Raw genomic sequence first — 55,432 nt, 5'->3', positions numbered from 1 at the left:
TGGTCGGGCTGGCTACCGCTGCCGGGGCCGCCATGCAGATAGACCGCGGGGATGCCGTCGTTGCGGCCGACGCTCTCGACATAGAGCTCGTGGCCGTCGCCGACGTCGAGCATTTCGGAGCTCAGCGGCGCAAAGGGATCGGCGCGCTTGACTGAGCCGGCCGCGTCGGCGTCAGGCGTCATTCGCCGGATTCCAGAGTGCCGCCGGCGAAATTGCGATAGACGAAGCGGTTGGTGTCGCCCTCGGCCTCGCGCTCGGCCTGCTTGAAGATGGTCTCGTGCAGCGGCGACAGCGCACAGGCCGGATCGGTGTTGGCGGCGTCACCGGTCAGCGCAAAGGCCTGGCAGCGGCAGCCGCCGAAATCGATCTCGCGGAATTCGCAGGTCTTGCACGGCTCCTTCATCCAGCCGGTGCCGCGATAGCGGTTGAAGGCCTCGGAGTTCTGCCAGATCCAGGCGATCGAATGGTTGGAGCGTACCGATTCGAAGTCGAGCCCGGTAATGCTCTCGGCGGCGTGGCAGGGCAGCACCTTGCCGGCCGGCGAAATGTTGAAGAACTGCCGGCCCCAGCCGCCCATGCACTTCTTCGGCCGCAGCGCGTAATAATCGGGCACGACATAGTCGATCGTGAGCCGGCCCTTCAGCCGCTCGCGCGCCTCCTCGACGATGCGGGTGCACTCGTCGAGCTGCGCCACTGTCGGCATCAAGGCGGCGCGGTTCTTCAGCGCCCAGCCGTAATATTGCACATTGGCGACCTCGAGCCGGTCGGCGTCGAGATCGACCGACATCTGGATGATATCGGGCAGCTGGTGCAGGTTCTGCCGGTGCATCACCGCATTCACGGTGAGCGGCAAATCGAGCTCGCGCGTCCATTTTGCCACTTCCAGCTTCTTGCGGTGCCCGTTTTTGTAACCGCCGACGCGATCGGCGAGGGCTTCTTCGACGCCCTGGAAACTGATCTGCACATGACAGAGCCCGGCATCCGCAAGCTCGCTCAGCCGCTCGCGCGTCAGCAGCACGGCCGAGGTGATGAGATTGGTGTAGAGGCCGACGTCGCTGGCATGCTTGACCAGCTCAACCAGGTCCTTGCGCGCGGTCGGCTCGCCGCCGGAGAAATGCACCTGGAGCACGCCGATCTCGGCGAGCTCGCTCAGGACCTTCTTCCATTCCTCGGTGGTCAGCTCCTTGCCCGAGCGGTCGAGCTCGACCGGGTTGGAGCAATAGGGGCATTGCAGCGGGCAGCGATGGGTGATCTCGAGCAGCACGGCGAGCGGAATGCCGAACGTCTCCGCCGTCGAGCGGCTCTTCTCCAGCACCGCGAGGCTGTCGCTGGCGTCGGGCGGGATGGTGGGATTGCCGAGCACATCGCTCATGACGTCTTCTCCCGGGCCTCCGTGAGAAAGCCCTTGTCGGCGAGATCCTGCAGCATGACGATGACGTCGGCCAAAATCGCCTCGCGCGGCGCTGCGTATTTTGCCGCGAGCTGGTCGGACACTTCGCCGACATTGCGCTCGCCGTCGCAGAGCTGCAAGACCTCGACCGCGATCTCGTCCGGCGCCAGCACGCGTTCGGGCGCCAGGATCACCCAGACTTTTCGCGTCTCGTCATATTTCAGCTTGGCGTGCCGCGGCAGAACCGGCCGGCTGGTCTCGCTGACGCTGATGTGACGCGGCCCGGCCATCGCTTGTTCCTCAGCTCGCTTTTTGGTGTTCTTGGGGCACGAACGCGCCCGGCGGAATGTGACCCTCGACATAGGCGTGTTGGAGCGCGTCGAGCTGCACCCAGAGCACGCTGGTCTTGAAGATCAGCGCGTTGCAGACGGACGCGCGTTGTTCGGGCGTGGTGGCATGCGCCTTGACATAGTCGAGCGCGAAATTGGCATCGCGCGGCGCCTGCGCCAGCCGGCGCTTGAAGTAGCTCATGGTGTCAGGGTTGACGAAGTCGTAGTGCTCCAGCATGCCGGCAATGCGCTCTTCGTGGAGGTTCGGCGCGAACAATTCGGTGAGCGAGGAGGCGATCGCCTCCAGCGGCGACTTCTCGCGGCAATAGTGCACATAGGCTTCCACGGCAAAGCGCGTCGCGGGCAGGATGCCCTCGGTCGATTCCACGTAAGCCGTGTCCAGCCCGAGGCCGTCGGTCAGCTTCAGCCAGCGCTCGATACCGCCTTCGGAGCCGATATCGCCGTCATGATCCTCGATGCGGTGGCGCCATTCCACGCGCGTGGCACGGTCGCGGAAGCGCGAGATCACCACCGCGTCCTTGATCGGGATGGTGCTCTGGTAATAGTAGCGGTTCAGCGCCCAGGCCTGGACCTGGCCTTTGTTCAGCTTGCCGCCGTGCAAGAGCTTATGGAACGGATGCAGGCTGTGATAGCGCGTCGCCCCGATATGGCGCAGCGCCGTCTCCAGCTCCTCGGCCGAGTTGAGCCTGATGTCCTTGCCGATCGAGAGCGCGGTCATTCCAGTCAGTGACGCGGCATTCACAGCACGATCTCCGTTCCGTCAGCGGGTATCTGCCAGCCCGCCGCTTCAGCGGCCTTGCGCTCGGGGGACGCGGGCAGCAGCGCCGGGTTCGAGTTATTGATATGCAGAAATATCTTCCTGTCGAGTGCGAGGCCGGCGAGCCGCGCGATGGCGCCGTGGTCGCCGGACATCGCGACATGGCCCATGCTCTTGCCGGTCTTGTGGCCGAGCCCGGCCTTGATCATCTCGTCGTCCTGCCACACCGTGCCGTCGAAGAACACCAGCGAAGCGCCGTCGATCTCGGCCTTGAGCGCGTCGGTGACCTCGGCGCAGGCGGCGATGAAGTAGAAGCATTTGCCGGTCGCTTTGTCGGTGATCTTCAGCCCCAGCGTATCGCCCTCGCCGGTGTCGCCGCCGGGATGCGCCTTGCCTTCCAGGTACCAGGCCGATTTGCCCGAGACCGCGAAGGGCAGCACCTCAAGCCCTGAGCGCGCCCCGTCCGGCAGCCGCGGTTCGAACGGCTCATTGATGCCGATCGGCAGGCGCTGCACGTTCTTCTGGTTCAGCACGTTGAAGATGCTGTTGGCCTTCAGGATCGCCAGCACCTTCTCATGCGCATAGACCGTGAAGGGCGAGCCCTCGCGCATCGACAGCAGGCCGGCGACCGCGTCCACTTCGCTGTTGGTCAGGATCACGCCTGCGATCGGCGTATGGCGCAGCGCGCCTGCCTTCGGATGCAGCTGCGGCGTGGCATTCAATTGCTGGCGGAGGTCGGGGGAGGCGTTGATCAAAAACCAGTGCTCGCGGTCGCCGCTGAAGGCGACCGAGGCTTGGGTCCGTTGCAGCTCTTGGCCGTTTTCACGGGCCGTCCGGCAGCCCTCGCAGCCGCAATTCCATTGCGGCACTCCGCCGCCGGCTGCGGCGCCCAGGACGACGACGCGAAGCATGATCCGTCTCCTGGAGACAATGTCGCGAGGTGGACCTCACGCCAACACGAATCCTGTCTTCCGGACATGCATCGTGACCGAAAGATCCACCTGCGCAGAACGCGAACTCACCGACCGCTTACTTGCGGGTGGCGCTCACATACATGTTGATTTCCATGCCACAGGGCACTTCGACGATCTTCGGGGCTTTCCAGGCCATTTCGGCTCTCCATTTTCGAGATTTCGGACGTATCCGCCCGGAGCTAAGTTACTGCGAGCACAAAAGTTCGCCAGTGAAATTTTCCCGAGCAAGGGCATATTGCGCCGCGAAAAAAGCGTCGGGAACAGTACTTTCTGGTGATGCGGCTCTGCGCTTGGGCGTATTCGGTCGCGAACCCTGTCCTGATAAAGCAGTTGTGAGTGCAGTGCAGCTTTCAATCCGGTACAGGCGACCCAACTGGAACTTCGTGATGCCCAGATATTTCTTCAACACCCGTATCGGCAACGAACTGATCGTGGATCCTGAGGGAGAGGATTTGCGCAATCCCGACCGTGCCTGGGAGGTTGCCCGCCAGATGATTCTGGAGGTGCTGCGATCGGAAGGCACCCAGCCGGCCCTGCTCGAGGCGGTCATTGAGGTCACCGACCGCGAAGGCGAGATCGTGCTCGAATTCCCCTTCACCGAGGCATTGCTGGACATCCCGGACCAGTCCGCGACGCGGCATTAGCCCCGACTCTCTCCCCGTCATTGCGAGCGTAGCGAAGCAATCCAGAATGCCTTCGCGGAGGCAGACTGGATTGCTTCGTCGCAAGGGCTCCTCGCAATGACGGCGAATGAGGCCTTACCCGGCATCCCCCGCCCTTCGCCCCTGCGAAATCCGCATGGCTTTGCCGCGTTCCCGGGGCTAAAAGACGCCGGTTAAACGGAGCAAGCCATGCAAGATCTCTGGCGCCTGTCGGCGGCCGACCTCGCCAACCTCGTCAAAACCAAGAAGGTTTCCGCCAGGGAGGCCGCGCAGGCAGGCCTAGCCCGGCTCGACGCCGTCAACCCCAGCCTCAACGCCGTGATCGACCACCGGCCGGAGGACGTGCTCAAGCAAGCTGACGCCGTCGATGCCGCCATCGCCAGGGGCGAGGACCCCGGCGTGCTGGCCGGCGTGCCCGTCACCATCAAGGCCAATGTCGACCAGGAGGGCTTTGCCACCACCAACGGCCTCAAGCTCCAGCGCGACCTGATCGCGCGCGAGGACAATCCGGTGGTCGCCAATTTCCGCAAAGCCGGCGCCGTTCTGCTTGGGCGCACCAATTGCCCGGCCTTCTCCTATCGCTGGTTCACCACCAATTTGGTCCATGGCGACACCAAGAACCCGCGCGACGCCTCGCTGACCCCGGGCGGCTCGTCCGGCGGCGCGGGTTCGGCGGTCGCGGCAGGCATTGGCCATATCGCCCATGGCACCGACATTGCCGGCTCGATCCGCTATCCCGCCTATGCCTGCGGCGTGCACGGTCTGCGCCCGACGCTCGGCCGCATCCCCGCCTTCAATCCGGCCCTGCCGGAGCGTCCGATCGGGCCGCAGATCATGGCGGTGTCGGGCCCGCTGGCGCGAACCGTCAACGACATCAGGATTTCGCTCGCGGCGATGTCGGCCCGCGATGTCCGCGATCCCTGGTTCGTGCCGGCGCCGCTGGAAGGCCCGGCGCGGCCCAAGCGCGCCGCGCTGTGTCTCAATCCGGACGGCCTTGCGACGGCGCCCGAGGTGAAGGCCGCCGTCATCGACGCCGGCAAGCGGCTCGAGCGTGCCGGCTGGACCGTCGAGACAATCGAGAACACCCCGCCGATGCGCGAAGCGGTCGAGTGGCAGATCAAGCTGTGGCTCGGCGACGGCTACGAGGCGCAACTCGAAATGGCCGAGCGTGAAGGCGATCCCGGCGCGCTGGCGTGCCTCAACGGCAACCGCGGCAGGGTCACGCCGATGGACCAGGCCAATTACGCCAAGGCATTGACCCGCCGCGCCACGCTGACCCGTGACTGGATGCTGTTCTTCGAGACCTACGCCGTGCTGCTGACACCGGTCTCCGGCGAATTGCCGTTCCCGGATCATCTCGACCGCAAGGACGAGGAGTCCTTCAAACGCGTCTGGGAAGCGCAGCTGCCGCAGATCGCCATTCCCTTCATGGGCCTGCCGGGCCTCGTGGTCTCCACCGGCCTCGTCGGCAAGGCGCCGGTCGGCGTGCACATCGTGTCCGGCCGCTATCGCGAGGATCTCTGCCTGCTCGCGGGCGAGGCGATCGAGGCGGGCGGCGTGCCACCGTCGCCGATCGACCCCGTGGGTTAGCGATGTCGGTGATCTACGACTTCAAGGCGAACTCGCTTCTCGGCGAAGAAGTGCCCATGCGCAGCTTCGAGGGACAGGTGCTGCTGATCGTCAACACCGCGAGCAAATGCGGCTTCACGCCGCAATATCGCGGGCTGGAGGATCTGCATCGAGATCTCAATCCGCGCGGCTTCTCGGTGCTTGGCTTTCCCTGCAACCAGTTCGGTGCGCAGGAGCCCGGACCGGCGAACGAAATCCAGGCGTTCTGCTCGACCAATTACGACGTCACCTTTCCCTTGTTCGAGAAGATCGACGTCAACGGCAGCAATGCGCATCCCTTGTATGAGTACCTGAAACGCCAGCAATCCGGCCTGCTGGGCGCCTCCATCAAATGGAATTTCACCAAATTCCTGGTGGACCGCGCCGGCAAGGTGGTTTCGCGCTATGCGCCGACCGCGCGGCCCGAAGGATTGCGGCAGCAAATCGAGACCCTGTTATGAGCGAGACAATCATGAGCGACGAATTTCCGGACCGCCTCTCGGTCGATCCGAACAGCCCCTTTTACAATGCGGACATCCTCGCGCGGGACGTCGGCATCCGCTTCAAGGGTGTCGAGAAGACGAATGTCGAGGAATACTGCATCAGCGAAGGCTGGGTCCGCGTCACCGCAGGGAACGCCAAGGACCGCCACGGCAACCCGCTGACCATCAAGGTGCACGGCCCGGTCGAGCCGTATTTCAGGGATAAGAAGTGACGGCGAAGCCGTCATTCCGGAGCGCGCGATAGCGCGAACTATGGTGCGCAGTTGCGCACCTGAGAATCTCGAGATTCCGGGTTCGATGCTGCGCATCGCCCCGGAATGACCGAAGGAGCCAAACCCCATGTCCGTCCGCATCGTCGACGTCCGCGAGATCACGAAGCCGATCTCTTCGCCGATCCGCAACGCCTATATCGATTTCACCAAGATGACGACGAGCCTGGTTGCCGTCGTCACCGATGTCGTGCGCGACGGCAAGCGCGTCGTCGGCTACGGCTTCAACTCCAACGGTCGCTACGGGCAGGGCGGCCTGATCCGCGAGCGCTTTGCCTCGCGCATCCTGGAGGCCGATCCGAAATCGCTGCTGAACGCTTCCGGCGACAATCTCGACCCCGACAAGGTCTGGGGCGCGATGATGACCAACGAGAAGCCGGGCGGCCACGGCGAGCGCTCCGTCGCGGTCGGCACCATCGACATGGCGGTGTGGGATGCTGTGGCGAAAATCGCAGGCCAACCGCTGTTTCGCCTGCTGGCTGAGCGTCATGGCGTCAAAGCCAATCCGCGCGTGTTCGTCTACGCTGCCGGCGGCTATTATTATCCGGGCAAGGACCTTTCGATGCTGCGCGGCGAGATGCGCGGCTATCTCGATCGCGGCTACAACGTCGTGAAGATGAAGATCGGCGGCGCTGACATCGGGGACGATCGCACCCGCATCGAGGCGGTGCTCAAGGAGATCGGCAAGGACGCGCAGCTCGCCGTCGACGCCAACGGCCGCTTCGATCTCGAGACCGGGATCGCCTATGCCAAGATGCTGCGGGATTATCCCTTGTTCTGGTACGAGGAGGTCGGCGATCCCCTCGACTACGCGCTGCAGGCAGCCCTCGCCGAATTCTATCCGGGCCCGATGGCCACAGGCGAAAACCTGTTCAGCCACCAGGACGCCCGCAATCTGATCCGCTATGGCGGCATGCGGCCGGACCGCGACTGGCTGCAATTCGACTGCGCGCTGTCCTACGGCCTGTGCGAATACCAGCGCACGCTTGAAGTGTTGAAAACTCACGGCTGGTCGCCGAGCCGCTGCATCCCCCACGGCGGCCACCAGATGTCGCTCAACATCGCAGCCGGCTTGGGCCTCGGCGGCAACGAGAGCTACCCCGACCTGTTCCAGCCCTATGGCGGCTTCCCAGACGGCGTCCGCGTCGAGAACGGCCACATCACCATGCCGGAGCTGTCAGGCATCGGCTTCGAAGGCAAGTCGGATCTCTACAAGGAGATGAAGGCGCTGGCGGAGTAATTCACGCGGCTGCGGCGGCATGCGCCGTTGCGATAGTCGCGCGCCCCCTCAACGTCGTCCTGGCGAAAGCCAGGACCCATTACCCCAAGAGGGAGTTAGCGCGCAGACTAGCAATCGCTTGCTTGAACAACGCAAGGCGCAGTCTTCGCCAAACAGGCGGCGGTGGTAATGGGTCCTGGCTTTCGCCAGGACGACGATGGAATACGAAGCGAGTGCGTCTCTACGACAGCCGCATATCCAGCAGCCGCCGCCCTTCGCCCTTCAAGAGCTTCTTCACCGCGCTGGAGGCCACGACCTCGCCGTCATTGGCGTAGGCTTCGTGGTTCTTCTCGATGTCGTCGAGGCGGTAGAGGTAGTTGACCATCACGCCGGCGGACTCGCGCACGCCCTTGGGCGAGAGATCCCCTAACCAGTTGATGCGCTCGAGGCGGGCGCCGTTGCCGAGATGGAAGCGCGCGACGGAGTCGATCAGCTTGCCCTTCGGCGTGCGCGCCTTGAGGAAGTAGTGCGCCGCGAGCGGTTCGATCACGCCACGCAGCAGCGTCGTGGTCTCGGGGTTCTCGAACCATTTGGGATCGTCGAGGCGCTTCAGGATCTCGCGGTCCTCGTCCGACAGCGGCAAATCCTTGTCCTGCTTCACCCATGGCATGAAGCCCGGGACCGGCGACAGCGTCACGAAATTGTCGAGCTTGGGCAATTCGCGGCGCAGCTCCTCCACCACCTGCTTGATCAGGAAGCTGCCGAAGGAGATGCCGCCGAGACCGCGCTGGGTGTTGGAGATCGAGTAGAACACGGCGGTGCGGGCGCGCTCGATCGGGACGGAGGGGCGATCGACCGCGAGCAGCGGCGCGATCGCGCCGGGGATCGTCTCGGTCAGCGCCACCTCGACGAAGATCAGGGGCTCGTCGACCATGGCGGGATGGAAGAAGGCGTAGCAGCGGCGGTCGACCGGATCGATGCGGCGGCGCAGATCGTCCCAGTCGCTGATCTCGTGCACGGCTTCGTAACGGATGATCTTTTCGAGGATGTTGGCCGGCGTCGACCAGTCGATCCTGCGCAGCACGAGAAACCCCCTGTTGAACCATGACGAGAGAAGATGCGAGACATCGCGATCGAGCGCGGCGAGATCGGTGTGCCCGTTCATCATGTCGAGCAGATCGGCGCGCATCTTGACGAGATCGCCGGTGCCGCCGGGCGCGCGGTTGAGGCGGCGGATCAGCTCCTGCCGGCGCGGCTCGGAGGCGAAGTGCAAGGCGCTGGCATCCTCGTCGGCCGGCTTGGCACGCCATGTCTCGATTGCCTTGGACAGGCGCTCCCGATCCGGGCCGAAATCGCGCACCAGGGCTTCGAAAAAGGCGCGACGTCCCGCCGCATCCAGGTCCTGGTAGATGTCGAGCACCTCACGCGCCATGGCGGTGCCCGACGCTTCCCCCCGGCCCGACAGCAGCGCGCCGCAGAGCTCGATGAGTCCATCGGCGTCCGGCTTGGTGTCGGCAGAATCCCCGCGGCGAAGCAGCGTGCGGCCGCGCTCGGAGATGGTGGTGAGCAGGTCGGAGAAGAAGGCGTTGGCCATCGGGGCTTTCGTCTCAGGTTTGTGCGGTGCGGGAATCTTACACGGGATTTGGGCGGAAGCCGATCACAATCAAGCGGGGATTTTAGCAAGTTTAGCGGGGGCGTGCGTTTCGAGAATGCTGTCATGCCCGGCGAAGGCGGGACTTCGAGTACGCCGCGGCCAGCGTGCCGCGGGTGGCGGCCAGGGCGTCCATGATCCCGGCCCTTCCTGCCAGAGCGACAGCCTGCTCAGTGACCGGATTTCCTGAATTGGACCAAGCTGAAGGAGCCGATCCCGGTCGTCCGGACGAAAGCGAAGCCGACCGAGTCCGCCAGCTTGCGATACTCGGCTTCCGTCCGCTCGCAACCGCCCGGTCCTCGCAGCATGTTGAGGTCGCTCATGACACAGGAGCGATCCTCGGGCGCCGTCGTGGCGCGCTCCGGCATGATCCGCTCGATCACGATCAATGTCCCGTGGGACGGCAGCGCGTTCCGGCAATTGTGCAGGATAATCCGGCAACGGTCCTCATTCCAATTGTGGAGAATGCTCTTCATCACGATTGTGTCGGCGCCCCCCGGAATTTCTTCAAAGAAGCTGCCGGCGACGAATCGGCTGCGGCGGGCAATACCGAGCCGATCGAAATGTGCGCGCGCATCTGCCTCGCAACGCGCAAGATCAAGGACGACGCCCTCAAGACGCGGGTTGTGCTGAACTACGGCGCCAATCAATTCGCCGGTGCCGCCGCCGACATCCATGACGAGGCGCGCAGCTGCGAAATCGTGGGCCGCAACGATCTTCGGAACCATGGACCGCGTGAGGCTGACCATCGCAGCGTTGAACCGGCGGCTTGATTCCGGCGTATTGCCCGTGGCCGCATAACGGTCGTCGCCTTCTCCGCGCAGCTGAGTCGCGGTCTTTCCGGAGCGAACCGAATCGACCAGTCCACTCCAGGACTGCGCGAGCACCTCTCCCTCAAAGAGAACCCAGTCCTTGAAGGATGGGTCGGCCGTCTCGCCGAGCTGGAGGCCGAGATCGGTCATGGCAAACCGGTCGTGGTCTGCCTGCCTACAAAGACCAAGTGTGGTCAGACCAACGAGCAGTCTGCGCAGAGCCCCCTCGTCGGTGGACACCAGCCGGGCAAGCTCAGCCACCGATTTCGCCTCGCCTCCGACGGCCTCAGCGAGATTGAGCTTTGCCGCAGCATAGATCACCGCGGTGATGCGATGCGACTGCACGAGATCAAGGACGGACGCGGGCCGGCTCATCTGTTGCCTCCATTGCTGCGCTCAATCGGTCGGGACAAACCCTGTTTCCTGCACGATGGCCTTCCATCGCTCGGATTCGGATGCGATCAGCCGGGCGAATTCGTCCATCGCGATCACATCGGGCTCGATGGCCAGCTTTGCCATGCCGGCCCTGACCTCGTCGGTGCGAACGGCCGCTTGGATCGCGGCACTGAGCTTATCGACAATCGGTGCCGGCGTCTTCGCCGGAACGAAAAACGCAAACCATGTGAGGTCCTCGAGCGTCGGGTATCCCGCTTCCCGCATCGTCGGTACCGCCGGAACGAATGGGCTTCGGCGCGGCCCCGTGGTCGCCAGCGCACGAAGATCTCCGGATTGGACAAGTCCGAGCGAGCTGCCGATCGGCATAACGGTCGCTGCAATCACTCCCTTGACCAGATCCTGAATCGCGCCACCGCCCTGATATGGCACGTGAAGAAAATCGAAGCCCGCGCTGCGGCCCAGCATCGTACCGAGAAAATGGAGCGGGGTTCCGGCGCCCGGCGTGCCAAACGTGGCAAGCTTCGGATTGGCGCGGCACCAGGCCACGAAATCCGCCAGCGTCTTGACGTCGGCGGGAACTATCGGGCCGACTGTCAGCAATGTGGGGGTAGAGGCGACGGTCGACACCGGCGTGAAATCACGCGGCTGGTACCTCAGCGTCTTGTAGACGTGCGGAAAGAACATCATGAAGCCGAGCGGCGACAACAACATAGCCGATCCGTCGGCATCAGCGTTCTTCACCGCCTCCACCGCGATGCGACCCGCTGCGCCCGGCCGGGGCTCGACCACGATGGTGTCCGCATAGCCCTTCATCTGTCCGGCCACCAACCGCGCCATGGCGTCCTGAAGCCCGGGCGAGAAGCCCGTCAGAATGTGCACGGTTTTTGAGAGCGGCTGTGCGAGCGCGCGCGGCACGAGACAGGAGGGGGAGCTCGCCACACAGACCGCCGATGCGGCCAATACGGTACGACGCGTGATCATCCCCTGTCCTCCCTCATCCATTTGGGTCACCGAACGGGTACTACCGCCGGATGTATCACATGAAGGATGAACGGGCTTGGTCGCCGGCTTACATTTTCCTTACCGGCAGCTTATTCTTGCGCACCGCACGGATGTCGACGCCGGACGGCGGTCTCGGGGAAGTCGCTTGCGCTATTTCTTCAACGATTTTTCACTCGACACTGAGCGGCGCGAGCTTTGTCGCGGGCTGGAGGTCATCGCCATCGCGCCGCAGGTGTTCGACCTGCTCGGCTATCTGATTGGCAACCGCGAGCGTGTCGTCAGCAAGGACGACCTGATCCGCGCCATCTGGCATGGTCGCGTCGTATCCGAGGTCGCCCTGACCACGCGACTCAATGCGGCGCGCAAGGCGATCAGAGATTCCGGAGACGCGCAGCGCCTGATCAAGACCTTTCCTCGCAAGGGCGTCCGCTTCGTCGCGGAGGTGCGCGAAGTGCCAGCGACTGCGGGCTTGCCGAGCCCCGCCGCAGGCAAGCCGTCGCTCGTGGTTCTGCCTTTTGCCAATCTGAGCCCCGATCCCGCCCAGGACTATTTCGTCGACGGCGTGACCGAGAGCCTGACCACGGATCTGTCGCGAATGGCCGGTATCTTCGTGATCGGCCGCAACACCGCCTTCACCTACAAGGGTATGCCTGTCGATCGGAAGCAGCTCGGCCGCGAGCTCGGCATTCGCTACGTGCTCGAGGGCTCGGTGCAGCGGGCCGGAAGCCGGATGCGCATCAACGTCCAGCTCATCGACCCCGAGACCGGAAACCATTTGTGGGGCGAACGTTTCGACAAGCAGGTGGCAGATCTTTTCGACATGCAGGACGAAATCGGTGCGCGTCTCGCCAATCAATTGGGAACCGAGCTCGTCAGGGTAGAGGCACGGCGCGCTGCGCGTGCGCCACATCCAGACTCGACCGACCTATATTTCCAGGGCATGGCGTATCTGAATCGCGGAACGGATCCCACGAGCCTGTCGCAGGCTCGCCCGTTCTTCGAACAAGCGCTCCTGCTGGACGCCACAAACGTCGAAGCCATGGTGGGGATCACAGACGTCGATACCATGCGGGCGACCTCCATGCTGATCGACCGGACGGCGCCTCTGCAACTGGTGGAAACATCCTTGACCAGAATACTTGCCAACACGCCCAATCACGCGAGGGCGCATTGCCTGATGGGCGTCGTCCAGATTTTCACAAACCGCGCTGCCCAGGGCATCGCCGAGTGCGAGCGGGCGTTGGTGCTGGACCGGAATCTGGCCACGGCCCATGCGTGGATCGGACTTGGCAAGTGCAATCTGGGCCGAGCCGAAGAGACCGAAGCCCACGTCATGGAGGCATTCCGGCTCTCTCCCCGCGATAATAAGGCCTGTTCCTGGATGAATACGGCAGGCATCGCGCAATCATATCTCGGCGCCGACGAGGCTGCCGTTCACTGGTTCAAGCGATCGATCGAGACCAACCGTAATATTGCGCCCTTTGTTCATTTCTATCTCGCCGCCGGGCAGGCGCATCTCGGTGAGATCAAGGAAGCGCAGATCCGTGTCCGGGCGGGACTGACGCTCGCTCCGGGCTTCAGCATCGCCCGATTCCGCGCCAGTTCGCCAACGGATCATCCGACCTGTCTTGCGCAGCGAGTTCGCATTGCGGAGGGCTTACGCAAGGCAGGACTTCCTGAAGAATAGATCTTGCCCAGCTTGTGGAGGCCTAAGGCCCGGCGCGCCGTCGCGACATTCTGGCGTAACGCCGCGCAAGCTGACCGGCCGCTCGCATCTGTAGTCATGCTTTTTTCGCAAACTCCGTCGGCGTTCGCCCCGTCACCTGGCGGAACGCGGCCGAAAACGCCGGCACGCTGGCATAGCCGAGCTGGGTCGCGAGCTGCTTCACCGACACGTTGGCATCGGTCGACAGCCGCTGGATCGCCGCCGCGATTCTTGCGCGCTGGCACCAGCTCTTGAAGCTCAGCTGCGTCTCTGTCGAAAACAGCCGCGACAGCGTGCGCGCGGAGGTTCCGACCTCGCGGGCCAGTGTGTCGATGTCGTGCAGGCCGGTGGGATCGTCGAGCACGATCATGGCCGCGCGCCGGCAGCGCGGCTCGTGGGGCAGCGGCACGAAGGTTGCGGAATCCTCGGCCTGGACCAATTCCAGCATCACCAGGCGAACCAGCAGATCGGTCCGCTCCTCGGTATTGCGCGCGTCGAACAGCGCGAGGATCGCCTGGTTCAGCAGCGGCGACACCCGCACCACGAATTCCCTGGTCAGTCCCTCATGGCGCTGCTCGCGCTTCAGCCAGGCGAGGTCGAAATACAGCGTGCGCATCTCGATGTCGGCAAGCAGATCGATGGCGTGCTGGAGCCCGGCCGGCACCCACACCGCGCGGTCCGGCGGCACCAGCCAGCGTCCCCCGGGCGTCGTCACCTGCATGGTGCCTTTGGCGGCATAGATCAGCTGCGCCTCGCGGTGCAGATGGAGATCGATCCGCATGCCCTTGGGGTAGTCGCGCGCGACCAGATGCACGCCCGCGGGCGAGCGATGATTGCTCCGGACTGCCCGGAGGATTGGCGTCTCGACGACAGTCATTGGCAGCATCCCGTCATGCCCAAGACATATAACTCATTTCGAAGCAGGAGAGGATTCGGAATGAACAGCCCCAGCCGGGTGATCAGTTTCGTCAACGCCGGCCATTTCATCGACCACTACGCAATGCTGATTTTCGCCGCCGCGGTGATCATCATGGGACCGGCGCTCGGCATGGCCTATTCGGAACTCTTGCCTTACGCGACGCCCGGCTTCGTCGCCTTCGGCGCGGGCTCGCTGCTCACCGGCTGGCTCGGCGACCGCTGGAGCCGCCGCCACATGATGCTGATCTTCTTCGTCGGCATCGGCGCCGCCATGATCTCGGTCGGCTTCGTGCAGACGCAGGCGCAGCTCGGCGCGGCGCTGTTCGCGATCGGCATTTTTGCCTCGATCTATCATCCCGTCGGCACCGCCATGATCGTCTCCTATGCTGACAGGCTCGGCCGCGAGATGGGCATCAACGGCGTCTGGGGCAATCTCGGCGTCGCATCGTCGGCGCTGGTCACCGGCGTGATCGGCCAGTATCTCGGCTGGCGCTTCGCCTTCATCGTCCCCGGCATCGTCACCATCCTGATCGGCATCGCGTTTGCGATGATGGTCGTGCACGAGGACCGCAAGGGCTCGAAGCAGGCGGCGGCCCAGGCGCGCGTCGCCAAACAGGATATGTGGCGCGTGATCCTGTCGCTGCTGATCGTGGTGATAGCGATCTCCACCACGTTCAATGCCGTCACCGTGGCGCTGCCAAAGCTGTTTGCCGAGCGGCTCGCCGATCTCACCAAAAGCCCGGCGCTGCTCGGCGTCATCGCCGCCTGCGTCTACGTGTTCGGCGCGATGACGCAATACACGATCGGCCGGCTGCTCGATCGCTATTCGCTGAAGACGGTGGCGCTGCCGCTGTCCTTCATGCTGGCGCCTTTCCTGTATCTGGCCGCGAGCCTGTCTAATCTGCCGCTGATCCTGGTCTCGATCGGCATCGTCATGGGCGCGTTCGGACAGGTCACGGTCAACGATGCCATGGTCGGCAAATACACCAGCGAGGAATGGCGCTCGCGCGCCTATGCCGTGCGCTATTTCATCGGCTTCACCGCCGCCGGCGCCTCGGTCGGCCTGGTCGCCTGGCTCTACGAGCAGGGCGGCTTCGTCACCATGCTGCATGCCTTCGCGGCGCTCTGCCTGCTCGCGATCGCAGCGGCGATCATTCTGCCTCGCGAGATCAGGACACCGCAGGCGGTGTGAGGGGAGTGCTCTCGTGTCCCGGACGCGCTGCAGCGTGCAACGCTGCTGCGCAGAGCCGGGACCCAGACGCTGCGAATTCCGGTGCCGCATGGGCCCCGGCTCTGCAGCGCACCGCCGAAGAGGCGCTGCGCTGCGTCCGGGGCACGAGCGGGGCATAAGGCCGGCACTCTCTCCACGCGTCATTGCGAGGAGCGTAGCGACGAAGCAATGACGGGGGATGTGGCGGCGGCCCGCTTAGTCTGCCGATGATGCCATCATGCCAGTGTTTTGCCCGACGGAGCAAGCATTTTCGGCAAAGACGAAATTTGATTTCGGCAAAGACAAAATTTTATCCAGCCTTTTCAACCTCATCCCTACTGTGCATGGGGTTGTTTTCGCGTTTTTTGGTGTTGTCCCCTTAACCGGCCGCGAACTCAAGGAACTCCGGTTGCCTGCCGCGGGTTCTATCCCCGTCATCCCGGCACCTCGCCGGGGCAGATGAAGGGGTAAGATTCCTGCATGCAGTGGAGCCTGCTCCGACCGGTCGGCCTTGTCGCCGCGGCTCTTGTCCTCACCACCGTTGCGGCCAGTGCCGAAGGTGGCAAATCGGCCGGTCCCTCGGAATTCCTGCTGGTGGCCCAGATTGTGCTGTTGATCGCGGTCGGCCGCGGTCTCGGCGAGATCATGCAGCGCCTCGGCCAGCCCTCGGTGATCGGCGAATTGCTCGCCGGCATCCTGCTTGGTCCCTCGCTGTTCGGTTGGGTCTGGCCTGACGCACAGCATGCGATTTTCCCCAAAACGCCCGAGCAGAAGGCGATGATCGACGGCATCGCGCAATTCGGCATCCTGCTGCTGTTGCTGCTGACCGGCATGGAGACCGACCTCAAGCTGGTCAGGAAGGTCGGCAAGGCCGCGATCGCGATCTCGATCGCCGGCATCCTCGTGCCCTTCGCTTGCGGCTTTGCGCTCGGTGAATTCCTGCCGGATGCGCTGTTGCCCAATCCGCAAGCCCGCCTGGTGGCGTCGCTGTTCATGGGCACGGCGCTGTCGATCTCCTCGGTGAAGATCGTCGCGGTGGTCGTCCGTGAGATGAACTTCATGCGCCGCAATGTCGGACAGATCATCGTTGCCACCGCCGTCATCGACGACACCATCGGCTGGATCATCATCGCGGTCATCTTCAGCCTGGCCTCGCACGGTACGCTGGATATCGCCTCGGTGGCGAAAGCCGTGCTCGGCACGCTGGCCTTCCTCGCCATCAGCTTCACCATCGGCCGCCGCCTGGCATTCCAGCTCATTCGGTGGGCCAACGACACTCTCGTCAGCACCGCGCCGGTCATCACGGTGATCCTGCTGATGATGTGCGCCATGGCGCTGATCACGCATCTGATCGGCGTGCATACCGTGCTCGGCGCATTCGTCGCCGGCATTCTGGTCGGAGAGTCCCCGATCCTGACGCGGCAGATCGACGAGCGCCTGCGCGGATTGATCTCGAGCTTCTTCATGCCGGTGTTCTTCGGTCTCGCCGGCTTGAGCGCCGACCTCACGGTGCTGCGCGATCCCCATTTGCTGATGCTCACCGGCCTGCTGGTCGTGATCGCCAGCGTCGGCAAGTTCGGGGGCGCCTTCGTCGGCGGAACCGTGGGCGGGCTGAACACACGGGAGTCGCTGGCACTCGCAAGCGGGATGAACGCGCGCGGCTCGACCGAGGTGATCATCGCCACCATCGGTCTTTCGATCGGCGTGCTCAGCCAGAACCTGTTCACGATGATCGTGACCATGGCGATCGTGACCACGATGGCCATGCCGCCGATGCTGCGCGCGGCGCTGGCGAAGCTGCCGATGAACAAGGAGGAGAGGGAGCGCCTGGAGCGCGAAGAGTTCGAGAGGCGCGGCTTCGTCGCCAATCTCGAACGTCCCTTGCTCGCGGTGGACGAGAGCGTCAATGCCAGCTTCGCCGCCCACATCGCCGGCCTGATCGCCGGCATGCGCGGCCTGCCGATCACCGTGCTGCACATCGGCAAGCGCGCCAAGGAGCAGGAGAAGGGTCGCGACGAAGAGGAAAGCCCCGAAGCGGTGGTGAAGAAAGCCGCCGAAGCGGTATCAGCGAGCGGCGACCAGGATGTCCGCGATGTCGATGTCACGACGCGGGCCCGCAAATCCGGGCTCGGTGAGACGATCGGAGACGAAGCGAAGAAGGGCTTCGATCTTCTTGTCGTCGGCATCGACAAGGTCGCGGCCACCAAGGATCGATTCGACCGGAGGATCGAGGACATCGCAGCGGAGTTCGAAGGACCGCTCGCGATCGTGGCGGCCAAGGGCAAGCACCTGAAGCAGCCGATGCCCGAGGCGCTCAACATCCTCGTTCCGGTCTCCGGCAGCGGCGTCTCCAGGCGCGGCGCCGAGGTCGCGGTCGCGCTGGCGCAGGCGGGATCAGGCTCGCTCCGGGTGATCTATGTCGCGACGACGCGCGACAGGGGCGCGCAGCGCGGCGCCTCGCGTGGTCTGAGCCAGGAGGCCGGCATCCTGAAGGACGCCAGCGATCTCGCCGCCCGCTACGAGGTCGACATCACCGCGACCTTGCGCGCGAACCGGGCGCCTGAAGCGGCGATCCTGCGCGAGATCGAGACCACCGACGTCGATCTCGTGGTGATGGGCGTCGATCGCATCCAGGCCGACCACCTCTCCTTCGGCGGCGTCGCCGACGCCGTGCTCAGGCAGGCGAAGGTCTCGGTGCTCCTGGTCTCGAGCGGCGAGGCGCGGCCGACGTCCACGGAGAAAGCCTAGGACTTCACCTCGGCCACCGCCACCGCCTTCGGCGTCTTCTTCGACGCACGCCAGTTCTCGAATCGCTGCACCACCACGAAGAACGCCGGCACGAACAGCACCGCAAGGCAGGTCGAGGCCAGCATGCCCGAGAACACGGTGATGCCGATCGACTTGCGCGCGCTGGCGCCGGCGCCGGTCGCGATCACCAGCGGCACCACGCCGAGGATGAAGGCGAACGACGTCATCAGGATCGGGCGGAAGCGGGCGCGCGCCGCCTCGATCGCACTTTCCAGCACCGGCTTGCCGTCGCGGCCGTGCAGCTCGAGCCCGACCTCGACGATCAGGATCGCGTTCTTGGCCGACAGCGCGATCAGCAGGATCAGCCCGATCTGGCAATAGAGGTTGTTGTCGATCTTCAGGCCGTTGAGGATCAGCATGGGGCCGAGCAACGACAGCGGCACGGCCAGGATCACCGAGATCGGCGCGTACCAGCTCTCGTATTGGCCGGCGAGCACGAGATAGACCAGCAGCATGGCGAGCCCGAACACCCAGTAGATCTGGTTGGAGACGGCCTTCTCCTGATAGGACATCGCGGTCCATTCGAAGCCCGTGCCCGGCGGCAGCGTCTTGTCCGCGATCTCCTCCATCAGCTTCAGCGATTGGCCGGAGGAATAGCCCTGCGCCGGCAGGCCGATCACGGTCGAGGAGGGATAGAGATTGTAGAGGCTGATCAGCGACGGACCGTTGGCCGGCGTGATCGTGGCGACGGTGCCGATCGGGATCATGTCGCCGTTCGAGTTGCGCACCATCATGTTGGCGATATCGCGCTCGGTGACGCGGAAGGCGGGATCGGCTTGGGTGTAGACCTGGAACACGCGGCCGAACTTGTTGAACTGGTTGACATAGGACGAGCCGAGATAGGTTGAGAGCGCCGCGAACACCTGGTCCGTTGTGACATGCAGCGTCTGGGTCTTGATGCGGTCGATCTCGACATTGAATTGCGGCACGGAGGAGCGGAACGAGGACTGGACGCGCTGCAGCGCGCTCTGGCTCTGGCCGTTGCTGACCATCGCGCCCGTGATGGCCTGGAGCTTGGCGAAATCGCTGTTGCCATCGCGCAGCTCGACCTGCATCGAGAAGCCGGCGGCGTTGCCGATGCCCTGGATCGGCGGTGGCGGCAGCACCAGCGTGCGCGCTTCCATGATGGCCGCGAGCTTGTCGTTCAGCCCGTAGACCAGCGAGCGCAGATCCTCGCCCGGTCCTTTGCGCGCGTCCCAGTCCTTCAGGATGATGTAGGCGACGCCCGCGTTGGCAAGGCTGGCGCTGTTGTCGAGCGCGGAGATGCCGGCAATGGTGATGACCTGCTGGACTCCCGGCGTGTCCTTGATCAGCTCGCTCGCTCTGTCGAGCACTTTCTGGGTCCGCCCCAGCGCGGCGCCGTCGGGCAGTTGCACGGCGGCGATCAGATAGCCCTGGTCCTCGATCGGCAGGAAGCCGGTCGGCACCCGCGACAACCCGTAGCCGCCGATCACGATCAGCACCAGTGCGATCGCGACCGAGATCGTGCTGTTCCTGCACAGCACGCCGATCAGGCGGATGTAGCCGCGCTCGACGCGGTTGTAGACCGCGTTGAAGCCGCGATAGAAGAAGTTGCGCTGCTCCGGCGGCACCGTCGGCCGCAGCCAGAGCGCGCACTGGGTCGGCTTCAGCGTCGCCGCGTTGATGGCGGACAGAAGCGCGGTCGCGGCGATCACCAGCGCGAATTGCGAATAGATGCGGCCGGTGAGCCCGGCGAGGAACGACGCCGGCAAAAACACCGAGATCAACACCAGCGTGATGCCGACGATCGGCGCGAACAGCTGGTCCATCGCCTTGATCGCGGCGTCGTGGCCGTTCATGCCCTGCTCGATGTTGTGAGCCGCGCCTTCGACCACGACGATGGCGTCGTCGACGACGATGCCGATTGCGAGCACGATCGCGAACAAGGTCGACATGTTGATGGTGAAGCCGAGCGCGGCCATGGCGGCGAACGCCCCGATGATGGTCACCGGCACCGTGGTTGCCGGCACCAGCATCGCGCGCCAGTCCTGCAGGAACACCAGGATCACGACCAGCACCAGCAGGCCGGCCTCGATCAGCGTCATGTAGACCTCGTGCACCGAGGCCTGCACGAATTTGGTGGTGTCAAACGGCGTGTCGTACTTCATGCCCTGCGGGAAGGCCTTTGCAAGCTCCGCCATCTTCTTCTCGACGGCCTGCTCGACCTGGAGTGCATTGGCGCCGGGCGACTGGAACACGCCGATGCCGGTGGCCGGCTGCTTGTTGAGCGAGAAGATCTGGCTGTAGGTCTGCGCGCCGAGCTCGACCCAACCGACGTCGCGCACCCGCGTGACGTCGCCGCTGGTGCCCGACTTGACGATGATGTTCTCGAACTCGGTGGTGTCGTCGAGCCTGCCGTTGACGTTGAGTGTATACTGAAACGCCTGACCCGGCGGCGTCGGCGGCGCGCCAACCTGACCGGCGGAGACCTGCTGGCTCTGCTGCTGGATCGCCTGGATGACGTCCTGCGGCACCAGGCCACGGACCTGCAACTTGTTCGGATCGAGCCACACCCGCATCGAATACTGACCGGCGCCGAACACGGTGACGTTGCCGACGCCGGGTAGGCGCGAGAGCTCGTCGCGCAGGTTGATGGTGGCGTAGTTGCTCAGATAAAGGCTGTCGAACGTCTTGTCCGGCGAAGTCAGCGTCACGAACAGCAGGATCGAGGTCGACCGCTTCTGCACGGTGACGCCCTGGTTCTGCACCGACTGCGGCAATTGCGACAGCGCGCTGGAGACGCGGTTCTGCACCAGCACCTGCGCGAAGTTCAGGTCGGTGCCGATCTTGAAGGTCACGGTCAGCGTATAGGTGCCGTCGGAGCCGCTGTAGGACTGCATGTAGAGCATGTCCTCGACGCCGTTGACCTGTTGTTCGATCGGCAAGGCAACCGTGTCGATCACGGTCTTGGCGCTGGCGCCGGGATAGCGCGTGGTGACCTGCACCGTCGGCGGCACCACGTCGGGATATTGCGCGATCGCGAGGTTGAACAGCGCGACGCCGCCGATCAGGATCATCAGCAGTGCGATGACGTTCGAGAGGACCGGCCGCTCGATGAAGAATTTTGAGATCATGGCAGGCGCTCCCTACTTACTTGGCAGACGTCTGCGGCTGCTCGATCTTCGTCACCTGAGGGTCGATCTTCTGGCCCGGAATCACCCGCAGCAGCCCTGCGGTCACCACGCGGTCGTCCGGCTTCAGGCCGCTTTCGATCACGCGCAGGCCGTTGTCGACGGGACCGATCTGCACCTTGCGCTGCTCGACGGTGTCGTCCTTGCCGACCACCAGCAGATAGCGACCGCCCTGATCGCTGCCGAGCGCGGTGTCGGGCACGAGCAGGGCGTCCTTCTCCTGGGTGAAGGGCACGCGAACGCGGACGAAATAGCCGGGCAGCAGCACCCGCTTGTCGTTGGGCACGAGGCCGCGCACAGCGAGCGTGCCGGTCGACGTGTTGATGGTCGGCGCGACATAGTCGAGGTGGCCTTCATGCGGATAGCCAGATTCGGTCTGCAGTCCGATCTGGATCGGGAATTGCTTGAGGTCGGCCGGCGTCAGGCCACGCCGTTGCGCCTCGGCCCGGATTCGCAGCACGTCCTGCTCGTTGACCGTGAAGTTCACCCAGATCGGGTCCATCGCGACGATGGTCGCAAGCTGGGTCGGGGAGGAGACGCCGACCAGCTCGCCGATCGAGACCATATGCGCGCTGACGATGCCGTCGAACGGCGCGCTCACCTTGGTGTAGCCGTAATTGACCTCGGCGAGCCTGGTGTTGGCCTGGGCCTGCTGCAGGTTGGCCTGGGCGTTGTCACGGTTCGATGTCGAAGTGTCCAGGGTCGCCTGCGAGACCGCCTGGCGCTGCACCAGTTCGGCCTGCCGCTTGTAGTCGGCCTCCGCCTGCCGGAGCGAGGCCTGCGCGCCGGCCTCGGCCGCTTGCGCCTGTTCGAGCTTGAGCTTGTAGGTTTCGGGCTCGATCGTGAACAGCTGGGTGCCCTGCTTGACGAAGGTGCCGTCCTGGTAGTCGATCGATTGCAGGAAGCCCTGCACGCGCGCGACGAGATCGACATTCTTGACCGGCGCGGTGTTGCCGGTGGCCTCGACATAGCGCGTCACCGGGCGCTGCACCGGCGTAGCCACGTCCACCTTGGGCGGGGGCGGCGCGACGAAACTGTTCTTGTCCTCGCAGCCGGCGAGCGCGGCGACGGCCATCGCGGCGGCCAGTGCCCGCCCGACATGTCTCCAGGCTCGGTTGCGCCGTGCGGGAGATGCGGGATTCGCGCAGGTCATTCGGTGGCCCCCGGTTACTGTCTGTCGGGGCGGGAGGCTACCAACAAATGCCCGGCCGTGGAACACCATAGCCATGGCAGTCGTCGGCCTTGCACTGCAGATCGCGCTGTGGCCTTTGGCAGTTTTGCCATCACAAACCGCTTTTCATCGCGTGCACGATCGACCAGAATTGAGTCAAGGCCGAGCGACGACGCGCGAAGCAGTCGGGAAGAACAAGAGAAGAATAAAAGAAGAAAAGGTCGGGAGATCATGACATGCCCACGTCTCTTATGTCGGTGCTTGAGTCGGTCCTTGCCGGCCTCGTTCTCGCAGCGGCGGTCGCCATGCCCGCGCTAGCCGATGGTCTGAAGGACGAGATCGCACCGACCGGCAAGCTGCGGGTCGCAATCGCGATCAGCCCGGCGGGCGGCGCGTTCTGGTCCACCAAGACCGAGGCCGGCTATGCCGGCGTTCCCGTCGATCTCGGCAGGGAGATGGCCGCGCAGCTCGGCGTGCCCGTCGAATATGTCGTGCACCAGAATTCCGGCCAGATCACCGATGCCGCCGGCAAAGGCACATGGGACGTCACATGGCTCCCCAAGGACCCCGAGCGCGAGACCAGGATGATGTTCGGCCCGATCTACGAGGTCGCGGACGCCACCTACATTGTCAAGGCCGGTTCGAGCGTCAGTAACTTTGCCACGCTTGACCAGGTGGGCATCAAGGTCGCGGCCGTCAACGCGACCACCACAATGCGCGGCGCGGTCGCGCATTTGAAAAACGCGAAGGTCACGGGCTACCAGACCTATGACGAGATCTTCGGCCTCCTGAAGAGCGGCGAGATCGATGCCTTCGCGCTGTCGCGCGACCAGCTCAACAAGATGGCGCAGAAGATTCCGGGCACGCGCGTGCTCGACGAGACGTTCAAGAAGACCGTCACCGCGGTCGCTGTGCCGCTCGGCCATCCCCAAGCGCTGACCTTCGCCGCCAAGTTCATGAACGAGGCGGTGACGAACGGCACCTTGCGCAAGGCCTATGACAACAACGGCCTGAAGGATTCGCCTATAAGAACCGAGTAGCGGCGGCAGCGCCTCTATGACAAGAGAGATTGAGATTCGCGCCTTCGCGCCGCCTGATGCCGCTGCCGTGCGCGAGCTGTTCATCCGGGTGAATCGTCTATTGGCTCCGACGCATATGGCGGAGGAGTTTGAACGCTATATCGTCCGCTCGCTCGCCGAAGAGATTGATCGGCTCGCGGATTATTATGCAAGCCGGAACGGCGGTTTCTGGGTCGCCGTTGCCGACGGCGAGATCGTCGGCATGTTCGGTTTGGAGGCCTCAGGCGAGCATGCGATGGAGTTGCGGCGCATGTACGTCGCTCCCGGCTTGCGGCGCCAGGGAATTGCGCGAAAGATGCTGGCGTTCGCGGAGGATGAATGCCGCCGGCGAAATCGGCAGCAACTGCAGCTGAGCACGTCGGAGCTTCAGCGGGACGCGCTGGCTCTGTATCGAAACGCGGGATACCGAAGCGTGCGCGAAGAGATTGCCGATGCCGCCAGCAACAAGACCGTGGGTGGTGGCATTCGTCGCTACCATTTCACCAAGCGCCTTTGATGACCCTTCGGAGCGCTGTGGTGCGGCAGGAGTCTACGTCGCCACGAGCGTTGGATTTTGGGCGAGGCCCATGACAACAATCTCACAAAGAACGCGCCGATCTCGTTGGAGTGGGGCAGGCCCAACGGCTCCGCAGTGCGGATGCCCGCGGGCTGGCGCCTCTCACCCTCGTGCCATGCGGCGAGCAAGCTGCCCCTCAGCGCGGCTTGATCTCCGCATATTTCGCCATCGCCTTCTCGAATTTCCGCTTGAACAGCCACATCGCGCCAAGGATTTCCCGGAAGCTCGCCGAGGTGCGCGCCCGGTCGGCCCGTCCGAATGCGAAGATGCTGTTGTTGCGCAGGTGCTTCATGATGGTCGGACTGGACACCCTGTAGTTCAGGAGATCGACGGACTTGAGCGCCGCCCGCGTCGGCGTGGGAATGATCTGGATCAGCTCGAACAGCTTCATCTGGTCGATCGGGTCGGGCAGCGTCTTCACGATCCCCGGGATCTCCCGGAAAATATCTGCATGCGCGTTCATCAGCCCGTCGCGCACGTTGGTCCAGTGATTGAAGCGATGATCGGTGCCGCGGGCCCGCGCCTCCTCCTTGTCGTCGCGCGCGCTCAAGTCGGGATCGGCCGCCGCGATCTCGCCCTTGATGGCCTCCCATTTCCTGCGGCCGTTGCGATCCTCGGACGGGCCGGTCTGGAAGCTGCCCATATAGGTGTTCGAGCGTCCGTTGCGGACGTTCTGCTTGCCGTTGGTCTCGGCGAAGAACAGCCCGAGGCTGATCCGGCCCGCGGCTTCGGCGTGGCCAGGCGCAAGTCCCTTGGCTCGCGCGATCGCGACCGCGAGATCGACCACGTCCTTGAACGGCGTCGCCGAGTCCTGCGCGCCGGCCGGCGGCGCTTCCATGATGTCGAACAGTTTTGCGTATTCGTCGACCAGCGGCTCGATGTCGGCATCGAAATAGGCCGGTGGTATCTCGAACTTGTTGGGCCTGCCGATCCGCGACGGCATGGCATCGGTGAGATCCTTGTAGGTGCTAATCACGGCGACGCGTGCCAGATACAGCGCCTGGCCCGGCAGGTTCGGCAGCGGCTGCTTCGCCTCGATCTGGCGGCGCCGCTCGGAGAGAATGGATTTGAAATCGCCGAGCGCACGCTCGTAGGTCGCAACCGCTTCCGATTGCCTGGCGGTGAGCGTTTGCGCCCGGCTCGGGACGAACGTCGTAAGGAGCAGCCCAAGCGCCCCGATGGCGAGGAGTTGACGTCGTGCAGGCATGGCCAGTTCCCCTAACGATTCGTCGGTCGGGGGATCGTAGCCTAGTCGTTGGCTTCGGGCGGCAGGAAGTCGACCTCGTGCAGCGCCGAGATGCGCACGACCTCGGCCGGGTCGGTCAGGTCATGGAGTTGATTGAACAGCGCCTCCAGTTTCTGCATCGGCGAGACCCAGAACAATGCGCGGGCCGGTTTGTCGGATTTGTTGAAATAGCCGTGCGGGATCCCGCGCGGCAGGCGCACGAGGTCGCCGGCATGGGCCTTCACCCATTTGCCATCGAGCTTTAGGTCGAGCGTGCCTTCCTGCACCAGGATGAATTCGTCCTGGGTCGGATGGATGTGCACCGGCACGAACTGGCCGGGCTCGCTGTTGGTCTCGAACGCGAAGGTGGACTCGGTGACGGCCTTCGGAAAGTAGACCTGGCCGAGGATGTTCCAGGTCTTGCCGCCATAGCCCGTACCGTTCGCGGTGATGCCCTTTTCGAGTGCAGTCATGGCTCGCCTCCAATGGGATTGTAACTGACGTGGAGTGTTGCGCAGCAGCCATGCGCTGTCCATGCGCAAGACTCGCACTAACGCCTGTCGCGTTCAGCCGCCTGCCTGCGCAGAAAGCCTTCGAGATCGGCCTGCACGGAATAGGGCGTCGGGATCGGATCGCCCGCGTCGTCGACGGCGGTGTCGAGAGAGCGGCGCAGCATGCGCGCGAGCTCGGCCTTGCGGTAGGGTTTTGTCAGGAGCGGGGCACCCCTGGTGGCGCGTCCCTGCGCATGCGGGGCGTCGTAGGCATAGCCCGACGTGAATAGCACCCGCAGCGAGGGGCGCGCTGCCACCATCTCGTCGGCGAGCTCTCGTCCATTCAATGTGCCGGCCATCACGATGTCGGTGAAGAGCAGGTCGAAGGGCGTGCCTTCGGCCGAGATGGCGAGTGCCTCGGCCGCATTGGCGGCCGGGATGACCTTGTAGCCGAGGCTTTCGAGCTGGACCGTAACGTACTGGCGGACGTCGCGGTCGTCCTCGACACAGAGGATGGTTTCCGTCCCGCCCACGACCTTGCGCTCGTCATAGCCGGTGGGGCGAAGCGTGCTCGCCTCCGCCTTCGGCAGGTAGATCGTGAAAATGGTGCCGCGTCCTTCTTCGGAAGCGACCTTGATGCCGCCGCCGGACTGCTTGATGAATCCGAATACCATGCTGAGCCCAAGCCCCGTGCCCTTGCCGACGTCCTTGGTCGAGAAGAAGGGATCGAAGATCCGCTCCAGAATGGCCGGCGGAATGCCGGTGCCGGTGTCGGCGATCTCGATCTCGACATAGTCGCCGGCATAGCCGGCTCCGACCGCCACGGCCTCGCGGACGCCGAACACGACGTTGCGCGTCGTCAGCGTCAGTCTGCCGCCGTCCAGCATCGCGTCGCGGGCGTTGATCGCGAGGTTGAGAAGTGCCGAGCTCAATTGGCCGCGGTCGACGAGGGCGAGCCAGACGTTGCCGTCGAGCCGGGTCACGATTTCGATCTTCTTGTCGAAGGTTGCCAGCAGCAGCTTTGCGAGCTCTTCGAGCAGTACGTTGATGTCGCTCTCGGCCGGCTTGAGCGCCTGCTTGCGGGCAAACGACAACAGGCTCGACGTCAGCGCGGCGCCGCGATCGGCGGCGTCGCTGATCAGCTTGGTGATGGTCGCGAGCGGCGGATTGTCCTTCACGGCGTCGGCGAGGATCTCGATCGTGCCCGTGATCACGGTGAGCATGTTGTTGAATTCGTGCGCGATGCCGCCGGTGAGCTGGCCGATCGCTTCCATCTTCTGGGCCTGGATCAGCTGCTCCGCGGCGGCGCGCTTCTGGGTAACGTCCTTGACGAAATTGTTGATGAGAGTGCGCTCCCCGATGCGGAGCGCCGTGCTGGAGGCCTCGATCAGGATCTCGTCGCCGTCCCGGTGCAGCAGGGTCGCTTCGAACCGGATGCCGATCGGCGTATCCGACAATTCCGGCAGCAGCCGCATCATGCGTTGCCTGAAGCCGTCGCGCAGCGGCTCGGCGATGAGGAGGTTGACTACATCGGTGCCGAGTGCCTCCTTGCGCGTCCATCCGGTCAGGGCCTCGGCCTGAAGACTCCATTCCAGCACGATGCCGCTCTGGTCGGTCTGAATGAAGGCGTCGAGCGCGGTCTTGATGACGGCTTGCGTCATCTGTGCGCTGGCCTGCGCCTGCTCGGCCAGTTGCGCGGCGGCACGTTTTTCCTGCGTGTTTTCGATCGCGCGCGTGCACAGACCAGCGAGCAGGACGGCAATGGCGCCGCTTGCTAGCAGGGCGACGATCTGGGCAATGCCGAATCCGGTTCCGGTCGCGGCATAGGAGACAAGGAGAGCCGCCGCGGTCACGATGACCTGCGCGGCCATCGCGAGTGTCAGAAGCCCCCTGAGTTTCATGGTCTCACACCAACGCGTCAGTCGCGGCCCCCCGTGTCCGCCCTGTCAATGTCCGGCTCCACGTCAGCGACAGATGTGAGCTACAGATTCCGCGCGGCGGCGTCGAGGGGCAATTTGCGGTGGTGCCGGGTTGGCGGCGCTTCAACCTGCCGGCGAATCGGTCTGGCGCAGCGTCGTCACCCAGATCACGCGGGCGGTCTGCTGGGTCGGGTTGTCGAACATATGCGGCACGATGCTCGGAAAGCGAAAGCTGTCGCCGGCCTCGAGCAGATGGGCCTGGTTGTCGAGCCACAGCCGCAGGCTCCCCGAGAGGATATAGCCCGCCTTCTCGCCGGTGTGCTGCAGGAAGTCGGTGCCGGACGAGGCGCCGGGATTGAGCGTGAGCTCGTAGAGTTCGAGCTGGCCTTTGTCTGCCGGCGTCAGCGCTTCCTTGACGACTCCGCTGGCGGTGAGCCGCAGCAGGCGCCGGCTGTTCTTGCGCACGATGTAGCGCTGCACGTCGGCGGGATCGGTGGTCTCGAAGAAATAGGAGATAGGAACATCGAGCGCGATGCTGAGCAGGCGCAACGTGCGGATCGACGGCATGGCGCGCGCGCGTTCGAGCTGGCTGATCATGCCGTTGGAGAGGCCGGTCTTGTTGGCGACGTCCTGGATCGACAGGCCCGCACGCTGGCGCAGCAGCCGCACGGTCTCGCCGAGGCGCTGGTCGACCGCATCGTCGGTCTCGATCGCCGGGGCATCCTTCGGATCGTTGATCTCGCCGCGACCATCCATGTCGCTCTCCCATGCATCACCTCAGCCCCGGACAAGGACGGTCCGGAGCATCAGTCGGAGTGAAAAGGTCGCGCATCCTAGCAATGCGATTGACAGCTGTATTTAGTCGTGATGAACTTTTGATAGAAAAATTTAGAAGCACTAAAGCCCACTCCTGTCCCTTTGCCGGGGATCTCGGGGGCGCGGGAGACGGTGCCGCGTGCGAAAACGGAGAGTGGTCATGGCGGACGACACCGGGAAGTTCGGCGTTGGAGCACTGCATCTCGGCAATCCGAATCGCCGTCAGATCTTTCAGCTCGGCGCAGGCGCCGCGGCGGGATGGACGCTTTCGGGCAGCGCATTTGCGCAGACCGAACGCCCGACCAGTCCGCCCGACAAGCCGCGCGGGCAGGTGATCGCGGCGCTGTCGCAGGAGCCGACGGTCTTTCATCCCCTGATGCCGGGTATCGAGGTCGACCAGGGCATCTGGTGGCAGGTGTTCTCGCCGCTCTGGTTCATCGATCCCGATGGCAAGTTCGTTCCCGATCTCGCCCGCGAGGTCCCGACCATCGAGAATGGCGGCCTGTCGGCCGACGGCCTGACCTGGAAGATCAAGCTCCGCAGCGACGTGAAATGGCACGACGGCACGGCGTTCACGGCCGAGGACGTGAAGTTCTCGCTCGAGCTGATCAACAACCCCGATTTCCGCGCGCGCAGCCGGGTCGGCCATAGTCTCGTGAAGGACATCAAGGTCGTCGCGCCCGACGAGATTCACTGGCGCATGGAAGCTCCGTATTCGCCCTACATGTCGATCCTGGGATCGCTGACCTTCATCGTGCCCAAGCACATCCTGGAGAAGGTGACCGATCCGAACGCCTCGCCGTTCCACAATGCGCCTGTCGGCACCGGACCGTTCCGCTGGGGCGAGCGCGTGCCGGGCGACCACATTCAGTTGAATGCCCATACCGGCTATCACGGCAAGGGACCTTACGTTGAGCGCGTGGTGTTCAAGTACATTCCTGACCTCACTGTCCTCTACACCCAGTTCCGCACCGGCCAGGTCGACTACACCGGCCTGCAAGGCATTCTGCCAAACTTCGTGCAGGAGGCGAAGACGCTGAAGGGCCGCAAGATCTTCGTCTCCTCGACGTCGTCGGTGGAGCACATCGCGCCCAATCTGGAGTTCGGCGCGTTGGCGGACCGCACCGTGCGCGAGGCGCTGTATCTCGCGATCAACAAGCAGGCGATCATCGATGCGCTGAACTACGGCTTGCCGACGCAGACCGAAAGCTTCGTGCCGCAACAGGCCTGGTCGTTCCAGCAGGGACTGCCGCAGCACAAATACGATGCGGCCAAGGCCAACACGCTGCTCGATGCGGCCGGTTGGGTCCGCGGCGCCGGTGGGGTGCGCGAGAAGGGCGGCGTCAAGCTCGAATTCGCCAATTCCACGACGTCGGGCAACGCGGTACGCGAGCAGACCCAGCAGTTGCTGATCCAGGACTGGCGCGCGATCGGTGCCGCGATGCGCGTCAACAACATGCCGGCCGCCGTGATCTGGGGCGACTTCTGGCAGCAATCGAAATTCAACTCGGTGATCGTGGGGGTGAATTTCATGCTCGGCAGCGACCCCGACGTGACGCCCCGCTTTGGCTCCGGCGCCATCCCTGCCAAGGGTGGCCGCGGCTACAACACCTATCAGTATCGCAACCCGGAGGCGGATCGGCTTCTCGCCGAAGGTGCCAAGCAGTTCGATCTGGCGCAGCGCAAGACGACCTATGGCAATCTGCAAAAGCTCATCCGCGACGACCTCGCGATCCTGCCGCTGTTCCAGGGCTTCATCGCCGAAGGCGTGAAGGAAGGGCTGCGAGGTTTCCGCCCCAACATCAACATGTCGATCAACTGCTGGAACATCCGCGAATGGTATTGGGCCTAATGGTTCAGGTGCGCGAGATCGCCTGAGATGGCTCGTTACGTCGCCAATCGCCTGGCGCAGGCGATCATGCTGCTGGTGATCGTGTCCGCGATCGGCTTCGCCATCCTGCATCTGGCGCCCGGCGGTCCGCTCTCGCAATTCGCTGCGTCCGCGCAGATGACGCAGGAGGATCTCGATCGCGTCACCAGGCAGCTTGGCCTCGATCGTTCGCTGCCGATCCAGTACCTCGACTGGTTCGGCCGGATGCTGAGCGGCGATTGGGGCCGCTCGTATCGCGACGGCGAGGCGGTGCTGGCGGTGATCTCGTCGCATCTCGGCGCCACGCTGGAGCTGATGGCGACAGCGACCATCATCGCCGTACTGCTTGGCTGCTGGATCGGTGTGCTCGGCGCGCTCCGCCGCTATTCTCTGTTCGATTCGCTCGCAACCGTCGGCGCCATGATCGCGCTGTCGATCCCGACCTTCTGGTTCGGCCTCGTCACCATCTATGTCTTTTCGGTGAAGCTCGGCTGGCTACCGGCCGGCAACCGCGAGACCGTCGGCGACGGCTCCTTCCTCGACCTTCTGCATCATCTGATCGCGCCGGCCCTGGTGCTGGCGCTGGTCGAGACCGCGATGTGGGGCCGCTTCATGCGCTCCTCGATGCTTGAAGTCATCAACCAGGACTACATCCGCACCGCGCGCGCCAAGGGCATGCCGGAATGGCGCATTCTCACCGTGCATGCGCTGCGCAACGCCCTGCTGCCGATGATCACCGTTGCCGGCCTGCAGTTTCCGACGCTGCTCGGCGGCGCGCTGGTCGCCGAAACCGTGTTCACCTGGCCCGGCATGGGGCGCCTGTTTCTCGATTCCATCGGCTATCGCGACTACCCCGTGGTGATGGGCATTTTGATGTTCTCGGCAATGATGGTGCTGATCGGCTCCCTGCTCGCCGACATCCTCTATGCCGTCGTCGATCCCAGGATACGGGTGGGCTAGGCGATGACGAGCGCAGCCCTCTCGACCGTTCAGCTTGCGCCGGGCCAAGCCGCCTGGCGGCGCTTCCGCCGGCACCGGCTCGCGCTCGCTGGCGCCGTGATCATTCTCGTGCTCGTCCTCGGCTCGGCCTTCGGTCCCTATCTGCTGCCGTTCGACGACACCTATATCGACATCATGAAGCGGTTCGCGCCGCCGTTTTCCGGCGCGCACATCCTCGGTACCGACGAACTCGGCCGCGACGTGCTGGCGCGTCTGATGATGGGCGCGCGCGTCTCGCTGTCGATCGGCTTCGTCGCGATGGTGATCGCGATGGCGGGGGGCATCGCCGTCGGCGCCTTCGCCGGCTTCTATGGCGGGGTGGTCGGCGCCGTGCTGATGCGGCTCGTCGACGCCATGCTGTGTTTTCCGACCATTTTCCTGCTGCTTGCGCTCGCGGCGCTCATCGAGCCCGGCTTCGTCACCACCACCGTTCTGATCGCGGCAACCGCCTGGATGTGGGTGGCCCGCGTCGTCGAGGCTCAGGTGCGCTCGCTGCGGGAACGCGAGTTTGCGGTTGCTGCACTCGCGTTCGGCTCGTCGAGCCTGCGGATCATGTTCCGTGAGCTGGTGCCCAATGCGATCGCGCCGATCGTGGTGGCGGCGACGCTGAATGTCGCCAAGGCGATCCTGCTGGAGTCCTATCTCAGCTATCTCGGCTACGGCATCCAGCCGCCGGCCGCGAGCCTCGGCAACATGCTCAACAACGCGCAGATCTATCTTACCAGCGCGCCCTGGCTCGCGATTGCGCCGGGCCTCGCCATCACGCTGGCGGTGACGAGCTTCAATTTTCTCGGCGACGGCCTGCGTGACGCGCTCGATCCGCGAATGAACATCCCATGACAAGCCGACGAGCTTCGATCGAGCTGATTTCCAGGAGTGCCCCATGTCCCCGCCGCTCACCCGTATAAATAGCGACGAACGCCTGCCTCAGCAGGCTGACGTCGTCGTCATCGGCGGCGGCGTCATCGGCGTGTCCGCGGCCTATCATCTCGCGAAGAAGGGTCTCTCCGTCGCCCTGGTCGAGAAGGGCCATGTCGGCGGCGAGCAGTCGAGCCGCAATTGGGGCTGGTGCCGTCAGCAGGGCCGCGCGCGTGAGGAGATCCCGCTGGCCCGCGAGGCGCTGCGCCTGTGGGAAGACATGCAGAACGACGCCGGCGTCGATGCCGGCTTCCGCCGCACCGGCGTGCTGTTCCTGACCAAGAGCAAGGACGAGCTCGCCAGCTGGGAGCGATGGGCCGCAACGGCGCGCGACATGCAGGTTCACTCGACCGTCCTGACGCCCGCCGAGGTGGCCGAGCGTCTGCCCGGCAATTCCGAGACATGGGTGGGCGGCCTGCACACGCCGAGCGACGGGCGCGCCGAGCCCTCGATGGCCGTGCCTGCGCTTGCGACCGCCGCCCGAAAACACGGCGTCACCATTCATCAGGACTGCGCTGCGCGCGGACTGGAGACGCAGGGCGGACGGGTGAGCGCCGTCGTCACCGAGAAGGGCACCATTCGCACGCAATCGGTGCTGCTGTCCGGCGGAGCGTGGTCGTCGCTGTTCTGCCGACGCCACGGCATCGAGCTGCCGATCGGCCTCGTCAACGCCACCGCGTGCCGGACCACGCCGGGGCCGGAGATTACCTCCGGCGCGCTCGGCACCGATTTCTATTGCATCCGCCGCCGGCTCGACGGCGGCTTTACCCTGGCGCTGCGCAACCGCGGTACGGTCGAACTGTCGCCCGATCTGTTCCGCTACGCGCGAACCTTCTGGCCGACCTATCTGCATCGCAAGAACGGGTTGAAACTGTCGTTCGGCAAATCCTTCTTCGACCAGCTCATGCGGGGCACCAGTTGGAGCTTGGACAAGCCGTCGCCGTTCGAGACCGAGCGCGTGCGCGATCCCGCGCCTGACATGTCGCTGGTCAATGCCGCGCTGGCTTCGCTGATCAAGTCGAACCCTGAATTGAAGGATATCGAGATTGCGGAAGCCTGGGGCGGGACGATCGACTGCACGCCGGATACCATTCCGGTGATCTCGCCGGTCGACGCCATGCCCGGCTTCTTTCTCGCCACCGGCTTCTCCGGCCACGGCTTTGGCATCGGTCCTGCGGCCGGCAAGCTCGCCGCCGACATCGTGACGGGCGCGACGCCGCTGGTCGATCCCGCGGCCTACAGCCACAAGCGCCTGATCGACGGCCGCCGGCTCGCGCCGGTCAGCCCGTTCTGAGGGTCTTGCAGCATGACGGTTCTCTACAAGGCCAACATGGTTCGGGGCGCTGAGTGGGCGGGCTTCTTCGCCGAGCGCGCGCCCGATGTTCCGTTTCGGCTCTGGCCCGACATCGGCGATCCCGCTGACGTCCGCTATCTCGTGGCGTGGGTGCCGCCGGACGACATCGCGACGACTTTCCCCAATCTCGAGCTGGTCTTCTCGGTCGGCGCGGGTGTCGATCAGTTCGACGCGTCAAAAGTTCCGCCGCACATTCCCCTGGTGCGCATGCTGGAGCCGGGCATCGCGGAGACGATGGTCGAATACGTCACCATGGCTGTGCTCGCGCTGCATCGCGATCTCCTGCACTTCATTGGCCAGCAGAAGGAACAGGTCTGGCGCGAGATCCGGATCACGCCGGCCAAATGTCGTCGCGTCGGCGTGATGGGGCTCGGCCAGCTCGGCCAGGCCGTGCTCGACCGCTTCAAGGCGTTCGGCTTTCCGCTTCTCGGCTGGAATCGCTCGCCGCGCGAGATCGACGGCGTCACCTGTTATGCGGGCATGGAGACGTTGCCGGATTTCCTTGCGCAGACCGACATTCTCGTCTGCCTGCTGCCTCTGACCGATGAGACCCGCCGCATCCTGGATGCGGATCTGTTCGCGCACCTGCCGCGCGGCGCGTCGCTCGTCAACGTCGGGCGTGGCCCGCATCTGGTCGAAGCCGACTTTCTCGCGGCGCTCGACAGCGGCGCGTTGTCGGGTGCTGTCCTCGATGTCGCCGAGCCGGAGCCGCTGCCTGCGGGCCACCCTTTCTGGAGCCACCCACGCATCCTGGTCACGCCGCATAATGCCAGCATGACGACGCCGGATGCGGCGGTCGATTTCGTGCTGGACGTGATCGCACGCCACCGTCGCGGTGAAGTGCTGCCGGGGCGTGTCGACCGTACTCGTGGCTATTAGGACACCGGCATGAGCATGGGCGCAAGCGGAGCTGATCAAGTCGCTGCCAACGCGCCGTCGCCGGTGCTGTCGGTCTCAGGCCTGACGACGTCCTTCCTCCGCGAACGGCAATGGAGTCCCGTCGTCCGCGACGTGTCGTTCGATATTGCCTCGGGGGAAACCGTGGCGATCGTTGGCGAGTCCGGTTCGGGCAAGAGCGTCACCGCGCTCTCGATCATGCGGCTCATTCCGAAGGAGAACGGCCGCGTCGAAGGCAGCGTCCGGCTTGCCGGCCGCGACCTGCTGACGCTGCCCGAAGCGAGCATGACGGATGTTCGTGGCAACGACATCGCCATGATCTTCCAGGAGCCGATGACGAGCCTCAATCCGGTGCTGACCATCGGCTTCCAGATTGCGGAAGCACTGATCCAGCACCGCGGCCTGTCGCGCGCGGCGGCGGAGGCCGAGACCATCCGCTTGCTCGATCGCGTTCGCATCCCCGCGGCAAAATCGCGCTTCCACGAGCATCCGCATCGTTTCTCCGGCGGCATGCGCCAGCGCGTGATGATCGCGATGGCGCTGGCCTGCAAGCCGAAGCTGCTGATCGCGGACGAGCCGACCACTGCGCTCGACGTCACCATTCAGGCGCAGATCCTGGAGCTGTTGAAGGAGCTCCAGAACGAGGAGGGGATGTCGATCCTCTTCATCACCCACGACATGGGCGTGGTGGCGGAGATCGCGGATCGCACCGTGGTGATGTATGGCGGCCATGCGGTGGAGACCGACGGTACCTCGAGTATCTTTGCTTCACCGTCGCATCCCTATACCCGCTCGCTGCTCGCCGCCGTGCCGCGGCTCGGCTCGATGGACGGGCGGACGCGGCCGATGCGGTTTCCGATCGTCGACAAGGTAACGGGCACCGCGGACGAGCCGACCGAGACGCCCGATACGGTCTCGATTGCCGAGCGACCGCTGCTTGAAGTCTCCAACCTCACGACGCGCTTCCCAATCCGCTCGGGCTTGTTCGGCAAGGTCTCCGGCCGCGTCCATGCGGTCGAGAACATCTCCTTCACCTTGCGCGCCGGCGAGACGCTGGCGCTGGTCGGCGAATCCGGCTGCGGCAAGTCGACGACGGGCCGCTCCATTCTCAAGCTGACGGAGCCGGACAGCGGCACCGTTCTGATCGACGGGCAGGATGTGCTGGCGATGAATGCCCGCACCTTGCGTGACTTTCGCAAGCAGATGCAGATCGTGTTCCAGGATCCGTTCGCGAGCCTCAACCCGCGCATGTCGGTGGGAACGGCGATTGCGGCCCCGTTGCTCGCCAACGGGCTCGCCACCGCGTCGCAGGCGCGGGAGAAGGTCGCCGATTTGCTCGTTCGCGTTGGTCTCACTGACGATATGGCCGCGCGCTTTCCGCACGAATTTTCCGGCGGCCAGCGTCAACGCATCTGCATTGCCCGCGCGCTTGCACTCGGACCGAAGCTGATCGTCGCGGACGAAGCGGTCTCGGCACTTGACGTCTCGGTCAAGGCGCAGGTCGTCAATCTGATGCTGGATCTTCAGGCCAGCATGGGACTTGCCTATCTTTTCATTTCCCATGATATCGCGGTGGTCGAGCGCATGAGCCATCGCGTCGCGGTGATGTATCTCGGCGAGATCGTCGAGACCGGTCCGCGCGCGGCCTTGTTCGGGAATCCGCAGCATCCCTATACGAAGAAGCTGATGGCGGCCGTGCCGGTGCCCGATCCAGCGCGCCGCGGCACCAGGCGCGAGGTAGCGAACGACGAGATCAGAAGCCCGGTGCGCGCGCCCGACTACCAGCCGCCCGTGCGCCAATATCGCGAGGTGTCGCCGGGCCACGTCGTCCAGGTCTGGGGCGAGGAATGGTCCGCCTGACGTGCGCAGGCCGCAAATCATTTCCGAAATGCACGATGAAGTCGCGCAGCAATCTGTCTGGCAGGTCAACGGTGTTGTCCTTCGCCATGCCGGGCCGGTGACATCACGCTGAAATCACAATGAAATCATCGCGTCGCGGCCCGCTGCACCCGCCCGCCGCGACGGCTTCGTGTTATGCGCTGCAGCTGGACCGTCGGCCGGCGATCTCCGATAATGCGCGGATCTCGGGAGGGCCGGCGAAGACGTGCCTTCGGATGGATTTGCTAGAATGACACAAGCAGGCGTCTACGGGCAGAGGCTCGGGCAGGGCCTTCGCTCGAAGCAAGCACCGGTCCTGATCACGCGTTCGCTGCACAGCGCCGAGCTCGCGGTTACCGAAGTCCGCAACGACGATCCGACACCGGATATTTCCGGCTCGCTGGCGGCGGAAGATGCCTATCTCCTCAGCCTGAAACTCCGCGACTATCCGGATTGCGAATGCTGGGAGGAGGGCCGCTGTGTCACCAAAGCGGATGTTCGCGCAGGTGCGACCTATCTGTACGACCTCAAGCGCGATCCGCGCTATGTGATCGACAAGCCGTTTCACTCGCTCTTCTTCTATTTGCCGCGCTCGGCGCTCAACAGCGTTGCCAGGCAACCGGGCGGGCCGCGCGTTGGCGAGCTCAGCTACGAGCCCGGTGTCGGTCATGACGACGAAGTCGTTCGACATGTCGGCGCCTCGTTGCAGCACGGACTGCGTCGGCCCGACGAGACCAACCAGCTTTTCGTCGATCACATGATGCTCGCGCTCACCGCCCATGTCGCCCAGACCTATGGTGGGCTGAAGCCAGCCGCAGAACCGAGCCGCGGCGGTCTCGCGCCATGGCAGGTGAAGCGTGCGTGTGACCGGCTCGATTCCGATCTCTCGGGCAAGATCGCGCTACAGCTGATCGCGACCGAGCTTGGCCTGTCGGTCAGCCACTTCTCACGCGCATTCCGGATCTCCACCGGCCTGCCGCCGCATCAATGGCTGCTCCAGCAGCGCGTGAAGGCGGCCAAGCAACTCATGACAGTCCGCGACCTGCCGTTGTCCGAGATTGCCATCTCGGCCGGATTTGCCAATCAGAGCCATTTCACCCGCGTGTTCTCGTCCATCGTCGGTGTCAGTCCGGGCGCGTGGCGCCGCGAAACGGATGGCGGACGGGACAAGACTTGAATTTACCGGCGCTTCGACAGCGAGATTGTGTAGGCCGTGCGGCGCGCCGCAAAGATCTCGTCCGGCGGATGGCCGATGCCGTCGGCAAGATTGGCGGGATTGAAGATGGAGCCGTCGCAGGCCTCGTTGGCCTCGAGGCTGGTGATGACGATCGTCCCCAGCCGCACCTGCTCACGGTTGTCCTCGTCCGGCCATCGCAGGGTCACGTCCATGGTGGGATCGCCGGGACGGTCGAGCAAGGCCATCACGTTGAAGCGGACATCGCCGGCTGCGATTCCCCGCGCGAGATCGTCATGGAGGAAATCGGCCGACTTCGTCCTGGCTTCGTCCTCGCTCAAGGTGACGTCGCCGCCGACAGGCGCGACCTTGAACTTGATGAAGCGGGTCTCGTCCTTCGCGTTCGTCGCGGGAAAGGCGTGCACGCCCCAATAGGTCGTGCCGGCAAAGCTGCCGGGCAGCCGGCGTGCCGCGAGGTAGTTCGCCTGGTTCAGTGTTTCAGGATTGTCCGCGGAAAAGGCCCGGACCTTCTCGATGTCAGGCTTGCCGTCCGCGCCCGGAATGCGCGCCTCGAGGAAGGCGAGCATCTGGTCGAGCGTCCGTGCAAAATGCACCGGAGCGGTTTCCGTCAGGATGTCCGAGCGATGGGCGTCGTCGCCAAGCCTGAAGCTGAAGCCGCGCAGCACGAGGTTGTCGGTGTCGGTCACCCCGGAATTGCCGCCGCCGACGGAGAAGCGCGCGAGCACACGCGAGGGCTTGGTGAAGCTCAGCGATCGCGTAACCTCTGCCGCGCGGTCGGACGGGGCGTAGGTTCCGCGCACACATCGCCCCTTAGCGAAGCTCGCGCGCACCTTCGGCGGATTGCCTGCGACCGCCTTCAATGCCTCGACGACCGCGGCGGGTGTTGCAGCTGGGGTGGGAAGTTCGGATATGGCTTGGCCTCCGGGGCGAGCGGCATGGCCAGGTTTTAGGTCTGGTGCAGCGCCAGCGTCTTTCCCAAAGCAGCGCTGCCTTGTCCAATCCTGCTGAAAGAAATTTGGCGCGGCTTCAGGAGTTCACGTGCACGAAATCCCGCAGCAGCGGATAGATTTCGTTATTCCAGCGCTTGCCCGAGAACACGCCGTAATGGCCGACGCCGGCCTGCATGTGGTGCACACGGCGATAGGCGCGCACGCCGGTGCAGAGGTCTTGCGCGGCCAGCGTCTGGCCGATCGAGCAGATGTCGTCCTTCTCGCCCTCGACCGTCATCAGCCCCATGCGGCTGACGGCCTTGGTGTTCACCGGACGTCCCCGATGCATCAGCTTGCCCTGGGGCAGAAGGTGCTCCTGGAACACGTCGCGCACGGTCTCGATATAGAATTCCGCGGGCAGGTCCATCACGGCGAAATATTCGTCGTAGAAGGTCTTGATGCTGGCCGCCTTCTCCTTCTCGCCCTTGGCGATGTGATCGGCGAGATCGATATGCTGCTTGATGTGGCGCTCGAGATTCATCGAGACGAAGGCGGTGAGCTGCACGAAGCCGGGATAGACTTTCCGCAAGGCACCGCGGCACTGCATCGGCACGTAGTTGATCAGGTTCTGCTCGAACCAGTCGATCGGCCTGCTCTTGGCGAATTCGTTGACTCTGGTCGGCTGGATGCGCGTGTCGATCGGGCCGGCCATCAGCGTCAACGTCGCCGGCCGCGAAGGATGGTTGCCCTCGCACATGATCGCGGCGGCCGCGAGTGCAGAGACCGAGGGCTGGCAGATCGCGACCATGTGCGGGCGCGGGCCCAGTTGGCCGAGGAAGTCGATCAGATGCTCTGTGTAGTCGTCGAGCCCGAAACGGCCCTCGCTGCGGGGAATGTCGCGCGGATTGTGCCAGTCGGTGATGTAGACGTCGTGATCCTGCAGCAGCGTCTTCACGGTGCCGCGTAGCAGCGTCGCGAAATGGCCGGACATCGGCGCCACCAGCAGCATGCGCGGCTGTTCGCCCACGCCTTCCTTCTTGAAGCGCAGCAGCGAGCCGAACGGAGTCGCATAAGCGATCTCCTCGGTCACGGCGACCTCGCGATTGCCGACCATGACGCTGTCGATGCCGTAGGCGGGGCGGTGGTAGGTGAGGGTGGAGCGGGAGATCAGCTCCAGCGCGGCCGACAGCCGGCCGACGACCTGATCCGATAAGCCCTGCGGCACCAGATTGAGGAATTTGAGCGCGGACGAAGCCCCCGACCGCCACGGCGCCGTCAGGTCCATATGGTTCTGAAAGGCCTGATAATACATCGACATCATACTGAAACGCCCACCTGTCCCCGTGCTGTTATGCAATATCGGAGCCAAACCGGAGATGGGCCGCCCTCAAGATTGGCACGTCGCTTGCTGCTCTTTTCGCGGGAAGCACAGGCGGTGCGCACTCGGCAGTCCGGGCGGGTGCAAGTCACAGGCGTGAGGGAAGGCCACATGGCGAAGGCGACACTGACCATCAGCAGCAAGAACTATTCGTCCTGGTCGCTGCGTGGCTGGCTGCTGACGAAGTTTTCCGGGCTCGATTTCGAGGAGATCGTCACCGCGCCGGACGACGCGTCGGCGCGCGCCGAAATCCTGCTGTTGTCATCGTCGATCCTGGTGCCGTGCCTGCGGCACGACGGCGCGATCGTCTGGGATACGCTGGCAATCGCCGAATATCTCAACGAGGCGATGCCGGATGCAGGGCTGTTGCCCGCGGATCGCGTCCAGCGCGCGCATTGCCGCTCGATCTGCGGCGAAATCCATTCCGGCTTCACCACCTTGCGCGCCTCGCTGCCGGTCAATCTGAAGGGGCACTTCCCCGGCTTCAAGATCTGGTCGCGCGCGCAGGCCGACATCGATCGCGTCTGGGCGATCTGGCGCGACTGCCTGGACAAATCGGGCGGGCCCTTCCTGTTCGGCGAGACCCGCACCATGGCTGATGCGATGTACGCCCCGGTGGTGACGCGCTTCGTGACCTATAACGTCAAGCTCGAGCCGCAGCTGCAGGCCTATGCCGATACCATCATGGCCATGCCGGAGATGAAGGAATGGATCGCGGCGGCAAAGGATGAGCCGGCCGAGATCGAGGAGCTCGAGGTCGAATATTAGGCAGGCCAGGTGTCATCTGCCTGTTTTGGAAGCGAGCATCCAATCGCCGCACCCGCGGTCATGTCATTGAAGCCGTTAACTTTTGACGCCCATGGCTGGCTGGCCCTGCTCAAGCGGTGCGCAGATATTGTATGCGCCTGGTGGCCAGTTGCGACATCTAGCCGTGAACAGGCGCGTACGGGGCCCTACGGCTGATTCGGACGCGATTCGTTCGGGCCGCGTTCCGAAGGTTAAGCCGGGACGCGACCCCGTTGCATTTTGAGACAGACATCGGTGCTCAGGCCACGCCCGAATGCTTCATGCGCGGGACGCGCCAGCCGATGACGGTAGCTTCGACCGCGACACCGGCCGTGTGGTTCTGCCAGCGTCCCTCGACATAGCGGCAGGCGAACGGCAGCTGATAAGTCCCGCTGTGGTCCTCGCACAGCACTTCGACTGCAAGGCCAGGCGGCGGTTCTCCGGCGCCGTCGAATTCCGCCAGTCGTCTGTCGCGCGTTGCCATCAAAAACTCCCCTAAACAAAGCCGCGGAAGGAGCGCCCATTTCCTCCGCGTGCAGATCATCGCTCCCCGTCCGAGGGAACAGCTGCAAGCTCAACGCGAGAATGCGGTGCGAGTGTGGTAGCCTCGACAGGCCGCGTGCAAAAAGCGCACATTGCCGTGATTGATTTGACGAGGAACCTGCATGCTGCTTCGAGGCACCGGCGTCTGCTTCGCGATGTTGCTGCTCGCCACGCTGGCGATTGCGCCGGTCCGCGCGCAGGACGTGCCCGGCATCGAGATCTGCACCGTCGAGAAGACCATGGAGCGCCGCACCAGCTGCCTCCAGAGCAACGTCGACTTCCTCCAGAAGACGATCACCAGGCTGAATCTCGATCACCAGCAGAAGCTGGATGCCGCGGGCCGCCAGATCGACGCGTTGAAGACGACGGTGGCCGGCTTGCAGAAGATGCTCGGCGATCTCCAGAGCGCGCAGGCGAAGACCGCGGAGGATGTAAAGAAGAAACAGGATGCGCCGCCGCCGAAAGATGCGGCGAAATAGGCGCCGCGCTCAGGCGACGCGATATCGCTCCATCACGCTGCGGTCGGGCTCATAGCCGAGTCCAGGTCCGGTCGGCACCGCGACATGGCCGGTGGCATCGACATCGGCGCGGCCTCCCCAGAGGCAGGCCTCGCGCTTCAGGTAAAACATCTCGACCAACCCGTCGTCGCGCCCTGCCAGGAGATGCAAGGTCGCCAGCAGGCCGGGGCCGAAATACGGGGAGTGCGGAACGATCTTGACGCCTTGCCGATCCGCGAGCGCCGCAACCTTCAGAAATTCCGTGATGCCGCCGACCTTGATCACCGACGGCTGGGCGTGGCTGACCGCGCCCGCATCCATCATCTGGCGGAATTGATATTCCGTGCAGGCGTTCTCGCCGGCCGCGACGCCGAGTCCGCCCTTGCTGCGGACCTCGGCGAGCGCCGTAAAATCCTCCGGCGGCCAAATCGGCTCCTCGAGGAACATCGGCTGCGCGTCCCGGCATGTCCTGGCGAACGCGATCGCCTCTTCGCCGGACAGCGGGCAGTTCATGTCCACCATCAGCGGAATGCCGGGCCCGATCGCCGCGCGCGCGGCAAACACCGCCGGCGCCGTGGTCTCGTGCAGCTTGATGGCGCCGTAGCCGAGCGCGAGCGCCTTCTTGCATTCGGCGGCGATGTTGTCGGGCGAGCCGATCCGCAACAGGCTCGCATAAGCCGGAATGGCTGGGCGCCGGGTGCCGCCGAGCAGGCGGTGCAGCGGCACGCCCTTGATCTTGGCGGCGAGGTCCCACAGCGCGATGTCGAGCCCGGAAATCGCGAACATGGTGATGCCGTAACGCCCGAACAGATGCAGATTACGCTGGATCTGCTCCATCACCGCGGGAATGCCGGCGGCATCGGGAACCTCCAGCCCACGGGCCTGCGGTGCGATCATTTCCTCGACGGCACTGCGCGTGGTGCGCGGGCAGACATAGGCGAAGGCATCGCCCCAGCCGGTCAAGCCGGCGTCGGTGGTGACCTCGACCATCACCATGTCGAGGGCGGTGATGGCGGAGGCGCCCTGACGGAAGCTCGCGACACCGGCGTCATAGGGGATGCGGATATGATGCGCCCGCACATCGGTGATCTTCATGATGGGGTTCCTCCTGCTTTCTCGTGAGCGGTTTCAAGGACGTCCCGAGTGTAGCCATGAACGCCCGGATGTTGCCAGCGGCTGTTCCAGCGTTATCCTTTTGCGGGACCGCAACGCCGATCAAGCGAAGCCTGCGGACTTCCGTGCATCATGGTTGCGCTTCGAACGAGAGAGACGCCATGAACCCAGCCCAGCGCGCGCTCTGGTATGTCGAGAGCCATCTGGCCGAGCCTATGACGCTCGACGAGATTGCTGCGATATCAGGCGTGTCGCGGTTCCACATCGTGCGCGCGTTTGCCGCAGCCACCGGCCTGCCGGTGATGCGGTACGTGCGCGCGCGGCGGCTGAGCGAAGCGGCGCGCAGTCTTGCGAACGGCGCGCCGGACATCCTCTCGCTGGCGCTGGAGGCGGATTACGGCTCGCACGAAGCATTCACCCGCGCGTTCCGCGACCAATTCGGCACCACGCCCGAAGCGGTGCGCGCCGCGCAATGCACCGGCCATCTCAAGCTTCAGGAGCCGATCCTCATGGACTCGACCATCTCCGACAAACTCGCCGCCCCGCGCTTCGAAACCACAAAGGCCTTCCTCATCGCAGGCATCAACGAGCGCATCTCCTGCGACAACGGCGCGGTGATTCCCGGACTGTGGCAGCGCTTCCACCAGGATGTCGCCGACATTCCCGCGCGCGTTGGACCGGTCGCCTATGGCGTCTGCTGCAACGGCGACGATGCCGGCAATTTCGACTACATCGCCGGCGTCGAGGTCGCCGATTTCTCCGAGCTGCCCCGCCGCTTCGGCCGTATCCGTATCCCCGAGCAGCGCTATGCGGTGTTCACCCACGCCGACCACGTCGCCTCGATCAGGCGCACCGTCAACGCTATCTGGAATCAGTGGTTGCCGGCCTCCGGCCTGAAGGCTGCCGATGCGCCGAACTTCGAACGCTACGACGAGAAATTCGATCCCGCCACCGGCAATGGCGGCCTGGAGATTTGGATACCCGTGCGAGATTAGCGCGCAACGCTGGCATACCATCCCGCTTGCTTGGCAAGCCCCGGTGACTTTGCCATAACCGCAGGCAATCTTGCGTGTGGGGCCCGTGCCGGACATCCCGTGCAAGTCATAACAAGCAGCCGGGAGGGTCCCCACATGTCCAACGTCCGCGTTCTCGCCACCGACCTCGAATTTCCCGAAGGGCCGGTCGTGATGCCGGACGGCTCGGTCGTGCTGGTGGAAATCCGCGGCCAGCGCCTGACCCGAATCCATCCCGACGGGCGCAAGGAGATCGTCGCGAAGATTCCGGGCGGCCCGAACGGCGCAGCCCTCGGCCCCGACGGCAAGATCTACATCTGCAACAATGGCGGATTCTCCTGGATCCCGACCCGCAACATGATCATGCCGGGTCCGCAGCCCGACGATTATCTCGGCGGCTCGATCCAGCGCGTCGATCTGCAATCCGGCCAGGTCGAAACCGTCGTCACCAGTTGCGGCGAGCACGATCTGCGCGGGCCGAACGATCTGGTGTTCGACAAGCAGGGCGGCCTCTGGTTCTCCGATCTCGGTAAGCGCCGCGCGCGCGAGATGGACGTCGGCGGCATGTACTATCTCAAGCCCGGCATGAAGGAGATCGTCGAAGTCGTGCACGGCATACTGCCGGCGAACGGCATCGGTCTGTCGCCCGACGAGACCACCGTCTACATCGCGGAGACGCCGACGGGCCGGCTCTGGGCCTACGAGCTCTCCGCGCCCGGCACGCTCAAGCCGCGCGACGTGATCTATCGCGGCGAGCGGGGCAAACCGATCTGCGGCCTCGGCGGCTACCAGATGTTCGACTCGCTGGCGGTCGAAGCGAACGGCAATGTCTGCGTCGCCACCCTCGTCTCCGGCTGCATCTCGGTGATCGCACCCGATGGCACCCTGGTCGAGCAGGTCCCGACCGGCGACCGCGTCACCACCAACATTGCCTTCGGCGGCCCCGAGCTGAAGACCGCCTACATCACGCTCTCAGGCAGGGGCGAGCTGATCGCCATGGACTGGCCGCGCGGCGGTTTGCCTCTCAATTTCCTAAACCAATAAACGGTGCTAGTGACCGTCATTGCGAGCGAAGCGAAGCAATCCAGGAATGCGTCCGCGGTGACAGTCTGGATTGCTTCGTCGCTTCGCTCCTCGCAATGACGCGACCTAAGGAGACTTCAATATGCCCTGGCCCGATCCCATCACCCTGCGCGGACAGCATGCCGGTCTCGAGCCGCTGTCGCATCAGCACCGCGAGGGGCTGATCGAGGCCGTGAAGGATGGCGAGCTCTCCACCATCTGGTACACCGCGATTCCGACGCCGGACAACATGGGCAAGGAAATCGACCGCCGGCTCGGACTTCAGGCTGCAGGCTCGATGCTCCCTTTCACCGTATTCGATGGCAGCGGCACGATCGTGGGCATGACGACCTATATGAACATCGATGCCGCCAACCGCCGCGTCGAGATCGGCTCGACCTGGTACGGCAAGAGCGCGCAGCGCGGCCCGCTCAACACGCAGTGCAAGCTGCTGCTGCTCACCCATGCCTTCGAGACCCTGGACTGCATCGCGGTGGAATTCCGCACGCATTTCTTCAATCACCAGAGCCGCCGCGCCATCGAGCGCCTGGGCGCCAAGCAGGACGGCATCCTGCGCAGCCACCAGGTCGCGCCCAACGGCACGCTCCGCGACACCGTGGTCTACAGCATCACCGCGGCCGAATGGCCGACCGTGCGAACGCATTTGAATTATCAACTCAACGACAAGCCGCGCTAGAGGCGGCCGAGGCACCATGGACAGATTTGATTATGTGATCGTCGGCGCGGGCTCCGCCGGTTGCGTGCTCACCAGCCGGCTGAGCGAAGACCCTGCGACCAGCGTCTGCGTACTCGAGGCGGGCCCGAGCGACTGGCATCCCTACATCCATCTGCCGGCCGGCTTCATCAAGACCTTCCACATGAAGAGCATCAACTGGGCCTACCAACAGGAGGTCGGGCCCTGGACCGGCGGGCGCAGCATCTACGCGCCGCGCGGCAAGACGCTCGGCGGCTCGTCCTCGATCAACGGCCATATCTACAATCGCGGCCAGCGCATGGATTTCGACACCTGGGCGCAGATGGGCAATCGCGGCTGGGGCTACGCCGACGTGCTGCCCTACTTCCGGCGCCTGGAGAAACGCGTGGGCGAGGGCGAGGACATTTATCGCGGCCGCGACGGCAATCTCACCGTCACCACCATGAACTGGCGCGATCCTCTCTGCGAAGCCTTCATGGAAGGCGCGGTCTCGCTCGGCATTCCGCGCAACCCCGACTACAACGGCAAGACGCAGGAGGGCGTCTCCTACTGCCAGCGCACCATCGACAAGGGCTTGCGCGTCTCCGGCGCGACCGCCTTCCTCAAGCCCGCGATGAAGCGACCGAACGTCCATGTCCACACCCACGCGCACGCGACCGAGATCATCTTCGAGGGCAAGCGCGCCGTCGGCGTGCGCTACATGAAGGGCGGTAGTGGCGGCACGCCGGTCGAAGTCCGCGCCAACAAGGAAGTGATCCTCTCCGGCGGCACCTATAATTCGCCGCAGCTCTTGCAGCTCTCCGGCATCGGCTCGCCGGATTTGTTGGGCGCCCACGGCATCGCCGTGCGTCACGCGCTTCCGGTCGGCGAAGGCCTGCAGGATCACTACGCCCCGCGCACGGTGGCGCGCGTCAAGGACATCAGGACCATCAACGAGCTCCGCCGTGGTTGGCGTCTCTGGGTCGAGGCGATGAAATGGGCGACTGCGCGCAAAGGCCTGCTGTCGCTGTCGCCGACCATGGTCTACTGTTTCTGGCATTCCGGCGAGAGCGCGGAAAGCTCCGATTTGCAGCTCACCTTCACGCCGGCGAGCTACAAGGAAGGCGTGCAGGGCCAGCTCGAGGACGAGCCCGGCATGACGGTGGCCTCCTGGCAGCAGCGCCCCGAGAGTCGCGGCTATGTCCGCATCCGCTCGTCTGATCCGTTCGCGCCGCCGATCATCCAGACCAACTATCTCGACGCCGAGCTCGACCGCCGCGTCATCGTCGGCGGCATGAAGCTCGCGCGCAAGCTTTTGAAGAGCGCGCCGCTGTCGCCCTATTACGCCTACGAGGATTTCCCCGGCCCCAACATCAACACCGACGACGAGTTCTTGGCCGCCGCCACCGAGCGCGGCACCACCACTTTCCACCCCGGCTGCACCTGCCGCATGGGCCCGGCGGATTCCACCTGGGCCGTGGTCGACGACCAGCTCCGCGTCCACGGGTTGCAAGGCCTGCGCGTCATCGATGCGTCCGTCATGCCGCGCATGATCTCGGCGAACCTCAATGCCTCCACCATGATGATCGCCGACCGCGCCTCGGACCTGATACGCGGCAAGCAGCCGATGGAAGCCGCACGCGTGCCCGATGCGGCTGTGGCGTGACCTTGTAGGGTGGGTTAGCCCCGCGATTGCGCGAAGCGCAATTCGCGCGGCGTAACCCACCACGTCCCTCGACGCGGAGACAAAAGAGGTGGGTTACGCTGACGCTAACCCACCCTACAAGCTGATCATCCAACGGACAGAAATCCGATGCAAGACGCAGGCGAAGTGCTTGAACGACTGGAGCGCTGGTACGCGGCCCAATGCAATGGAGACTGGGAGCACACCTACGGGATAACGATCGAGACGCTCGACAATCCCGGTTGGAACTTCAGGGTGGAGCTTAGAGATACATATTTGTCCGGTCGGGCTTTCGAAGAAATTGCCGAGCTTCAATCAAGCGATCACCGGCAGTTTTTCCATTGTCGCGTGAAGGACGATGTATTCACCGGGGCGTGTCCTCCGGATAGGCTCGGCGAAGTCATTTCGATCTTCTTGCGCTGGGCTGAAACGCGCTCGGCGGAGCAGATCGAAAGGCCCGCAAGATAGACCGGATCGTCCGTAGCCCGGATGGAGCGTAGCGCAATCCGGGATGACTGCATCGGTTTGCACGATTTTCCCGGATTGCGCTGCGCTCCATCCGGGCTACTTGGCCCGTCGGGCAAAACACCTCGACACCCGTCAATCCCTTTCCACAAAAATATTCCGCTTTACCGAAATTCGGAATTGCGGCATACATCGAAACAGCCCGGCCTCCGAAGAGGGGCGGTTCGCGAGTCGTTCGAAACGCGGGCCGGGTTGCGGTGGACGCAGCAGCGTCGTGCGCGAGAGGCGCGGGCAGGGCGGGTAGTCCCTGTGAGCCCGAGGCTTCGTGCGGACGAGCGGCGCCGAAGTCCGGCGAAGCCTCTTGGCGGAGCCGGATGAGCTGCGTACGGCAAAACCGTGTGGTCCTGGCCGTCGTTGCTACGGTCAAGCCTTTGCGGAGATGTGCGCGAGCCCAACCGGGCGGACGGCATCGTCAATTCGCGGGGCGAGGGAGGCCAGAAGGAAAGTTCGGCTCCCGGGAGAGCACGGCATAAGCCGTCCGACCATTGCGCAGGGAAGGCCGTGTGTTGGGCTTCGCCTGTATGCCGCTGTGCAGTCCTTTTGCGCTACATGCGCACAGCGGACCGTGGGTGCCAGCCGGCACCCGGCCTTCCCTGCACCCTCTTTGTCAAAGGGGTGACGGAGAGAGCATAGCTCGGGCGAATGCGCCGCGAGGATGCGAAGGCGTGTCTGCGATTTAGGATGCGGGTGTGTTGAAGCGTGATGCTTCACCACCGTCGTCCTGGCGAAAGCCAGGACCCATTACCCCAGGGAGGGGTTTGGTGGGCGGTACTGGCGCCGGAGTTTTATCGATAGATCACGCGGTATGGGTCCTGGCCTTCGCCAGGACGACACCGGTTGATTTGGCCGATTGCCTCGCCCGCAACGCGGAGTGCGCTCGAACCTACACTTCCCTCCGGCTCAAGAACGCCAGCCGCTCGAACAGATGCACATCTTGCTCGTTCTTGAGCAGCGCACCGTGCAGCGGCGGGATCAGCTTGCGCGGATCGCGTTCGCGCAACTGCTCGACGCTCATGTCTTCGTTGAGCAACAGCTTGAGCCAGTCGAGCAGTTCGGAGGTGGACGGCTTCTTCTTCAGGCCGGGCACCTCGCGGACCTCGAAGAAGATGCGCAGGGCTTCCTCGACCAGCCGCTTCTTGATGCCGGGAAAATGGACGTCGACGATCCGGGTCATGGTGTCGGCGTCGGGGAACTTGATGTAGTGGAAGAAGCAGCGGCGCAGGAACGCGTCCGGCAGCTCCTTCTCGTTGTTGGAGGTGATCATCATGATCGGGCGCTGCTTCGCCTTGATCGTCTCGCCGGTCTCGTAGACATGGAATTCCATGCGGTCGAGCTCGAGCAAAAGATCGTTCGGGAATTCGATGTCGGCCTTGTCGATCTCGTCGATCAGCAGCACCGGGCGCTGCTCGGCGGTGAAGGCATCCCACAGCTTGCCGCGCTTGATGTAGTTCTTGATGTCGGACACGCGGGCATCACCGAGCTGGCTGTCGCGCAGGCGCGACACCGCGTCGTATTCGTAGAGTCCCTGCTGCGCCTTGGTGGTGGACTTGATGTGCCAGGTCAGGAGCGGGGCGTTCAGCGCCTTCGCCACTTCCTCCGCCAGCACTGTCTTGCCGGTGCCGGGCTCGCCCTTGATGAGCAGCGGGCGCTCCAGCACGATCGAGGCGTTGACCGCGACCTTGAGATCGTCGGTCGCAACATAGTCCTTGGTGCCGGTAAATTTCATCGCGCGTCCTTGTTGGTCGTCGTCCCAGGCATTGCCAGTTTGAATTGCCAGTTTCATGGCCCTGGTCCAACAAACGGAACGGCCGCCCGTGGCGGCCGTTCCTGGTTCGGTCAGGCTTTCAGACCCGTTTTATCAGCGAAAGGATGACGAGCACAATCACCGCGCCGATCGTGGCATCCACGATGGCCCCGACCGTGCCCGTTGCGAGCTGGATATGCAGCTGAGGCAGAATCCAGCTGGCCACGAGCGCACCGATGATGCCGACGACGATGTTGCCGATCAGCCCAAATCCCGCCCCGTGGACAATCTTGCCGGCAAGCCAGCCTGCGATCGCGCCAATGATGAGCGCTGCGAGAATTCCCATTGCAAACGTCCCCAAAACAACCCCGTGAGACTGCCAATTCTAGAGCAAAAAGCCTCCCGGTCCAGCGCAGAGCGATGGCCTCCGCCCCTTGACGTTCGCCCCCCGACGGGCAATCTGTCACCCATGTTCCTGCAATTCTTCACTTCTCTGCGCGATGCGCAGGTCCCCGTGACGCTGCGCGAATACCTCACGCTGATGGAGGCGCTCGACGCTGATCTCGCGGACTATTCGGTCGAGAATTTCTACTATCTCTCGCGCACCTCGCTGGTGAAGGACGAGCGCAACCTCGACAAGTTCGACCGCGTCTTCGGCACCGTCTTCAAGGGGCTGGAGAGCCTGCTAGACGCCATGGAGGGGGCCGAGATCCCCGAGGAGTGGCTGAAGAAGCTCGCCGAGAAATACCTGACCGACGATGAGAAGAAGCAGATCGAGGCCATGGGCTGGGACAAGCTTATGGAGACCCTGAAGAAGCGCCTCGAGGAGCAAAAGGGCCGCCATCAGGGCGGCTCGAAGTGGATCGGCACCGCCGGCACCTCGCCGTTCGGCGCCCATGGCTACAATCCCGAAGGCGTTCGCATCGGCCAGGAGAAGAACCGCAACAACCGCGCCGTGAAGGTGTGGGACAAGCGTGAGTTCAAGGATCTCGACGGCAATGTCGAGCTCGGCATCCGCAACATCAAGGTGGCGCTGCGGCGCCTGCGCAAGTTCGCGCGCACCGGCGCGCCGGACGAGCTCGATCTCGACACCACCATCCGCGAGACCGCCAATCACGGCTATCTCGACGTGCACATGCGGCCCGAGCGGCGCAACGCGGTGAAGCTGCTGGTGTTCTTCGATATCGGCGGCTCGATGGACGCGCATATCGAGCAGGTCGAGGAGCTGTTCTCGGCGGCGAAGAGCGAGTTCAAGCACATGGAGTATTTCTACTTCCACAACTGCCTCTATGAAGGCGTGTGGAAGCAGAACAAGCGCCGCTTCACCGACCGCACGCCGACCTGGGACGTGCTGCACAAATACCCGCACGACTACAAGATCGTGTTCGTCGGCGACGCCTCGATGTCGCCTTACGAGATCATGGTGCCCGGCGGCTCGGTCGAGCACGTCAACGAAGAGCCCGGCTCGGTCTGGCTCGACCGCATCATCCGCACCTATCCGCATTCGGTGTGGCTCAACCCCGTGCAGCAGAAGCACTGGGACTATTCGGAATCCACCACGATCATCAAGCGCATCTTCGCCAACCGCATGTATCCAATCACGATCGAGGGGCTGGAAGGTGCGATGAAGGAGTTGACGCACTGACTCTCGCCGTCGTCATTCCGGGGCGATGCGAAGCATCGAACCCGGAATCCATCGGGTGGCAGTACGTGTAGATGAATGGATTCCGGGTTCGCGCTACGCGCGCCCCGGAATGACGAGAAGAGGGAGATACGAACAATGCCCCAGACCATCACCCGCGGCATCAAGGCGCTGATCGACGAGGCCAATGCCGAGATCGAGACGCTCACCGCCAAGGACGCCATCGAAATCTCCAAGAACGGCGACGTCGTCATCGTCGATATCCGCGATCCCCGCGAGATCGAGCGCGACGGTCGCATTCCCGGCGCGTTCGCCTGCACCCGCGGCATGCTCGAATTCTGGATCGATCCGCAGAGCCCTTATGCGAAGCCGGTGTTCCAGGAGGATAAGAAATTCGTGTTCCATTGCGCCGGCGGCTTGCGCTCCGCGCTCGCCGCCAAGACCGCGCAGGACATGGGCCTCAAGCCCGTCGCCCACATCGCCGGCGGCTACGCCGCCTGGCGCGACGCCGGCGGGCCGACCCAACAGTGGGAGCCGAAGAAGAAGGGGTGAGATGAATACCTCTCTCACCACACACTCCGTCATGCTCGGGCAAAAGCGCGAAGCGCGTCTTCGCGCTAGATGACCCGGGCATCCACGTCTTTCTCGCGAAGAAGAACGTGGATGGCCGGGACAAGCCCGGCCATGACGACTGAGACAACTGCCGGAGCATGCAATGACCGCCACCGATCCCCTCGTCTCCACCGAATGGCTCGCCGCCCACATCGACGATGCCAACGTCAAGGTGCTCGATGCCAGCTTCAAGCTGCCGGGCGTGCTGCCGCTGCCAAAGGATGACTATCTCGCCGCGCATCTGCCTGGCGCGGTGTTCTTCGACGTCGACGCGGTGTCCGACCATTCCAACCCGCTGCCGCACATGTATCCGAGCGCCGAGCAGTTCGGTCGCGACGTGGGTCATCTCGGCATCTCCAATGCCGACACCGTCGTGATCTACGATGCCGGCGGCTGGGTCGCTGCTCCCCGCGCGTGGTGGATGTTCCTGGCTTTCGGCCACGGCAATGTGCGCATCCTCAATGGCGGCCTGAAGAAGTGGCGCGCCGAGGGGCGTCCGGTCGAGAGCGGCGAGACAAAGCCGAAGCCGGCGACATTCAAGGCGAGCTACGATTCCAAACGCGTGCGCAGCATGCAGCAATTGATCGCGAACGTCGAAAGCCGTGCCGAGCAGGTGATCGATGCGCGCGCCGCCGACCGGTTCGAGGGCCGGGCGCCGGAGCCACGCGCAGGCATCCGCTCCGGCCATATCCCGGGCGCGCGCAACGTGCCCTACAATCTCCTGTTCGACGCCGCGACCGGCACGATGAAGCCGCTCGATGATCTCCGCGCTGCCTTCACCAACGCCGGCGTCAAGCTCGATGCGCCGATCGTGACGAGCTGCGGCTCCGGGGTCTCTGCCGGCGTGCTGACGCTGGCGCTTTATCGCCTCGGCATCACCGACACCGCGCTCTACGACGGCTCATGGTCGGAATGGGGGCAGGAAAAGGGACCGCCGATCGCAACGGGGCCGGCGTAACCCTACTGATGTGCGCGCGCGGTCGTCGTTGCGGCGAGCGTGGGTTGCGGTTGTCCGAACGCATCGAGTTGCTGAACCGGCGGCGGCGGACGCCTGACAATGCGGCGGCGCTTCTTCACCCGATGCGCCCGTGGCTTGGTCGCCTTGCTCTCCGGCGAACTGCTGTCGGCCTTAGAGTCGGCCTTGACCTTCGCCGGCGGACCCTTCCAGGCCGTGGTCGCCGGGTCGTTCAATGCGGCGAACTTCGCGCTCGCCATGTCGAACCTGGACGAAGCCGAGGCTGCGCTGGGGACGGCAGGTGTTGGTTTGCTCGTGAGAGCGATCGAAACGGGCTTGGCCTCGGCGATGGATGCGCTGGCGTCGGCCGGAGTAAGCGTGTTGCTTGAGGCTGGCGCCGCGGCGTCCGTCGTCGTCTCGGCCTTGGCCTCGACATTGGCCGGTTCGGCCGGGACGTCAGCCGGAGGTGCAACGACCTGCGGCTGACCGTCGGTCTCGGTTGTCACCATGACGACCGGCTCGGGCTCGCTCATCGGCAGCGCGATGGTCGGGACTTGATCGCGCAGCGACGGCGTCGGATCGGTGGCCGCCTCCGGCTCGGCGCGGAGGACCGCGAGCACCGGCTGGGCCGGCTCGGGAGCTTGTGCAAATACCTGCTCCTGCGGACCATTCCGCCAGGAGGGGTTGCTGACATACTGCTCGTGGCTCGCCCGCAGCAGCGCGGCGGCGCCCAGGCCGAATACCAGGATGGAGGCTGACAGCAGGATCGCGGCAAACAGGAAGCGAAAGCCGGGAAGCATCGAGGGATTGCGAATTTCCGCCCCGGCGGCGAAGTGGCCAGGGCCCATGAGCCATCTGAACGCGGTGACGGTACTGCTTGCCGCGTTCGCCACGCGGGGATCGAAGCTCAAAGCGGAGGCGAATCAGGCTGATTCGAACATACCGCAACGATTCCGCGCCGTTCCGTAAAAAACGGAGCCGGCGACTCCTGCGATCTCGGGCGTGGGCTGATTTTCGTCCCGTGATGCAAGGAGGCAACGGTAGTCTTGCGGATCACAAATCGGCAAATCAGGCACAAATCTGCCTGTAATGTCTTGAATGTGCCGCTATCTTCCGTCATCTGGCCGTTAACGGTCCGGACGGGGCCCGGGGACTATACAAGAGCGATGATGATCAAACATATTCTGACGATATGCGCTGCCGCAACAGTCGCTGCGGCGGGAACCTCGCTCGCGCAGGCCCAGAGCTATCCGGTCCAGCAGGCGCCGAGCTATGGCGCGCCGGCCGAATATCGGCCCGGCGACCGCGCGCCGAGTTTCGACGCGCTCGACGATGAAGACGATGCGATGCCGCAGGCAGCGCTGCCGCCGCCCGGTCCGGATCTGCGCTACGGCCGTCCGCCCGGCGCTCCGCCGGTGTATTCCGCCGCGCCGCCGCAGGGGCCGGTGATGTCGCCCGATGATCCCCGTTATGGCCGTCCCGCAGGTGCCCCCGTCGATTCGGCCGCCCCGCCGCAGGGTCCCGTGACGTCACCCGATGATCCGCGCTACGGCCGCCCCGCCGGCCCGCCCGCAGTGATCTACGCCGATCGTCCGGCTCAGGCGCCCGGCAGTGACGGCCTGCGTCCGCCCGAGGCAGTCGCTGGTCCCGGCGCGACCGGAACGGTCCAGGCCGGGCAGCCGCCCGTGGGTGCCGACGGCCGGCCGATGGCGATCGCTTCGCTCCCGCCCGAGGAGCAGCCTGACGCTGCTCCGGCGCAGCTGCCGCAAAACCTGCGCCGCCAGGAAGTCTCGCTGGCGACCAAGGAGCCGGCCGGAACGCTCATCGTCGATACCCCGAATACCTACCTTTATTACGTGCTCGGCAACGGCCGTGCGATCCGCTACGGCGTCCGCGTCGGCCGCGACGGCTTCACCTGGACCGGGGTGCAGAAGATCACCCGCAAGGCCGAGTGGCCGGATTGGCATCCGCCGACCGAGATGATCGAGCGCCAGCCCTATCTGCCGCGTTTCATGGCCGGCGGTCCCGGCAATCCGCTCGGCGCCCGCGCGATGTATCTCGGCTCGACCGTTTACCGCATCCACGGCACCAACCAGCCCTCGACGATCGGCAAGTTCGTGTCCTCCGGCTGCATCGGCATGCTGAACGAGGACGTCTCCGACCTGTTCGATCGCGTCAAGGTGGGCACCCGCGTGGTCGTGCTGCCGGGTGGTCCGCCGCCGGGAACCGCGACCGCATCCGCCGCGCCCGTGCCCGGCGCTGCCGGGCCCGCTCCGATGGCCGCGCAGGCCGGCCCGGTCGGAGGCACCCAGCCGACGGTGGTGCCGCCGCTGCCCGCGCCCGTCACCGTACGCTGAACCGGCCTCGCAAGAATTGATCTCGCAAGAATTGATCTGATGACGGGGGGGGGGGGGGGGGGGGGGGGGCGGCCGGGGGGAGTGTTGGGGGGGGGGGGGGGGGGGGGGTTTTTTTGGGGGAGGGGGGATGGAAAACGCCCCCCC

Annotated in this window: 53 protein-coding genes (1 of these 53 only partly in view); 30 read left to right on the top strand and 23 right to left on the bottom strand. The window is 64.5% G+C overall.

Annotation, left to right across the window (positions count from 1 at the left end; genetic code table 11):
* From pip to pqqA, 6 genes are all read right to left on the bottom strand, one after another.
* Window positions 1-182 carry the start of a prolyl aminopeptidase gene (gene pip / locus AC0L21_RS17475; RefSeq protein WP_473263052.1) on the bottom strand. Its footprint begins 805 nt before the window's first position, so 182 of the gene's 987 nt are visible here — the first part of the coding sequence; the start codon lies at window positions 180-182; its stop codon lies beyond the left edge, outside the window.
* Window positions 179-1,372: a pyrroloquinoline quinone biosynthesis protein PqqE gene (gene pqqE, locus AC0L21_RS17470; protein ID WP_473263051.1), complete on the bottom strand. Its 1,194-nt coding sequence runs from the start codon at window positions 1,370-1,372 to the stop codon at window positions 179-181. The genes pip and pqqE overlap by 4 nt, the downstream gene beginning before the upstream one ends.
* The gene (gene pqqD, locus AC0L21_RS17465) at window positions 1,369-1,680 is read right to left on the bottom strand and encodes a pyrroloquinoline quinone biosynthesis peptide chaperone PqqD (RefSeq protein WP_275169259.1); all 312 of its coding nucleotides are present in this window, start codon (window positions 1,678-1,680) and stop codon (window positions 1,369-1,371) included. The genes pqqE and pqqD overlap by 4 nt, the downstream gene beginning before the upstream one ends.
* A gap of 10 nt (window positions 1,681-1,690) precedes the next feature.
* The gene (gene pqqC, locus AC0L21_RS17460) at window positions 1,691-2,482 is read right to left on the bottom strand and encodes a pyrroloquinoline-quinone synthase PqqC (protein ID WP_473263050.1); all 792 of its coding nucleotides are present in this window, start codon (window positions 2,480-2,482) and stop codon (window positions 1,691-1,693) included.
* Window positions 2,479-3,408, bottom strand: coding sequence for a pyrroloquinoline quinone biosynthesis protein PqqB (gene pqqB, locus AC0L21_RS17455; RefSeq protein ID WP_473263049.1), 930 nt, complete (start codon window positions 3,406-3,408; stop codon window positions 2,479-2,481). Before pqqB ends, pqqC begins: the two co-directional genes overlap by 4 nt.
* A 118-nt stretch (window positions 3,409-3,526) precedes the next feature.
* Complete coding sequence (pqqA, locus tag AC0L21_RS17450; protein ID WP_007595659.1) at window positions 3,527-3,607, bottom strand: pyrroloquinoline quinone precursor peptide PqqA; 81 nt, start codon at window positions 3,605-3,607, stop codon at window positions 3,527-3,529.
* A 250-nt stretch (window positions 3,608-3,857) separates the two neighbouring features.
* On the opposite strand from pqqA, the gene AC0L21_RS17445 reads away from it, so the two are divergent.
* The 5 genes from AC0L21_RS17445 to tarD all read left to right on the top strand — a co-directional run bounded on the left by AC0L21_RS17445 (window position 3,858) and on the right by tarD (window position 7,753).
* Complete coding sequence (locus AC0L21_RS17445; RefSeq protein ID WP_007595657.1) at window positions 3,858-4,115, top strand: DUF6894 family protein; 258 nt, start codon at window positions 3,858-3,860, stop codon at window positions 4,113-4,115.
* A 207-nt stretch (window positions 4,116-4,322) separates the two neighbouring features.
* Complete coding sequence (locus AC0L21_RS17440) at window positions 4,323-5,723, top strand: amidase family protein (RefSeq protein WP_473263048.1); 1,401 nt, start codon at window positions 4,323-4,325, stop codon at window positions 5,721-5,723.
* A gap of 2 nt (window positions 5,724-5,725) precedes the next feature.
* Window positions 5,726-6,202, top strand: coding sequence for a glutathione peroxidase (locus AC0L21_RS17435; RefSeq protein ID WP_473263047.1), 477 nt, complete (start codon window positions 5,726-5,728; stop codon window positions 6,200-6,202).
* Window positions 6,199-6,456, top strand: a complete 258-nt coding sequence (locus AC0L21_RS17430) for a DUF3297 family protein (protein ID WP_007613756.1) — start codon at window positions 6,199-6,201, stop codon at window positions 6,454-6,456. The genes AC0L21_RS17435 and AC0L21_RS17430 overlap by 4 nt, the downstream gene beginning before the upstream one ends.
* A 127-nt stretch (window positions 6,457-6,583) precedes the next feature.
* Window positions 6,584-7,753: a D(-)-tartrate dehydratase gene (gene tarD, locus AC0L21_RS17425; protein WP_473263046.1), complete on the top strand. Its 1,170-nt coding sequence runs from the start codon at window positions 6,584-6,586 to the stop codon at window positions 7,751-7,753.
* 220 nt (window positions 7,754-7,973) lie between these two features.
* On the opposite strand, the gene AC0L21_RS17420 is transcribed toward tarD, so the two are convergent.
* The 3 genes from AC0L21_RS17420 to AC0L21_RS17410 all read right to left on the bottom strand — a co-directional run bounded on the left by AC0L21_RS17420 (window position 7,974) and on the right by AC0L21_RS17410 (window position 11,572).
* Window positions 7,974-9,326, bottom strand: a complete 1,353-nt coding sequence (locus AC0L21_RS17420; protein WP_473263045.1) for a malonyl-CoA decarboxylase — start codon at window positions 9,324-9,326, stop codon at window positions 7,974-7,976.
* Window positions 9,327-9,553: 227 nt separating this feature from the next.
* On the bottom strand, window positions 9,554-10,570 hold the full coding sequence (locus tag AC0L21_RS17415; RefSeq protein ID WP_473263044.1) for a methyltransferase: 1,017 nt from the start codon (window positions 10,568-10,570) through the stop codon (window positions 9,554-9,556).
* Between the two features lie 21 nt (window positions 10,571-10,591).
* Window positions 10,592-11,572, bottom strand: a complete 981-nt coding sequence (locus tag AC0L21_RS17410; protein ID WP_473263043.1) for a Bug family tripartite tricarboxylate transporter substrate binding protein — start codon at window positions 11,570-11,572, stop codon at window positions 10,592-10,594.
* Between the two features lie 166 nt (window positions 11,573-11,738).
* Between AC0L21_RS17410 and AC0L21_RS17405 the strand changes: the two genes are divergently transcribed.
* Window positions 11,739-13,280: a winged helix-turn-helix domain-containing protein gene (locus tag AC0L21_RS17405; RefSeq protein ID WP_473263042.1), complete on the top strand. Its 1,542-nt coding sequence runs from the start codon at window positions 11,739-11,741 to the stop codon at window positions 13,278-13,280.
* Between the two features lie 94 nt (window positions 13,281-13,374).
* Here AC0L21_RS17405 and AC0L21_RS17400 read toward each other — a convergent pair whose 3' ends face one another.
* A complete protein-coding gene (locus AC0L21_RS17400; protein ID WP_473263041.1) occupies window positions 13,375-14,175 on the bottom strand; it encodes an AraC family transcriptional regulator in 801 nt (266 codons plus the stop codon).
* 60 nt (window positions 14,176-14,235) lie between these two features.
* On the opposite strand from AC0L21_RS17400, the gene AC0L21_RS17395 reads away from it, so the two are divergent.
* The 3 genes from AC0L21_RS17395 (at window position 14,236) to AC0L21_RS17385 (ending at window position 18,174) form a co-directional block, all read left to right on the top strand.
* The gene (locus tag AC0L21_RS17395; RefSeq protein WP_473263040.1) at window positions 14,236-15,408 is read left to right on the top strand and encodes an MFS transporter; all 1,173 of its coding nucleotides are present in this window, start codon (window positions 14,236-14,238) and stop codon (window positions 15,406-15,408) included.
* A 256-nt stretch (window positions 15,409-15,664) separates the two neighbouring features.
* The gene (locus tag AC0L21_RS17390) at window positions 15,665-15,889 is read left to right on the top strand and encodes a hypothetical protein (protein ID WP_473263039.1); all 225 of its coding nucleotides are present in this window, start codon (window positions 15,665-15,667) and stop codon (window positions 15,887-15,889) included.
* Window positions 15,890-15,906: 17 nt separating this feature from the next.
* A complete protein-coding gene (locus AC0L21_RS17385) occupies window positions 15,907-18,174 on the top strand; it encodes a cation:proton antiporter domain-containing protein (protein WP_473263037.1) in 2,268 nt (755 codons plus the stop codon).
* Here AC0L21_RS17385 and AC0L21_RS17380 read toward each other — a convergent pair.
* Together AC0L21_RS17380 and AC0L21_RS17375 are read right to left on the bottom strand one after the other, a co-directional pair.
* Window positions 18,171-21,329 (bottom strand): efflux RND transporter permease subunit, encoded by a 3,159-nt coding sequence (locus tag AC0L21_RS17380; RefSeq protein ID WP_473263036.1) that lies wholly within the window; start codon window positions 21,327-21,329, stop codon window positions 18,171-18,173. The two genes, AC0L21_RS17385 and AC0L21_RS17380, sit on opposite strands and share 4 nt — an antisense overlap.
* 16 nt (window positions 21,330-21,345) lie before the next feature.
* On the bottom strand, window positions 21,346-22,539 hold the full coding sequence (locus tag AC0L21_RS17375) for an efflux RND transporter periplasmic adaptor subunit (RefSeq protein ID WP_473263035.1): 1,194 nt from the start codon (window positions 22,537-22,539) through the stop codon (window positions 21,346-21,348).
* A 73-nt stretch (window positions 22,540-22,612) separates the two neighbouring features.
* On the opposite strand from AC0L21_RS17375, the gene AC0L21_RS17370 reads away from it, so the two are divergent.
* Genes AC0L21_RS17370 through AC0L21_RS17360 form a run of 3 tightly spaced genes read left to right on the top strand, consistent with a single transcriptional unit; the run spans window position 22,613 to window position 24,132 of the window.
* Entirely contained in the window at window positions 22,613-22,792 is a 180-nt protein-coding gene (locus tag AC0L21_RS17370; protein WP_473263034.1) for a hypothetical protein, read from the top strand.
* Window position 22,793: 1 nt separating this feature from the next.
* Window positions 22,794-23,597 carry an ABC transporter substrate-binding protein gene (locus AC0L21_RS17365; RefSeq protein WP_473263033.1) on the top strand — a complete coding sequence of 268 codons (804 nt, stop codon included), beginning with the start codon at window positions 22,794-22,796 and terminating at the stop codon, window positions 23,595-23,597.
* Between the two features lie 16 nt (window positions 23,598-23,613).
* Window positions 23,614-24,132 (top strand): GNAT family N-acetyltransferase, encoded by a 519-nt coding sequence (locus tag AC0L21_RS17360; protein ID WP_473263031.1) that lies wholly within the window; start codon window positions 23,614-23,616, stop codon window positions 24,130-24,132.
* 196 nt (window positions 24,133-24,328) lie between these two features.
* On the opposite strand, the gene AC0L21_RS17355 is transcribed toward AC0L21_RS17360, so the two are convergent.
* The 4 genes from AC0L21_RS17355 to AC0L21_RS17340 all read right to left on the bottom strand — a co-directional run bounded on the left by AC0L21_RS17355 (window position 24,329) and on the right by AC0L21_RS17340 (window position 28,583).
* Window positions 24,329-25,399: a hypothetical protein gene (locus tag AC0L21_RS17355; protein WP_473263030.1), complete on the bottom strand. Its 1,071-nt coding sequence runs from the start codon at window positions 25,397-25,399 to the stop codon at window positions 24,329-24,331.
* A 41-nt stretch (window positions 25,400-25,440) separates the two neighbouring features.
* The gene (locus tag AC0L21_RS17350; RefSeq protein ID WP_473263029.1) at window positions 25,441-25,890 is read right to left on the bottom strand and encodes a cupin domain-containing protein; all 450 of its coding nucleotides are present in this window, start codon (window positions 25,888-25,890) and stop codon (window positions 25,441-25,443) included.
* Window positions 25,891-25,967: 77 nt separating this feature from the next.
* On the bottom strand, window positions 25,968-27,809 hold the full coding sequence (locus AC0L21_RS17345; RefSeq protein ID WP_473263028.1) for an ATP-binding protein: 1,842 nt from the start codon (window positions 27,807-27,809) through the stop codon (window positions 25,968-25,970).
* Between the two features lie 141 nt (window positions 27,810-27,950).
* Complete coding sequence (locus tag AC0L21_RS17340) at window positions 27,951-28,583, bottom strand: cupin domain-containing protein (protein WP_473263027.1); 633 nt, start codon at window positions 28,581-28,583, stop codon at window positions 27,951-27,953.
* Window positions 28,584-28,803: 220 nt separating this feature from the next.
* Here AC0L21_RS17340 and AC0L21_RS17335 point away from each other — a divergent pair, with 220 nt between their 5' ends.
* The 7 genes from AC0L21_RS17335 to AC0L21_RS17305 all read left to right on the top strand — a co-directional run bounded on the left by AC0L21_RS17335 (window position 28,804) and on the right by AC0L21_RS17305 (window position 37,736).
* Window positions 28,804-30,495 (top strand): peptide ABC transporter substrate-binding protein, encoded by a 1,692-nt coding sequence (locus tag AC0L21_RS17335; protein WP_473263026.1) that lies wholly within the window; start codon window positions 28,804-28,806, stop codon window positions 30,493-30,495.
* Window positions 30,496-30,522: 27 nt separating this feature from the next.
* On the top strand, window positions 30,523-31,473 hold the full coding sequence (locus AC0L21_RS17330; RefSeq protein WP_473263025.1) for an ABC transporter permease: 951 nt from the start codon (window positions 30,523-30,525) through the stop codon (window positions 31,471-31,473).
* 3 nt (window positions 31,474-31,476) lie between these two features.
* Window positions 31,477-32,352: an ABC transporter permease gene (locus tag AC0L21_RS17325; protein ID WP_473263023.1), complete on the top strand. Its 876-nt coding sequence runs from the start codon at window positions 31,477-31,479 to the stop codon at window positions 32,350-32,352.
* A gap of 43 nt (window positions 32,353-32,395) precedes the next feature.
* Window positions 32,396-33,724 (top strand): NAD(P)/FAD-dependent oxidoreductase, encoded by a 1,329-nt coding sequence (locus tag AC0L21_RS17320; protein ID WP_473263022.1) that lies wholly within the window; start codon window positions 32,396-32,398, stop codon window positions 33,722-33,724.
* A 12-nt stretch (window positions 33,725-33,736) separates the two neighbouring features.
* Window positions 33,737-34,663 (top strand): 2-hydroxyacid dehydrogenase, encoded by a 927-nt coding sequence (locus tag AC0L21_RS17315; protein WP_473263021.1) that lies wholly within the window; start codon window positions 33,737-33,739, stop codon window positions 34,661-34,663.
* Between the two features lie 9 nt (window positions 34,664-34,672).
* On the top strand, window positions 34,673-36,541 hold the full coding sequence (locus tag AC0L21_RS17310) for an ABC transporter ATP-binding protein (RefSeq protein ID WP_473263019.1): 1,869 nt from the start codon (window positions 34,673-34,675) through the stop codon (window positions 36,539-36,541).
* Between the two features lie 268 nt (window positions 36,542-36,809).
* Window positions 36,810-37,736 (top strand): helix-turn-helix domain-containing protein, encoded by a 927-nt coding sequence (locus AC0L21_RS17305; protein WP_085361471.1) that lies wholly within the window; start codon window positions 36,810-36,812, stop codon window positions 37,734-37,736.
* A gap of 2 nt (window positions 37,737-37,738) precedes the next feature.
* On the opposite strand, the gene AC0L21_RS17300 is transcribed toward AC0L21_RS17305, so the two are convergent.
* Complete coding sequence (locus AC0L21_RS17300) at window positions 37,739-38,665, bottom strand: catalase family peroxidase (protein WP_473263060.1); 927 nt, start codon at window positions 38,663-38,665, stop codon at window positions 37,739-37,741.
* A 115-nt stretch (window positions 38,666-38,780) separates the two neighbouring features.
* A complete protein-coding gene (locus AC0L21_RS17295; protein WP_084777503.1) occupies window positions 38,781-40,004 on the bottom strand; it encodes a polyhydroxyalkanoate depolymerase in 1,224 nt (407 codons plus the stop codon).
* 168 nt (window positions 40,005-40,172) lie between these two features.
* Between AC0L21_RS17295 and AC0L21_RS17290 the strand changes: the two genes are divergently transcribed.
* Complete coding sequence (locus AC0L21_RS17290; protein ID WP_473263018.1) at window positions 40,173-40,829, top strand: glutathione S-transferase family protein; 657 nt, start codon at window positions 40,173-40,175, stop codon at window positions 40,827-40,829.
* A gap of 277 nt (window positions 40,830-41,106) precedes the next feature.
* On the opposite strand, the gene AC0L21_RS17285 is transcribed toward AC0L21_RS17290, so the two are convergent.
* Window positions 41,107-41,331, bottom strand: coding sequence for a hypothetical protein (locus AC0L21_RS17285; protein WP_007595594.1), 225 nt, complete (start codon window positions 41,329-41,331; stop codon window positions 41,107-41,109).
* Between the two features lie 181 nt (window positions 41,332-41,512).
* On the opposite strand from AC0L21_RS17285, the gene AC0L21_RS17280 reads away from it, so the two are divergent.
* The gene (locus AC0L21_RS17280) at window positions 41,513-41,869 is read left to right on the top strand and encodes a hypothetical protein (RefSeq protein WP_473263017.1); all 357 of its coding nucleotides are present in this window, start codon (window positions 41,513-41,515) and stop codon (window positions 41,867-41,869) included.
* A gap of 9 nt (window positions 41,870-41,878) precedes the next feature.
* Here the strand turns inward: AC0L21_RS17280 and AC0L21_RS17275 are convergent, their stop codons facing one another.
* Window positions 41,879-42,982, bottom strand: a complete 1,104-nt coding sequence (locus AC0L21_RS17275) for a mandelate racemase/muconate lactonizing enzyme family protein (protein WP_473263016.1) — start codon at window positions 42,980-42,982, stop codon at window positions 41,879-41,881.
* Between the two features lie 179 nt (window positions 42,983-43,161).
* Between AC0L21_RS17275 and AC0L21_RS17270 the strand changes: the two genes are divergently transcribed.
* From AC0L21_RS17270 to AC0L21_RS17250, 5 genes are all read left to right on the top strand, one after another.
* Window positions 43,162-43,995, top strand: a complete 834-nt coding sequence (locus AC0L21_RS17270) for a GyrI-like domain-containing protein (protein ID WP_473263015.1) — start codon at window positions 43,162-43,164, stop codon at window positions 43,993-43,995.
* A 135-nt stretch (window positions 43,996-44,130) separates the two neighbouring features.
* Entirely contained in the window at window positions 44,131-45,057 is a 927-nt protein-coding gene (locus tag AC0L21_RS17265) for an SMP-30/gluconolactonase/LRE family protein (protein ID WP_473263014.1), read from the top strand.
* Between the two features lie 121 nt (window positions 45,058-45,178).
* Window positions 45,179-45,772 carry a GNAT family N-acetyltransferase gene (locus tag AC0L21_RS17260; RefSeq protein ID WP_473263013.1) on the top strand — a complete coding sequence of 198 codons (594 nt, stop codon included), beginning with the start codon at window positions 45,179-45,181 and terminating at the stop codon, window positions 45,770-45,772.
* A gap of 16 nt (window positions 45,773-45,788) precedes the next feature.
* Window positions 45,789-47,435, top strand: a complete 1,647-nt coding sequence (locus AC0L21_RS17255; protein ID WP_473263012.1) for a GMC family oxidoreductase — start codon at window positions 45,789-45,791, stop codon at window positions 47,433-47,435.
* A gap of 147 nt (window positions 47,436-47,582) precedes the next feature.
* On the top strand, window positions 47,583-47,921 hold the full coding sequence (locus AC0L21_RS17250; protein WP_473263011.1) for an immunity 53 family protein: 339 nt from the start codon (window positions 47,583-47,585) through the stop codon (window positions 47,919-47,921).
* A gap of 940 nt (window positions 47,922-48,861) precedes the next feature.
* Here the strand turns inward: AC0L21_RS17250 and AC0L21_RS17245 are convergent.
* Window positions 48,862-49,704 (bottom strand): AAA family ATPase, encoded by an 843-nt coding sequence (locus AC0L21_RS17245; RefSeq protein ID WP_007600695.1) that lies wholly within the window; start codon window positions 49,702-49,704, stop codon window positions 48,862-48,864.
* 118 nt (window positions 49,705-49,822) lie between these two features.
* Window positions 49,823-50,068 (bottom strand): GlsB/YeaQ/YmgE family stress response membrane protein, encoded by a 246-nt coding sequence (locus AC0L21_RS17240; RefSeq protein ID WP_007613712.1) that lies wholly within the window; start codon window positions 50,066-50,068, stop codon window positions 49,823-49,825.
* A gap of 123 nt (window positions 50,069-50,191) precedes the next feature.
* Here AC0L21_RS17240 and AC0L21_RS17235 point away from each other — a divergent pair, with 123 nt between their 5' ends.
* The 3 genes from AC0L21_RS17235 (at window position 50,192) to sseA (ending at window position 52,934) form a co-directional block, all read left to right on the top strand.
* Window positions 50,192-51,367 (top strand): vWA domain-containing protein, encoded by a 1,176-nt coding sequence (locus AC0L21_RS17235; protein ID WP_063995163.1) that lies wholly within the window; start codon window positions 50,192-50,194, stop codon window positions 51,365-51,367.
* Between the two features lie 135 nt (window positions 51,368-51,502).
* Entirely contained in the window at window positions 51,503-51,916 is a 414-nt protein-coding gene (locus tag AC0L21_RS17230) for a rhodanese-like domain-containing protein (protein ID WP_018454122.1), read from the top strand.
* Between the two features lie 163 nt (window positions 51,917-52,079).
* Window positions 52,080-52,934, top strand: coding sequence for a 3-mercaptopyruvate sulfurtransferase (sseA, locus tag AC0L21_RS17225; RefSeq protein WP_473263010.1), 855 nt, complete (start codon window positions 52,080-52,082; stop codon window positions 52,932-52,934).
* A gap of 2 nt (window positions 52,935-52,936) precedes the next feature.
* Here sseA and AC0L21_RS17220 read toward each other — a convergent pair whose 3' ends face one another.
* A complete protein-coding gene (locus AC0L21_RS17220) occupies window positions 52,937-53,779 on the bottom strand; it encodes a hypothetical protein (RefSeq protein WP_473263009.1) in 843 nt (280 codons plus the stop codon).
* A gap of 321 nt (window positions 53,780-54,100) precedes the next feature.
* On the opposite strand from AC0L21_RS17220, the gene AC0L21_RS17215 reads away from it, so the two are divergent.
* Window positions 54,101-55,288, top strand: coding sequence for a L,D-transpeptidase (locus AC0L21_RS17215; RefSeq protein ID WP_473263008.1), 1,188 nt, complete (start codon window positions 54,101-54,103; stop codon window positions 55,286-55,288).
* Window positions 55,289-55,432: the final 144 nt, after the last annotated feature.

The organism is Bradyrhizobium sp. WSM4873 (genome assembly GCF_055811355.1).
Note: the sequence above shows the minus strand (reverse complement) of the source record. Positions and strands in the feature narration are given on the sequence as shown.

What these genes read in the sequence shown, in the direction of transcription:
- AC0L21_RS17325 (WP_473263023.1), top strand. Translation starts at nt 31,477, where the DNA reads ATGACGAGCGCAGCCCTCTCGACCGTTCAGCTTGCGCCGGGCCAAGCC.
- AC0L21_RS17295 (WP_084777503.1), bottom strand. Translation starts at nt 40,004, where the DNA reads ATGATGTCGATGTATTATCAGGCCTTTCAGAACCATATGGACCTGACG.
- AC0L21_RS17215 (WP_473263008.1), top strand. Translation starts at nt 54,101, where the DNA reads ATGATCAAACATATTCTGACGATATGCGCTGCCGCAACAGTCGCTGCG.
- AC0L21_RS17365 (WP_473263033.1), top strand. Translation starts at nt 22,794, where the DNA reads ATGCCCACGTCTCTTATGTCGGTGCTTGAGTCGGTCCTTGCCGGCCTC.
- AC0L21_RS17400 (WP_473263041.1), bottom strand. Translation starts at nt 14,175, where the DNA reads ATGACTGTCGTCGAGACGCCAATCCTCCGGGCAGTCCGGAGCAATCAT.
- AC0L21_RS17260 (WP_473263013.1), top strand. Translation starts at nt 45,179, where the DNA reads ATGCCCTGGCCCGATCCCATCACCCTGCGCGGACAGCATGCCGGTCTC.
- AC0L21_RS17285 (WP_007595594.1), bottom strand. Translation starts at nt 41,331, where the DNA reads ATGGCAACGCGCGACAGACGACTGGCGGAATTCGACGGCGCCGGAGAA.
- pqqE (WP_473263051.1), bottom strand. Translation starts at nt 1,372, where the DNA reads ATGAGCGATGTGCTCGGCAATCCCACCATCCCGCCCGACGCCAGCGAC.
- AC0L21_RS17410 (WP_473263043.1), bottom strand. Translation starts at nt 11,572, where the DNA reads ATGATCACGCGTCGTACCGTATTGGCCGCATCGGCGGTCTGTGTGGCG.
- AC0L21_RS17380 (WP_473263036.1), bottom strand. Translation starts at nt 21,329, where the DNA reads ATGATCTCAAAATTCTTCATCGAGCGGCCGGTCCTCTCGAACGTCATC.
- AC0L21_RS17230 (WP_018454122.1), top strand. Translation starts at nt 51,503, where the DNA reads ATGCCCCAGACCATCACCCGCGGCATCAAGGCGCTGATCGACGAGGCC.
- AC0L21_RS17330 (WP_473263025.1), top strand. Translation starts at nt 30,523, where the DNA reads ATGGCTCGTTACGTCGCCAATCGCCTGGCGCAGGCGATCATGCTGCTG.
- AC0L21_RS17355 (WP_473263030.1), bottom strand. Translation starts at nt 25,399, where the DNA reads ATGCCTGCACGACGTCAACTCCTCGCCATCGGGGCGCTTGGGCTGCTC.
- AC0L21_RS17250 (WP_473263011.1), top strand. Translation starts at nt 47,583, where the DNA reads ATGCAAGACGCAGGCGAAGTGCTTGAACGACTGGAGCGCTGGTACGCG.
- AC0L21_RS17315 (WP_473263021.1), top strand. Translation starts at nt 33,737, where the DNA reads ATGACGGTTCTCTACAAGGCCAACATGGTTCGGGGCGCTGAGTGGGCG.
- AC0L21_RS17420 (WP_473263045.1), bottom strand. Translation starts at nt 9,326, where the DNA reads ATGGCCAACGCCTTCTTCTCCGACCTGCTCACCACCATCTCCGAGCGC.
- AC0L21_RS17385 (WP_473263037.1), top strand. Translation starts at nt 15,907, where the DNA reads ATGCAGTGGAGCCTGCTCCGACCGGTCGGCCTTGTCGCCGCGGCTCTT.
- AC0L21_RS17370 (WP_473263034.1), top strand. Translation starts at nt 22,613, where the DNA reads ATGGCAGTCGTCGGCCTTGCACTGCAGATCGCGCTGTGGCCTTTGGCA.
- pqqD (WP_275169259.1), bottom strand. Translation starts at nt 1,680, where the DNA reads ATGGCCGGGCCGCGTCACATCAGCGTCAGCGAGACCAGCCGGCCGGTT.
- AC0L21_RS17220 (WP_473263009.1), bottom strand. Translation starts at nt 53,779, where the DNA reads ATGGGCCCTGGCCACTTCGCCGCCGGGGCGGAAATTCGCAATCCCTCG.
- AC0L21_RS17415 (WP_473263044.1), bottom strand. Translation starts at nt 10,570, where the DNA reads ATGAGCCGGCCCGCGTCCGTCCTTGATCTCGTGCAGTCGCATCGCATC.
- AC0L21_RS17335 (WP_473263026.1), top strand. Translation starts at nt 28,804, where the DNA reads ATGGCGGACGACACCGGGAAGTTCGGCGTTGGAGCACTGCATCTCGGC.
- AC0L21_RS17255 (WP_473263012.1), top strand. Translation starts at nt 45,789, where the DNA reads ATGGACAGATTTGATTATGTGATCGTCGGCGCGGGCTCCGCCGGTTGC.
- AC0L21_RS17305 (WP_085361471.1), top strand. Translation starts at nt 36,810, where the DNA reads ATGACACAAGCAGGCGTCTACGGGCAGAGGCTCGGGCAGGGCCTTCGC.
- AC0L21_RS17270 (WP_473263015.1), top strand. Translation starts at nt 43,162, where the DNA reads ATGAACCCAGCCCAGCGCGCGCTCTGGTATGTCGAGAGCCATCTGGCC.
- AC0L21_RS17290 (WP_473263018.1), top strand. Translation starts at nt 40,173, where the DNA reads ATGGCGAAGGCGACACTGACCATCAGCAGCAAGAACTATTCGTCCTGG.
- AC0L21_RS17240 (WP_007613712.1), bottom strand. Translation starts at nt 50,068, where the DNA reads ATGGGAATTCTCGCAGCGCTCATCATTGGCGCGATCGCAGGCTGGCTT.
- AC0L21_RS17235 (WP_063995163.1), top strand. Translation starts at nt 50,192, where the DNA reads ATGTTCCTGCAATTCTTCACTTCTCTGCGCGATGCGCAGGTCCCCGTG.
- AC0L21_RS17395 (WP_473263040.1), top strand. Translation starts at nt 14,236, where the DNA reads ATGAACAGCCCCAGCCGGGTGATCAGTTTCGTCAACGCCGGCCATTTC.
- pqqA (WP_007595659.1), bottom strand. Translation starts at nt 3,607, where the DNA reads ATGGCCTGGAAAGCCCCGAAGATCGTCGAAGTGCCCTGTGGCATGGAA.
- AC0L21_RS17265 (WP_473263014.1), top strand. Translation starts at nt 44,131, where the DNA reads ATGTCCAACGTCCGCGTTCTCGCCACCGACCTCGAATTTCCCGAAGGG.
- AC0L21_RS17275 (WP_473263016.1), bottom strand. Translation starts at nt 42,982, where the DNA reads ATGAAGATCACCGATGTGCGGGCGCATCATATCCGCATCCCCTATGAC.
- pqqB (WP_473263049.1), bottom strand. Translation starts at nt 3,408, where the DNA reads ATGCTTCGCGTCGTCGTCCTGGGCGCCGCAGCCGGCGGCGGAGTGCCG.
- AC0L21_RS17430 (WP_007613756.1), top strand. Translation starts at nt 6,199, where the DNA reads ATGAGCGAGACAATCATGAGCGACGAATTTCCGGACCGCCTCTCGGTC.
- AC0L21_RS17345 (WP_473263028.1), bottom strand. Translation starts at nt 27,809, where the DNA reads ATGAAACTCAGGGGGCTTCTGACACTCGCGATGGCCGCGCAGGTCATC.
- AC0L21_RS17435 (WP_473263047.1), top strand. Translation starts at nt 5,726, where the DNA reads ATGTCGGTGATCTACGACTTCAAGGCGAACTCGCTTCTCGGCGAAGAA.
- AC0L21_RS17280 (WP_473263017.1), top strand. Translation starts at nt 41,513, where the DNA reads ATGCTGCTTCGAGGCACCGGCGTCTGCTTCGCGATGTTGCTGCTCGCC.
- AC0L21_RS17320 (WP_473263022.1), top strand. Translation starts at nt 32,396, where the DNA reads ATGTCCCCGCCGCTCACCCGTATAAATAGCGACGAACGCCTGCCTCAG.
- tarD (WP_473263046.1), top strand. Translation starts at nt 6,584, where the DNA reads ATGTCCGTCCGCATCGTCGACGTCCGCGAGATCACGAAGCCGATCTCT.
- AC0L21_RS17445 (WP_007595657.1), top strand. Translation starts at nt 3,858, where the DNA reads ATGCCCAGATATTTCTTCAACACCCGTATCGGCAACGAACTGATCGTG.
- AC0L21_RS17245 (WP_007600695.1), bottom strand. Translation starts at nt 49,704, where the DNA reads ATGAAATTTACCGGCACCAAGGACTATGTTGCGACCGACGATCTCAAG.
- AC0L21_RS17310 (WP_473263019.1), top strand. Translation starts at nt 34,673, where the DNA reads ATGAGCATGGGCGCAAGCGGAGCTGATCAAGTCGCTGCCAACGCGCCG.
- AC0L21_RS17350 (WP_473263029.1), bottom strand. Translation starts at nt 25,890, where the DNA reads ATGACTGCACTCGAAAAGGGCATCACCGCGAACGGTACGGGCTATGGC.
- AC0L21_RS17340 (WP_473263027.1), bottom strand. Translation starts at nt 28,583, where the DNA reads ATGGATGGTCGCGGCGAGATCAACGATCCGAAGGATGCCCCGGCGATC.
- AC0L21_RS17360 (WP_473263031.1), top strand. Translation starts at nt 23,614, where the DNA reads ATGACAAGAGAGATTGAGATTCGCGCCTTCGCGCCGCCTGATGCCGCT.
- AC0L21_RS17440 (WP_473263048.1), top strand. Translation starts at nt 4,323, where the DNA reads ATGCAAGATCTCTGGCGCCTGTCGGCGGCCGACCTCGCCAACCTCGTC.
- AC0L21_RS17375 (WP_473263035.1), bottom strand. Translation starts at nt 22,539, where the DNA reads ATGACCTGCGCGAATCCCGCATCTCCCGCACGGCGCAACCGAGCCTGG.
- AC0L21_RS17390 (WP_473263039.1), top strand. Translation starts at nt 15,665, where the DNA reads ATGCCAGTGTTTTGCCCGACGGAGCAAGCATTTTCGGCAAAGACGAAA.
- sseA (WP_473263010.1), top strand. Translation starts at nt 52,080, where the DNA reads ATGACCGCCACCGATCCCCTCGTCTCCACCGAATGGCTCGCCGCCCAC.